Source organism: Flavobacterium plurextorum (assembly GCF_002217395.1).
GTDB lineage: Bacteria > Bacteroidota > Bacteroidia > Flavobacteriales > Flavobacteriaceae > Flavobacterium > Flavobacterium plurextorum.
In genome coordinates this window covers 1-56,550 of record NZ_MUHD01000013.1, presented here as the reverse complement: position 1 = coordinate 56,550, position 56,550 = coordinate 1, and the positions used below count along the sequence as shown (strand labels likewise).

Sequence of the window (56,550 nt, the reverse complement as noted above, 5' to 3'; positions counted from 1 at the left end):
CACAACTTTTCAATAAGGGCAATGTCGACAGTCATTTCCACAACAACTTCCTCTTTTTAGATGAAACCAAGTCTTGAAAACATAATTGCCATCTTCGATATAATAATCGATACCTTCAATTAGGTTTTCTGTTTTAGGTAGGGTTGCAGCTTTATTTTTAAGTGCTCTTTCAGGAGTCAGTGTTTCAATATAAGCGTCAATTTTATCTTCGCATGCTTCTTTAAAACAAACTGGACATAGACAATCGCCTCCTTCAGAAAGATTGAAAATAGGCGGAAAATCATTGCACCAGCATTTGTTTTCAACCGAAATATCTCCACAGCTGAATTGAGTTTCACAGCTTGAGCAAACTTTTGTTTTTGTGGTATTCATAGTGTAAAGATACAGTTTGTTGAATTTTGTAGGAATAAAAATAAACAAAAAAAATAGAAAATGGTTTACCTTTGTTCCTATCCAAAACGTAAAACATGAAATATTTATTCCCTAAGTTAATTTTTATTTTCTCTTTTTTTATCCTTACTGGATGTAAGAAGTCTGAAACAGTTGAGGTTGCAAAATCTGAAAGTGCAAAAAATAGTATTGAGTTTGCTTCAGGGCTTTCGATCATTAAATATGATGGATATTCAGTTGTTACGGTTATGGAACCGTGGCCTAATGCCAATAAAAATTTCAAATACATTTTAAAAGAAAAAGATGCAAAGGTTCCGGATAGTTTGGAAACTTACACAACTATAAAAGTGCCTTTAGAGTCAATTGTGGTTACGTCAACTACTAATGTACCATTTTTAGAAATGCTTGAAGTTGAAAATAAACTGGTTGGTTTTCCACACACAGATTATGTTTCATCAGAAAAAACAAGAGCTTTAATCGATAAAGGTTCGGTAAAAAATGTAGGTCAAAATGAAAAATTAAATATTGAACAGTTAATCGAATTAGCACCAAATTTGATCGTGACGTTTGGAGTAGACAACAATAATCCGATGTTGGATAATTTAAAGAAAAGCGGTCTAAATGTTTTTATTCAAGCGGATTGGATGGAACAGTCTCCACTTGGAAAAGCAGAATGGATTAAGTTGTACGGAGCTTTGTTTGGTAAAGAAGAAAAAGCCAAAGAATTGTTTGATAAAATTGTGGAGAGTTATAATCAAGCTAAAAAATTGGTGGCAGATAAACCTGCATCTTCAACAGTTTTGTATGGTTCGATGTACGAAGATGTTTGGTATGTTGCCAAAGGAAACAGCTGGGTTGCCCAATTTATGAAAGATGCTCACGCCAATTATTTATGGTCAGATTTAAAAGGAACTGGAAGTGAAGGTTTGTCATTTGAAAAGATATTAGTAAAAGCTAAAACAGCTGATTTTTGGATCGCTTCAGGATCTTTTAAAAGCTTAGATGAAATAGCGAAAACAAATCCGCATTACAGTCAGTTTGATGCTTTTAAAAATAAAAATGTGTATACATTCGAAGGCAAATTTGGAGCAACAGGCGGAACAGTTTATTATGAATTAGCGCCGAGTCGTCCAGATTTAGTCTTAAAAGATTATATAAAAATTTTCCATCCTGATTTGTTGCCAAGTTATGAGTTTACTTTTGCATCTAAATTAAACTAAGATCAATTGATAAATAAAACGCGAAATATAACTCTGTTTTCCATACTTGGGTTGGCACTTTTGTTTATATTTTTCCTTGACATTAGTTTAGGATCTGTTACAATTCCGTTCAAAGAAGTGTGCAGCAGTTTAACAGGAGGACAGGCAAGTAAATCAACTTGGGAATATATTATTATTAATTACCGTCTGCCAAAAGCAATTACAGCTATTTTGGTTGGAGTAGGGTTGTCTATAAGCGGTTTGCTGATGCAGACATTGTTTAGAAACCCGTTGGCAGGACCGGATGTATTAGGACTGAGTTCTGGAGCTATTTTGGCAGTTGCTATTGTAATTTTAGGTGCAGCGATATTACCGTCTTTTTTAAGCTCAGTTTTATTATCTCCATATGGAATTGTATTGGCATCTACTTTAGGAAGTATTTCTGTTTTACTTTTAGTTTTGCTGGTTGCGCAAAGATTGCGAAATACGATGGCAATTTTAATTGTTGGACTTATGTTTGCCAGTTTTACAAGTGCGATCGTTGGAGTTTTAACCTATTTTAGTTCAGCTGAACAATTGCAGAAGTTTACCTTTTGGTCTTTAGGAAGTCTGGGAAATCTTTCTTGGACATCGATTGTTATTCTGGCTGTTTGTATAGGTTTTGGTTTACTTTTAAGTGCAGGCAGTATCAAGCCTTTAAATGCATTGCTTTTAGGAGAAAATTATGCTAAAAGTATGGGTTTGAATTATAAGAGAGCACAATTAGTAATTATTTTAGCAACAAGTATTTTAGCAGGAAGTGTTACTGCTTTTGCAGGACCTATTGCCTTTATAGGTTTGGCTGTTCCGCATATTGCGAAGCTGACGTTTCAAACGAGTAATCATACTGTTTTATATTGGAGTACGTTTTTCTTTGGCGGTATAATTATGCTGTTCTGCGATATGGCGTCACAGATGCCGGGTTTAGAGGTAACATTGCCAATTAATGCAATTACATCAATTATTGGTGCGCCGGTTGTAATTTGGCTGTTAATGCGAAAAAGAAACTTTCAGTAAATTGTATTAGCCACAGATTATATAGATTAAAAGGATTATCTCATGTTATTAAATAAATTAATCTTGAGACAAAGAAAAACATAGATACTTAGAACCTTAGCAACTCAGAACCTTAAAATAGATGAAATCAATTTTAAAAACTTCAAATTTAAACATTGGATATAAAACCAAGAAAGCAACTGTGACTATTGCTGAAAATTTAAACTTGAATTTAACTTCTGGGAAACTCGTTTCGTTGATTGGTGCTAACGGAATTGGGAAATCGACTTTGCTGCGAACTATTACAGGAATTCAGAAGCCTTTGTCAGGAACTGTTTTTTTGAATGATAAAAATATCAATACCTATAAGCCGTTAGATTTGGCTCAGAATCTAAGTTTGGTTTTAACCGAAAAACTGCCGCCAAGTAATCTCACCGTTTTTGAGTTGACGGCATTAGGCCGTCAGCCCTATACCAATTGGGTTGATTCTTTAACTGAAACAGATATTGAAAAGGTTCAGGAAGCAATGGCGCTGACACAAATAGAACATTTGGCTCAAAAAAAGCATTTTGAAATAAGCGATGGTCAATTGCAAAAGGTTTTAATCGCCAGAGCTTTGGCGCAAGATACGCCGCTGATTATTTTAGATGAACCTACAACACATCTTGATTTACTGCACAAAGTTTCTTTATTTAAATTGCTGAAAAAACTAACACAGGAAACTCAAAAATGTATTTTATTCTCTACTCACGATATTGATTTGGCAATTCAATTAAGTGACGAAATGATTATTATGACTCCAGAAAGTGTTGTTCAAGATGAACCTTGTAATTTAATTTCAAACGGAAATTTTGCCACTTTGTTCAAAGATGAACATATTGTTTTTGATGCCGAAAAAGGGAAATTTGTGATTACTTAGAAGTTTTTTCAGGAGCTAATCCTGCTGTTCACTATATCTTTTGTGGCGTCCCGAGGCTTCGGGACTACCACAAAAGGATGCCGTTTCCATCAGGGCTAGCGCATTCGTTTTCATAAGAACTTTGATTATCCGATTAAACACCTAAACAAATAAGCGATTAAACTTTTTTAGCTCCAATCTGTCTCTTCGCTTCACCAACCACAAAAGCAACAGAATTTGCAATGTTAAAGCTGCGAATTAGTTTTGACATTGGAATCGTTAAATGATTGTCAAAACGAGCCAAAACTTCTTTGCTTAATCCAACGCTTTCTTTGCCAAAAACTAACCAATCTCCATCTTGAAAATCCGTTTCTAAATATGATTTTTCAGCATGAGAGCTCATCAAAAAAACACGTGATTGATCTGGAATCTGCTTGATCCATTCCTCTATATTTTGGTATTCCGTAACATCAAGATGAACCCAATAATCCAAACCAGAACGTTTTAGATTTTTATCGTTTATCACAAATCCGAACGGATGAATTAAGTGCAGTCGGCTTTCAGTTCCTACGCACAATCTTCCAATGTTTCCAGTATTATTTGGTATTTCTGGTTCTACAAGAACTACGTTTAGCATTATCGTTTATTTGTTTGTTCGGTTAATCGTTAATTTGAGAATTATCTAATTTAAAATCAGAAACCTCAAGGACTTCTCCAGCTTTTAAGTTTTGCAAATATACATTTCCTATTCTTACGCGAACTAAACGTAAAGTAGGAAATCCAACAGCGGCAGTCATTTTTCTAACTTGACGAAATTTCCCTTCATTCACGGTAATTGATGCCCACGAAGTTGGTCCGTGGCGTTCGTCTCGGATTTTTTTTGCTCGAGGTCCAAAATCAGGAATTTCAGTTACAATAAAAGCTGAGCAGGGTTTTGTTTTGTATTTTCCGCCTTCAAAACCTATTTCTACACCTTTCTGTAATTGTTCGATTGCTTCGGGTGTAATAATGCCGTCTACCTGAACATAATATTCCTTGTCGACTTTTTTACTTCTTATTTGCTCACTTACCTTTCCGTCAGTTGTGAGTAGCAATAAACCTTCAGAGTCTTCATCAAGTCTTCCAATTGCCATAGTTCCTTCTGGAAAGTCATGCAGTTCGCCTAAAAGTTTTTTCTTTCTTTTCAATTCATATATAAATTGACTTAAATAACCATAAGGCTTAAAAAGAATGAAGTGTCGATGCATGTTTTATTTTTTTGCAAAGATAGCTTTGTTTTTACAAGAAATTCGAGTTTGTTCTTACTCCTTATTCCTGTTTTTCATTTTACTCAGCCATAAATAAACAGACCAAATTACTGTAATGCCAAATAAGATAATTAAAGGAGTGTAGTAATTCCTGAAAAAATCATGAAAATAAGTGCCTATTAAAATGTAAGCCGAGGCAATGCAAAGTTTCAAGACAATAAAGTCGGCATTTGACCAGCTGGTTTTGATTTTGAAAAAGTTCATTTCGTTTCTTTTAAATTAATAGTTTAGAAACAGCATTTTATTGCCGATTGTCTAAAGTTATAAAAAAAGACATTAAGAACTTGGAAACCAGATTGCGTCTCACAATGCAAGAAGCTTTTTAAAAGTACCTAAATCAGTAGTTGGGTTTATTTCGTAGAAATAATTCAATTGCCATTGCTGTGTTTTCTGTGCTTGTTTACTAGTTGTTTGATCCCAAGGTGGGTAAACCCTAGTGGCTCTTATTCCTTCTTTAGTTTCAGTCGTGAAAATTCCTTTTTTAAGCAGAACATCTTTAGGGAAAACAAATTGCCCAAGAAGATTTCCTTTTTGAACGCTTACAATTACAAAAGCAATAGAATCAGAATAATCAAAAGGTTCAATTATACCTGATTTATTACGCTTCCATAAGGTTACAAACTGACCAGTTTTGGTTGGGGTAATTTTAGCCGATCTAAATTTAATAGGCCGATTATCGATTTTAAAATCTAAAGCTTCATAATCTTGACTTTCGGTTTCTGGCTGTAGTTCAGAACATGTAAATCCGCAGAGATCATAAATTAATTCTTTGGCAATTTTTAAGTTTTTAGGAAGAAAAACAGAATCTTCCAGCTTCTGATTTAAAGGCATTAATTTCTTTTTTTGTGAAATTACAATAAATTACAACAATTAAAAAGAAACATTAAGTCCGAAATTCAATCCCCATTGAAACTGATTGAAAGACTGGCTGTTTAATGGATTTACATAATAATTTACTGCAGGCTCAACAAAAACATTTGTTTTTTTGTAAACACGATATTGTATCGTACTGCTCAAAGTAGAACCGTATACATAATCGTTTGCATTTACATTTTCTCCTATAGAACTTCCGTCGATAGAAACACTATTTGAAATCAATTTACCAACAAATCCGCCAGTATTTAAATTAATACTTGCTTTGTTTTTACTAAAAACAGAATAAGAAACTTCTAACGGCATTTCGACATAACGAAGATTTTGATCTAAGTTACCAGTTTGTATGTTTTCACTTTTCATGGCTTCTTTTGTACTGTTTGAAACAAGTACATAATTTGCATCACTTGCAATATAAGGTGCTGATACATTTTGAGCAAAATAATCACTCGCACTAAAAAACGCATTGTTTTTAGCACTTAAGTAAGAAACATTAGCTACACTCTGACCAAGTTCGTTAATTTTAACCCCAGAAGCAACTGCCCATTTTTTATTGATTTTATATTGCGTTTTTACTCCGTATGAATTACTTTGTTTAGAGTCGTTTACGTTTCCTAAAGTTTTATTGTTTTTATAGTTTTCAGAGCTTCCTACACCTGCAAAAAGCTGAAGTGCCCATTTGTCTTGTTTTGAAAGTGTTTTGTCCTCTTTTTCTTTTTTAGTTTCAGTCGCAGCAATGCCTTTTTCTAAATTTTGAAGTTCTCTAAGTTGCATAGAATCTTTTTTAGTCAAGCTGTTTGTGATATTTGAATTGTTGTTTTTCAAATTGTCATTTTTAGCGCTTGCAATCGATCTGTTTTCTTGAATTGCTTTATCTGTTTTTTGTTGATAAGCGCTAGAGTTTACAGCATTACTAGAAAGACTCACAACTGTTTTGCTTTGCGTTTTTGAAGTTGACTTTTCTTCAAAAATAGAACTTGCAAGAGCGTTGTTTAAACCTGTGTTGAATTGATTTTTTTTACCAGAAGTAAAAGTTTTTTCAGCAAGAACCTTATCTGCCTTTCTTTTTTCTATATCTGATATTTGATTTTTTGAAGCTGAGTTAAACCCGTTTGCTTTTGCAGGAACATAATTCTCCTGAACCGCAACATTGTTTAACGCATTTTTTGAGGCATTTGTTTTTGATGCGGCCTCATTCTCATCGTATTTAGATTGTGAATTTGCTCCCGTATTTACGGTTTCCTGATTTTGGTTTGATTGATTATGTTCGTTTTCTGATGATGAAATTTGATTGTTAATTGTTTTGTTCTCTGTACCCTTTTCTTTGCCGTTAGTGTTTTTATTATCTTTTGGCTCAAGTACAACTTTATTGTTTTCTAAAGCATCATTATTTATAGTTTTGATTCCTGAGTTAGAAGTAAAATTCAGAACAGAAGGGAGCAATAAGCCTAATAATAAGCATGCTGCCGCCGACCACCAAAGAATTACTTTTTTCTTCTTTTTAGGTTTATCAAGTTTTTCTTCAATTTGTCCCCACAATTCAGGAGGCGGAACACTAGAAAAGTCTTCCATTGATGAAAAAATATCTTCTATATCCTGCTTTTTCATGCTATTTTAAAATTTTTTATGCTCAGTATTCTTTTTTGCAAAATGTGCTTTGCCCGGTTTAAATTTGATTTTGATGTACCTTCAGAAATATTTAGTAATTCGGCAATTTCTCGGTGTTTTAGTTTCTCAAAGACATAGAGATTAAAAACCGTTCGGTATTGGTCTGGTAAATCTCTAATATATTCCAGCAGTTTCTCTTGTTCTATTGGTTGAATGTCTAAATCCTCTTCTTCGACAAAATCGGTATCAGGATCAAAAACATCTAGAAAGAAACTCTCTTTTTTCTTTTTGTTTAAAGTCTCGATCAGCTTATTGATAAATATTCGTTTCAGCCAGCCTTCGAAACTTCCTTCAAATTTATATTGACTCATTTTTTGAAAAACAATGACAAATGCTTCCTGAAAAACATCTTTTGCGTCATCTTCATTTTTCATATATTTAAGACATATACCATATAAAACAGGAGAGAACAACTGATAAATTTTCAGTTGTGCCTCTCTGTCATTTTTGATGCATTTCTTAATATATTTTTCTAAATCGTCTTTCAAAAAAGTGGTATTGTTTGGTTTTGCAAAAATAGTTTTTAAAAGCTTATAAAACTATCTTTTAAAGATAGATCGGGAAGCATCTTTGTTATTGCTTACAATGGTTAGGTTTTGATTGTCAAGCTTTTCTATGATATATGTCTTGCCTTCAAAAGTAATAAGATCATGTTCAGCCGAATCAAAATAGCCAATACCTTTTTCTATTTGATAGGTGCTGTTTCTAATCTCTACATTGTTCTTATACGTTATCACTCTGCCATTTGAAGTGAAAACTACTTTTTTTGCAAACCCAATTGTTTTAGGTGTCGCTGTATAAGGATTATCTGCTCCTCCAATTGACTTTTCCCAAATCCAGGCATTTACTATAGAACTTGTGTTTGCTACCGTTGATTCTAAAGAATAGGCCGAAGAGAAAATGCACAATACAGCTAAAAATAGAAAATGTTTTTTCATAGGAGTGAAATTAGTTCAAACTGATGATCTTTTGGCGAACAGCTTTTTTAAACAATATTATTTCAGTGTTTTGATCTGGAGTATCATTGTTATCAATATAAACTGTTGTAGTAGCAGCTCCTTGAGTTAACTGAAAATAGATTCCGCCTTTATCAGCTGGATCTGGAGTTCCGTATGTTTTTGTTCCCCCTTTTAATGCCAGGATTTCTGCAGGAACATTCTTTAAGAATAAAGTATATTCATCTTTTTTAGTTTTTGCAGAGTATTTGTACTGCTCAAAATCATATTTTTCAGCTTTAACATCTAAGAATTTCAAAATATTAAAATCGTTTATTTGAAAGAAAGAGTTAGAACTTGTAATACCATAATCTCCAATAATAACATTGTCAGAGCTTTCGTTTGTTCTGTTAAATAAAATTGTTTTTGATGTTTTTGGAATCAATATAAAGTCTGATGGATAAGTTGGAGTCTGTGTAAGAGTTTCACCAGCCAAAGGACTTTTCTCATAAAAATTAATAATAATCTGACAGTTGTTTTCTACAATCGTAGTTATTTTTATGTCGTAACCGCTCGTAGGTTTTGCTCCAGCAAAAATTCCTATCAAAAAGTTTTTTGTAAAATCAATATCAAGATTAGTAGCAGCTGGACATGTGTTTTCGTGCTTAGTGAAGTAAGTTTCTAGTTTTTCTTGAGAGTTAAAAGCAAGAGCAGTAGGATTATTAGGTAAATTTTTTACACTGTATGTACATAAAAGAGGGAATCCTGTAAAAGGAAGTTCGCCAATAGGTCCGCAATCAACAGTTAGATCTTCATTTCCTAATGAGCAAGCACTCAGTCCAAAAGCTACAAATAAGCTCAGCATTATTTTTTTCATGATAAAATTTAAATAGGTTATATTCTCATAGATGATTGTGTTTAAAAATGGTTGCGTCTTTTTTTTATTTTTTTTTATCTACTAGATAGATATTAGTTTCAAATTGTTTTTTAATTTGGGAATAAATACTAATTCGTGAAATTTTAATTTAATAACCACAGTACTACGTATTATTGCGTACTTTTACTTAAAAAAAACTTAGACATGTTTGATTTTCTTCCGTATTTATTGGCTTTTGTTATTGCTTTATTTCTAGGTATATACTTAGGTAAAGTACTGTCTTCGGCTAAATTTCAGTCAGAAAAAGTTGGTTTAGAAGAAAGACTGAATGCAAATACAAACCAGCTGCAAGTACAAAAGGAACAGCAGGAAAATGAAAAACTTACTTTTCAAAAACAACTTCAATTAAGTAATCAGGAAAAGGAAAGTATCCGAACCGAAAAAGACAGCCTTGCAATTCAACTTTCTAAAAAAGAAGTTGATTTTGAAAATTTATGGGAACGTCATAAAGAGCAAAAAAATGAAATAACTGAGCTTCAGGATAAATTTGCAAAGGAGTTTGAGAACTTAGCAAACAAGATTCTCGAAGAAAAATCGGTTAAATTCACAGAACAGAATAATGTGAATATGAAAAATATTTTGCTGCCGCTGCAAGATAAAATTCAAGGCTTTGAGAAAAAGGTAGAACAAACCCATAAAGAAAGTATTGATTATCATGCCGCACTTCGCCAGCAGATTATTGGTTTAAGCGAAATGAACGCTCAAATGAGCAAAGAAACTCTAAATCTTACTAAAGCTTTGAAAGGTGATAGTAAAATGCAGGGAAATTGGGGCGAATTGGTTTTAGAACGTGTGTTGGAAAAATCAGGTTTAGAAAAAGGCCGTGAGTATGAAGTACAGCAAAGTTTTGTAACCAGTGAGGGGAATCGTGTTTTTCCTGATGTTGTAATAAATCTGCCAGATGGTAAAAAAATGATTGTCGATTCTAAAGTGTCTTTATCAGCTTATGAAAAATATACAAATGAAGAATCAGATATTCTTAAAAATGAATATTTAAAAGAACATTTAAATTCTATTAAAAGACACGTTGAACAGCTTGGAAATAAAAATTATCATGAACTGTATCAAATCGAAAGTCCCGATTTTGTATTGCTTTTTATTCCGATAGAACCTGCTTTTGCGATTGCCTTAAATGAAGATTCAACATTATACAATAAAGCTTTTGACAAAAACATTGTAATTGTTACTCCAACGACACTTTTAGCGACACTGCGTACTATTGACAGCATGTGGACAAATCAAAAACAACAGGAAAATGCGTTTGAAATTGCGAGACAAGCAGGAGCATTGTATGATAAATTTGAAGGTTTTGTAACTGATTTAGTCCGAATTGGAAATAAAATTAAAGATACAAAAACCGAGTATGAAAGTGCCATGAATAAACTAGTTGACGGCAAAGGAAATTTGATTTCGAGTGTTGAAAGACTTAAAAAAATGGGCGCTAAAGCGAAAAAATCACTTCCAGACAATATTGTAGCGAGAGCTTCAAATACGGATGAAAGTGAGTTATTAAATTAAAACTAACCAATAACTAAGACAAACATAAAATATGACTGCAGATTTTAAACCCGTTTCTTCATCAAAAATTAGTATTTCAGAATTAATGCTTCCATCACATACCAATTTCAGCGGTAAAATTCATGGAGGATATATTTTGCAATTACTAGATCAAATTGCTTTTGCGGCCGCATCAAAGTTCTGCGGTAATTATTGTGTAACTGCTTCTGTTGATACTGTAAATTTTTTAAAACCAATTGAGGTTGGTGAACTTGTTACAATGAAAGCTTCAGTAAATTATGTTGGACGAAGTTCAATGGTTGTTGGCATTCGTGTTGAAGCAGAACATATTCAAACTGGGGTTATAAAACATTGCAATTCTTCGTATTTTACAATGGTAGCCAAAGATAAAGACGGAAAAAGTGTTCAGGTTCCAGGACTTATTTTGTCTAATTTAGAGGAAGTTCGACGTTTTAGAAAAGCGATTAAACATATCGAAGTGAAGAAAGAGATTGAAGAACATGAAAAAGTTACTACGGTAAGTTCTATCGAAGATTTGGCCAGTTTAGAAAAGTATAATGTACTTTTAGAAATTAGTTAATCTGCCTTGAGAAATTGATTTAAACATATAGTCCCGATAGTTATAGTGATAAACTCGGACTTCTCAAAAAGGCGTTTCACATAATTAAAAAACACAGAGAATACTTATGTGAAAGAAAGGTGTTTCTTTTTGTATTCTTTTTTAAGTATAAAATCTATGTTTCTATGTGTTTAAAAAAAATGTTTAGTATGAGAACGAAAGAGACGAAGTAATTATGTCTAACGGATTTAAATAATATTAAAATAAGAGAAAATGGTAAAGTTTGGTTATACAATTTTATATGTAGAAAATGTAGAAAAAGCAATCTCGTTTTATGAAAACGCGTTTGGCTTTTCGAGAAAATTTGTAAGCCCAGAGAATGATTACGGAGAATTGTTTACGGGAGAAACTACAATTTCATTTGCTTCAAAAAAAATGGCAGTTCAAAATTTAAAAGAAGGTTTTATCGAGAGCGATTTAAATAATAAACCTTTTGCTTTTGAACTTGGTTTTATTACAGATAATGTTGCTGAATTGGTACAGAAAGCAATTTCTTTTGGAGCCGTTTTAGAAACAAGTCCAAAGGAAAAACCATGGGGACAAGTTGTAGCTTATGTACGAGATTTAGATGGTTTTCTACTTGAAATTTGTACGCCAGTCGAAATGTAATGAAAAACTGTTCGTAAGCAGTTTTTCTTGTGTAATGTACATTTTAGAAGAAAAAAATATTCACAAATATTTAGCATTAGTTCCAGAACCATACGACGGAAAATTTCGTAACTTTAAAATAGAAAGTTAGTTGCGATTTTTTCACGGAGTACTGCCATTCATTTTTTTAACTTACCGTAAGTTTGTTTTTCTTTATTTTAAAAAATGAAATGACATAATTGTTTAATTGCTGACGATTATGAAAAGAACTACATTATTATTTTTACTTTTTACCGCATTTTCGATTACAGCTCAGGAAAAATTTAAAACCACTTCGGCGATTATAAATTTTGAAGCTTCAGTTCCATTCTTCGAAGAGGTAAAAGCGGTAAATAAGCTCGGAACTATTGTTCTTGAACCTCAAACAAGTACTTTAATTTGTACTGTAATAATAAAAGATTTTCGTTTTAAAATGGATTTAATGGAAGAACATTTTAACGACAATTATATCGAAAGTCATCGTTATCCTAAAGCTTATTTTAAAGGCAAAATACAAAAATTTGACATCACCGAAATTGATGAAACATCAAGAGAATACGATGTCAAGGGGAAATTATATATTCATGGAAAATCGAAAATGATTACGGTAAAAGCTTTGTTGAAAAAAGTTCCGGAAGGTATTCAGATTGTTTCCACTTTTCCAATATCTATTTCTGACTTTAATATTGAAATTCCTTATGTTGTGGCCAATAAAATTTCAAAAACGGTTCAGACAGATTTAAGCGGAATAATGAAGTAATGTTTAATTTGTAGTGCTGATAAGTGCTTTTTCTAAATCAGTAAATTGAAATTCAAATCCAGTTTTTTGTATTTTTTCAGATGACACCCTTTGCCCTTTTAAAATAGCTTCGCTCATTTTTCCTAAACTTATTTTAAGAATAAAAGATGGAATTTTAGGAAGCCATATTGCATATCCGTATAATGCAGCTAATATTTTAGAGAATCTCAAGTTTGTAGTATTATCAGTAACAGCAGCATTGTACGGGCCATGCATATGTTCGTCTAGCAGAGCTTTTAAGTAAATCTCACATAAATCGTCAATATGAATCCATGGTAAATATTGTTTTCCTGTTCCTATAACGGCACCAAAGCCAGATTTAAATGTAGGTCCGAGTTTTTTTAAAAAACCTTCATCTTTACCTAATACAATTCCAGTTCTAATTTTTACGGTTCTAATACCTAAAGCCTCCAGTTTGTTTGATGCATTTTCCCATTTCTGACAAATAGTACCTAAAAAGTCATTTGCAGGCTCAGTTGTTTCAGTGCAAATTTTATGACTTGTAACAGCGCCATAAATTCCAATTGCCGAAGCAGAAACGAAAGCATTTAGTTTTTTATCGTTTTTTTCTAAAATAGAAAATATCAAATCAATTGGTTTAACCCTGCTTTCCAGAAGTTTTCTTTTTCTTCGTCGTGTCCATCTTTTTTCAACAATTCCTTCGCCGGCAAGATGAATAATGTAGTCCGCATTTAAAACAGCATTTTCATCAATATAATTGCTGTTTAAATTCCATTTATAGTAAGTGATTTCAGGAGTGTTTTCTTTGTCGGTACGGCTTAAAACAGACACAGTAAAGCCAGCTTCAATTAGAGCATTTGTCAAATGCCTGCCAATGAATCCGCTTCCACCTGTTATTAGAACATTTTCAACCATGATAGTTTATAATATATTTAACAGCGCATTCTGTTTAGGGACATGTAAAGGTACTTAAACAATGCTTACCTTTAAGGCAAATTCTAAATTTAATGAAATGGCGACTAAAAAAAAGACTATCACAAAAGAGGATATCGTTTCAAAATACATGAATGAAGTTTTAGAAAAAGGAACAAAACCAAAATCAGTTTATCATTTTACTAAAGAAAATGATTTTACCGAAGCTGAATTTTATTCTTTTTTTGGAACGTTAGAAGGTTTAGAAAAGGAAATATTCCGACTGTTTTTTGAGAATACAGTCGACTTACTGCATAAAAATGGAGACTACCTTGAATATGACATGAAAAATAAAATGTTGAGTTTCTATTTTACCTTTTTCGAAATTTTAACCGCAAATAGAAGTTATGTGCTGCAAGTGCTTAAAATGGATAAAAACCCGCTCAAAAATTTAGTACAGCTTACTTTGCTTAGAGATAATTTTAGAAATTATGTTTCCGAAATTTTAACTGATGATTATAGACTTGAACAAGAAAAACTGCAAAAATTTCAAGAAAAAGCTATTCAAGAATCTGCTTGGCTGCAATTAATGCTCACCATAAAATTCTGGATGGAAGATGAATCTGCTGCTTTTGAGAAAACAGATATTTTTATCGAAAAATCAGTTAATGCATCATTTGAATTGATGAATGTTGCGCCAATGAATCATTTGATCGATTTTGGAAAATTTCTATTCAAAGAAAAAATATACAGCAAACAATGAAAACGATCGATTATATTCCAACCTCGAAAATAGAAAGAGCCGGAAAATTGGTTCAAACGGGAGCAAAAATTGGTGTAAACTATGTTAAGCATTATGCCGAGAAAATGGTTAATCCTGATTTAACTCGAGACAAACTGAATGAGAATAATGCCGAAGATATTTATGACGGACTAAAAAGCTTAAAAGGCAGTGCGCTCAAAGTGGCTCAAATGTTAAGCATGGACAAGAATTTTTTGCCTCAAGCTTACGTAGAGAAATTTTCATTATCGCAATTTTCAGTTCCGCCGCTTTCAGCACCATTAGTTTTAAAAACATTCAAAAGTAATTTTGGCAAAACACCTTACGAGATTTTTGATGAATTCAATGCAAATTCTGTAAATGCAGCAAGTATTGGTCAAGTGCATTTGGCAAAAAAGAATGGTAAAAAGCTGGCCGTTAAAATTCAATATCCAGGAGTAGCCAATAGTATTTCTTCAGATTTGGCTTTGGTTAAACCTATTGCTATTAGAATGTTTAATCTGCAGGGAAAAGATTCAGATAAATATTTTAAAGAAGTTGAAGATAAACTGATCGAAGAAACCAACTATTTATTAGAATTAAAGCAAAGTCAAGAAGTTGTAAAAGCCTGCAGTAAAATCGAAAATATTATTTTTCCTAATTACTATCCAGAGTTCTCGTCAGAGAAAATTATCACGATGGATTGGATGACGGGAATTCATCTTTCAGAATTTACCGCGAAAAATAAAGATCAGAAAGTAGGTGATGAACTAGGACAGGCGCTTTGGGATTTTTATATGTACCAAATTCATGTTTTAAGAAAAGTACACGCAGATCCACATCCTGGAAACTTTTTGGTTGATGATCAAAATCAGTTAATTGCATTAGATTTTGGTTGTATGAAACAAATTCCTGATGATTTTTATACGCCGTATTTTGAATTGATTAATAAAAATGTAATTACAGATAAAGCTTTGTTTAATGAAAAATTGTTCGAGTTAGAAATTCTTCGCAAAGACGATACGCCAGTCGAAATTGAATATTTTACTGAGATGTTTCATGATTTGCTGTCGCTTTTTACAAGACCTTTTCAAAATGAAACTTTCGATTTTTCTGATGAAACGTTTTTTGACAGCATTGCAAAATTAGGAGAGCGTTTCTCAAATGATACAAGTCTCAAAAAAATGAACGGGAACAGAGGTTCTAAACACTTTATTTATATGAACCGTACTTTCTTTGGTTTGTATAATTTAATGTTTGATTTGAAAGCAAAGATTGTTGTTGAAAATTATTTGAAGTATTAAGTTTTGTTTCAGGTTTCCGGTTACGTAACCTGAAACCTGAAATCAAGACAAACTATTTTAAAATTCCAGCTTTATAAGTTGCAATCGCTCGATCTCTTGCAAATGCATGATCGATCATTGGTTCATTATAACCAAAATCAAATTCTGGAATCCACTTGCGGATGTATTCTCCTTTTGTATCAAATTTCTTTTGCTGAATTTCAGGATTGAATACTCTAAAATAAGGCGCGGCATCACAACCGGTTCCTGCTGCCCATTGCCAGTTTCCTACGTTTGAAGCTAATTCGAAATCTAAAAGTTTTTCGGCAAAATAAGCTTCTCCCCACTGCCAGTTGATCAACAAATGTTTACATAAAAAACTCGCAACAACCATTCGAACACGATTGTGCATATATCCTGTTTCGTTTAGTTGCCGCATTCCTGCATCGACCATTGGGTAACCAGTTGTTCCAGAACACCAGCGCTTAAAATCGTCTTCGTTATTGCGCCATTGAATTCCGTCGTAAGCTGATTTGAAATTGTTGTTTACACAATTGGGAAAGCTAAACAGAATTTGAATAAAAAATTCTCGCCAGATTAATTCGCTTAAGAAAGTTTGATTCTTTCTATTTGCCCAATTCACTAATTTACGAATACTTACCGTACCAAATCGTAAATGCGGCGAAAGGTAAGAAGTGCTGTCTAGAGCAGGAAAATCTCTAGTTTCTTTGTAATTGGCAATTTGAGTTAAGTTATGCGGAAGTACTTTTATAGGACTTCGGTCAAAACCAATTTCAGATAATTCTGGAAATGTAAATTGACTTTTTACAAAATTAGATCGAAATGAACCGGAATCATATTCAATCGCAGCTCCTGAAAAATGGTATTTTTCTAGCCATTTATTTTTATAAGGTGTGTAAATGGTATATGGAAGCCCGTCAGATTTTGTGATTTCTTTCTCTTCAAAAATTACGTGATCTTTATATGAAAAACACTCTATATTGTTTTCTTTCAATAAAGAGCAAATGGCAATGTCACGTTTGATCGCAAACGGCTCATAATCTTTATTAAAGAAAAGGTTTTGAATATCAAATTCTTCTAAAAGTGATTTCCAAACTTCGATCGTTTTACCTTTTTTGATCAATAGTGAAGAACCTAAAGTATTTAATTCTGAATTTATTTTTTGAAGTGAATCATAAATAAAGCTTACTCTGGCATCATTTGCAGGAAGATTTTCCAATATATCATCATCAAAAATAAATAATGGAACAACAGGAAAGTTTGATTGTAAAGCATGAAACAAACCTGTATTGTCTTCCAGACGTAAATCACGTCTGAACCAGAAAAAAGAAACTTTTTGTTTTGTCATTGTTTTGAGAATCTATTTTTTTGACGCTTTAAAAGGATTTTACATTTTGTAATATTTAAACGGAACAAACAACATTCCGAAGCATTCTCCTTTTTCTTTATTTAAGTGTTTATGGTGTATTTTATGAGCCTTTCGTAATCCGATGAGGTATTTGTTTTTGGTATTTTTAAACCATTTGAAACGCTGATGTATTAGAACATCGTGAATTAAAAAATAACAAGCTCCGTAAAGTGTTACACCGCAGGCAATGAAAAACAAATAATTGAAACCGCCCTGAACACCAAAATAAAATAATAGAATACTTGGTATTGCAAATAGAACAAAGAAAATGTCATTGCGCTCAAAAGGATGCTCGTATTTGGGCTGATGATGATCTGCATGAAAATACCACATGAAACCGTGCATTACATATTTGTGAGTAAGCCATGTTACGCATTCCATGAATAAAAAAACGCCTAAAAAGATTAAAAAGGAAACCATTTTTTGTGTTTTGAATTTGTTCTAATAATTGTTTGAATTTATCATTTACTTGTTCTTGTCAATTTCTCCTTTCGGTCGAAATGACAAACGGAACGAAATTATACTAGTTTCAGTTTATATGTTACAAATGACTGCGCCAAAAGTCCTGCTTTTGTATAATTAGAAACACGAATCCTTGAGTTTCCAATTTCGTGATAAGGTGTGTTTTTTAATTTAGTAAGCAGTTTTTTGTAATAAACATAAGCAGTGTAAACCCCAAATTTTGCTTCAATTGGCAATTTTACAATTCCTTGATAAGCAATATTAAAATCGTCTTCTATTTCGTTGATAATTTGCGTTTTTGCAGCTTCAGTAAAATTATTCAAATTGATGCCGGGAAAATAAGTTCTGTTTAAAATCAAATTATCATCTTTTAAATCTCTAAGGAAATTTACCTTCTGAAAAGCTGATCCTAATCGCATTGCTTCATTTTTAAGCTGTTCGTATTTTGTATTATTTCCTTTTGTAAAAACCTTTAGACACATTAAGCCGACAACATCGGCAGAACCATAAATATAATCGGCATATTCATTTTGTGTATTGTAATTTGATTTTGTGAGATCTTGCTTCATGCTTTTTAAGAATGCCTGAATTAAATCATCGGTAATATTATATTCTTTTACGGTATGTTGAAAAGAGTTTAGAATTGGGTTAAGGCTTATTCCGAGATTTACAGCTTTATAGTATTCTTTTTCAAAATCGTCAATAAGACTTTCTTTTTCATAATCATGAAAAGAATCGACAATTTCATCGGCAAAACGAACAAAGCCATAAATGCTGTATATCGCATCACGAATACTTGGCGAGAGCATTTTTACAGCTATCGAAAAAGAAGAGCTGTAGTTTTTAGTAACCAGTTTACTGCACTTGAAAGAAACGTCGTCGAATAGTGATTTCATTTTTTTACGATCTAAAAGATTTTTGAATTAATTCAGCTGCTAGTTTTCCTGATATTAAAGCAGGCGGAACTCCTGGACCAGGAACTGTTAATTGTCCTGTGAAATATAAATTTTTGATTTTTTTGCTTTTCAATTTTGGACGCAGGAAAGCCGTTTGTAATAATGTATTGGCCATTCCGTAAGCATTTCCTTTGAATGCATTATAATCTGCAATAAAATCATTTTTACAGAATGATCTTTTAAATATAATGTTATTTCTGATTTCTTGCTGTGTAAGGTTTTCAAAACGACTGATTATTTTTTCGAAATATTCTTCTCTTAATGCTTCACTATCTTCAATTCCGGGTGCAAGCGGAATTAAGAAAAAACCGCTTTCCATTCCGTCTGGAGCCGCTGTTCGATCTGTTTTAGAAGGGAAATTGGCATAGAATAAAGGTGCTTCAGGCCATTTTGGATTATCGTAAATAGCAATTGCATGTTTATCGAAATCAACATCAAAAAATAAAGCATGATGTGAGATGTTTTCTATTTTTTTATTAAAACCAACAAAAAACAGGAGCGAAGAAGGGGCGAAAATTCGGTTTTCCCAATACGTGTTAGAATAAACACGATGGTGTTTTTCGAGCAAAGTTTCAGTATGCTGATAATCGGCACCGCTCAATACAACGTCAGATTTTATAAAATCTCCGTTGATAACAATTCCTGTTGCAGTTTTGTTTTCAACAATTATTTTCTCAACAACAGTGTTTGTTTTAATTACTACGCCAAGTTCTAGAGCAAGACTTTCGAGACTTTGAACTACATCAAACATTCCCGTTTTTGGATGCCAAGTTCCAAGACCAAAATCAGCATAATTCATAAAATTATAGAAAGAAGGCGTTTTAGTTGGTTTTGCTCCAAGAAATAAAACGGGAAATTCTAAAATCTGAATTAGTCTCTCGTTTTGAAATTCTTTACGAATGTCAATACTTATAGAACCAAAGAACTGATTAAGTTTTAAAGCTGTTTTGGCAGTAATTAGTTCAAGCGGAGAAACTCCCGGACGGTAAACCAAATCTTTTATGGCAATGTCATAATTGCTTTTGGCTTGGTTAATAAAGTTTTCTAGTTTTTTAGCACTGCCTTTTTCAATATTTTCGAAGGCGTTTTTTATTTCTTCTAGATTATCGCAAATGCTTATAAAATCATTAACTCCAAAATAAACCCGATAAGCAGGATTTAGTTTTATGAGCTCATAATAATCCGATGGTTTTTTATCAAAATCCTGAAAAAAACGTTCAAAAACATCTGGCATCCAATACCAGCTTGGTCCCATATCGAAAGTAAAACCATCTTTTTTAAACTGTCGTGCCCGCCCGCCAATAGAGTGGTTTTTTTCGTATACAGTAACTTGATTTCCCTGCTGAGCCAAGTAACATGAAGCAGCCAAGGAAGAAAATCCTGATCCTATGATTGTTATTGTTTTCTTCATTTGTTTAACAAATGTACAGAAAAGTTAAACAATAAAATTAAATTCTTTCAATTGTTTCTTGCATCGAATCAAAAATTTGAATTCTTTCGGGTAAAACTTTTCTATCAATATATTCAATCATATTGCCTATCAGCCATATTTCGTTGTTTTTCAGCAATAGTTTTTGCCCCATCGATTTTACATATTGATTGATAACGCTGCGGTCTGGCTGAATAGTCATCATTGAGACAAAAGTGATATTTTCAAAATGCTTCGTTAAATCCTGCAGGTTTTCAATAGGCATACTTTCTCCAAGATATATGGTTTTGTATCCTTTTAATAAAATTTCATATTGAAGATAGAGTAATCCTATACTGTGCACTTCATTTAAAGGCAGTGACAGCACAAAGATTCTATCTGTTCTAGTTGGTTTTTGAATTTGAAGACTTTCTGTGTAAATCAGTATTTTTTGCTTGATCAAATGACTCATAAAATGTTCATTTGCCGGCGTGATGGTTTCTGACTGCCACAATAATCCTAGTTCTTTCAACAAAGGAAGAAAATGTTCTTTGAAAACTTCTTTAAACGTTTTTTCGGCAATAAGCCAATCGAAAGTATTGAAGAATAATTCTTGGTCAAAATTCATCATTGCCATTTTAAAAGAGGTTATGGCAAAGTTTTGAGAATTTTTCTTCGATATAATTTCGCGTACTAATTCTGGTATCCTTTCTTCAGGATAAGTTGCAATTTTAGAAATTTTATAACCATACTCATGCAGTAAGGTTATGTTTAATAGTTTTTGCAGATTCTGCAGATTGTAAAATCTTATATTAGTGTCTGTACGCATTGGTTCTAGAATATTATATCTCTTTTCCCAAATACGAATCGTATGCGCTTTTATTCCAGATAAATTCTCTAGATCTTTAATACTGAAAACAGTTTTTATGTTGTTTACCATTTTTTACAATTAGATAAACAAAAATAGAAGAAAATCTTAGAGAATCTCTTAGTGGAGAGTGAAAATCATAGATTATTAGTGCTTTACGTCTGTTTTTGTCTAAACAAAAAAGCAATCTGTAAAAAAATATTTACAGATTGCTTTTTTTGCTTTTCAAAGCTTGTTTTTTATTTACAAAATGTGGCTTTATTTTTTACAGCACTTTGACTTCCAAGTTCTATGGCTTTTGAAAAATCTTTACAGGCATTTTTTTTGTCGTCAATTTTATTATAGGCCAAACCTCGCAGGTTGTACGCGATATAATCTTTTGGGTTTAAACCAAGAGATGAGGTGCAGTCTTCAATTGTGCCCTTAAAGTTCATTAACTTGTAGTTTACGTTTGCTCTGCCGGTAAAAGCATCGGCGTTCATGCTGTCAAGTTCAATTGTTTGGGTAAAATCGGCCAAGGCTCCTTTTAGGTCATTAAGTTTGAGTTTTGCTACGCCTCGGTTTTGGTATGCTTCAGCAAATTTCGAATTCAGGCTGATTGCTTTAGTGTAGTCAGCGATTGCGCCTTTTGTGTTGCCGGCTTCGGCTTTTTTCATGGCTTTGTCAAAATAACTGGTTGCCGATTGTGCCGATAATGAGCAGGTAATCATAATAAAGAATAATACTAGCAGGTTTTTCATAAACTAATTTGGGATTAGTGGTTAATTATTTTGAAACGAATTTAAGAAAGTTTTGTTTTGTAAGAGAAGTTCTTTCTGTGAAATAACTATTATTTTTCTTTTTTAGCAGAAGTATTATAACGTACATAGTAAGGTGTTTGAAATTAAGTTCTTAACTTAGCGTAAATTCTTATAATTATTATTACTAAGAATTTGTTATCTCCCCATATTTAGTCTTTTAGTGTTCATTTCTATAAATTAAATAATATGAAATCACTTCATTTTTGTTCTCGGTTATTGTTTTTTGTCTTGATGTTTTTAGGTGTAACTATTTCTAAAGCTCAGGAAAAGACGAAATATTTAGATGCGCTGCAAAGTGATCCTGCAAGAATGGGATGGATGATTGGTTCGCCGCCGCCCGCTGATCGTATTCCTCGATTTGATGATGGGAGTTTTTTTCAGTTTCCGGCTCTTCGATGGAGTGTTGCGCACATGCGTCAGTTTATGCCGACTGTAAATGTTTCTCGCGGATTAGGAGCTTCAATTCCTATACTAACAAATTTTAACAGAGATATTGATAAAGTAAAGTTTGTTCCTCTTGGAGAAACTAAGTCGATGACGTGGGAAGAGTCGCTTGAAAAGGTTTATGCGGATGGAGTGATTGTTATGCATCATGGAAAAATTGTATATGAAAAGTATTTTGGTGCTTTAACGATTGACGGACAGCATGCGGCAATGTCGGTTACCAAATCGTTTACGGGAACTCTTGGAATTATATTGGCTAAAGAGGGTTTGATAGATACTGAGAAAACGGTTTCTTATTACGTTCCAGAGCTTAAAAATTCTGCTTTTGGAGATGCAACTGTAAGGCAGGTTATGGATATGACAACGGCGCTGCAGTTTAGTGAAGATTACGCAGATCCTAATGCAGAAATTTGGAAATTCTCTGCGGCAGGGAATCCACTCCCAAAGCCTAAAGATTATGACGGACCGAGAACTTATTATGAATATTTGCCAACAGTAAAGAAGAAAGGTATTCACGGAGATGCTTTTGGGTATAAAACGGTTAATTCAGATGTTTTGGGTTGGATTATAGCCAGGGTTACGGGTAAATCTGTACCTGAAGTTTTGTCTGAAAGGATATGGAGGAAAATAGGAGCTGAGCAAGACGGATATTTTTCGGTAGATGCAATAGGAACGCCTTTTGCGGGTGGTGGTTTTAATCTTGGTTTGCGAGATATGGCTCGCTTTGGGCAGTTGATTTTAAATGATGGTAAAGTAGGGCAGGACCAGATTATTCCTAAAGCTGCTATTGATGATATTAGAAAAGGCGGTGATAAAAAAGCATTTGAAAAAGCCGGATATTCACTCTTGAAAGGTTGGAGTTATAGAAACATGTGGTGGATAACTAATAATGATCACGGCGCATTTTGTGCTCGCGGCGTGCATGGACAGGTAATTTACGTTGATCCAAAAGCTGATATGGTTATTGTGCGTTTTGCATCAAATCCTGTAGCGGGAAATACAGCAAACGACCCGTATTCTCTGCCTGCTTATGATGCTGTTGCAAAATATCTTCTAACGAAGTAAAAAAGGACTACTTTATTCTGATTTTTTCTTACTGAAGAAAGGATTCGAATCTAATCTCCAGATGTATCCAATTTGGAAATTTCCTGAAGATAAGCCAATGTTACTGTTGCTATTGTCTGAGAAAGAAGAAAATATAAAATTATTGACGTATGATAAGCCAAGCGACCATTTCTCTTTGTTGTAACCAACGGATATTCGTGGGAAAAATGTAGGGTAGATTTCTATTTTTTGTTTGCCAAAATCATTTATTCTTTCGGTGCCAAAATTAACTCCCGTTGTTGCTGAGCCGCTGGCGAACCATCTTTTATTGATTGCCCAAGTATAGGCATAACCGCCGCTGAATCCAAATTGAAAATTACGCAGTGAGTTTTTTGATTTGTGTACAAAGGAACTGTCGGAGTTTATTTTTGAAAAGTAAACTCCTCCACCCACTAAAAAGCTTCCTGCAGATTTTAATTGTTTTTCATTTTGATTAAAAGCGGCTTTATAAGAGAATTTTTTGTTATTAAAAACATATTGTCCAAAAGCACCATATTGCTGGATTTTTAAATCTGGATATAGTTGTATGTTTTTATCTGAGTTGTCTGAAGTGTAAAAGCCATGATATTTTTGAACAAAAAGGTCTATTATGAATTTTCTTCCGTAATTGTGAATTTGAAAGTCTAGTGCTTTTGTTCTTCCTTTTTTGTCATCTTTCATAAAATTTAATCCGTAGCCATAACTCAGATTGATTATTGTGTTGTTTATAGAAACTCCTGCGCCTAAACTCATAGGAGTGTTAGGTATGAATTTTTTAATCTCACCGTCTATTTCTTGTTCCATTGATATAAACTTCATGGATAAATAAGTTCTCACAGAAAGTTTGTTGTCAAATGGTTTAATATAGGTGGTGTCAATCTGTGCTACGCAGAAATACGGGAATGCTAAAAGAAATAAAAAAGAAAAGTATGCTTTCATTAAGTTGTAAAACGAATTATAATTATTCTTAGTACGTATGGAAAAGACTAATTAGGAAAAATACAAAGCATAAAAAAAGGAAAAACATAAAATATACTTTTCCTTTTTTTAGTGACCATGGAGGGATTTGAACCCTCACGCCCTTACGAGCACCACCCCCTCAAGATGGCGAGTCTACCGTTTCTCCACATGGCCTAAAATGAAAAAAGGTCGAGTAAATTAATACTCGACCTTTTTGTGACCCGACTGGGGCTCGAACCCAGGACCCCATCATTAAAAGTGATGTGCTCTACCAACTGAGCTATCGAGTCATTGCATTCCCTGAACGCGGGTGCAAATATAGAAAGATATTTTTGATCTCACAATATCTTTTTCAAGTAAATTTAATAAAAAATTAAAGTAGTGGTTTTTATAAAAAAAAAACTAAATTCAATTTTAACGTATCTTGCTTTGCCTGAGATACTACGGTACAGAATTCGAATTCTTCGTAGGTTTTCGATCTGAATTCTTTGTTTTTTTTTAAGTATGCTTTCCTGTGTTAGTGTGTGCAATAATAGTGATGCCGTCTCCTTTTCTTTGTAAAAAGGTGTTTTTATTTGTGAATAGAGAATTAATGATGACCCCGAATCAAAGTTGCTAAACATTGTTGTTTTGTTTACATCTCGATACTTTTTAGTTTGTAAAATATTTAGATTTAATATCCTGTTGCTTAAAAATTAATGTTTTTATGTAATTGGAATCTAGATAATACTCAATCCAGAGCACATCTCCAATTTGGATTTTTTCGTAGTATTTTTTCTTTACTGAGATATTTTTGTGTTTTTCTTCAATTTCAGAATAGATTGTTATTTCGTAAGAATCTGTATCGTTTGCTTCATGTCCTTTTGTAGTGATAATTTCTTTTTCTAAAACTATAATATTTCCTTCTACTTTTTTCTGTAGTAACAAATTCTGCTGCTCTTTTGTAGTGTCGATTATTGCTTTAATGGTTATGTAGATCCAGAAGCCAAAAATAATTATAACAGCTAAAATGGGAGTTGCTTTGTCGCTAATTTCTTCATTTGTAATAATCATATAAATACAAACACCTGGAAACACAATCGAGAATAAGGAGAAAATGATCCATGTTAAATACCCTTTTTTAAGTTGTCTTTTTAGGAACTTAATATCCTCGTCATTAAGAGTTGTGTTTTTTAAAGTTTGCTGCATACGCTTATTATATTGTATAGATAGGGCTAATATAAAAAATATCAAATTTAGTTTGAATATGAAAATAAAAAACGGATCGCTCTAAAAATGAAAAACCTTGATTTAGTTCATATACATCCTGTATTTTGCATCAAACGAAAAAAGCTTGAGAATCTAGATTTTCAAGCTTTTACTTTTTTAAGTGATCTTCACGATACAGAATTCAATCCTCTTGTTAGAAGATTTGAATCTTTTGAGTACAATATTAATGTAATTATAAGTCGTTGGGAGTTATTATTAAAACCGTCTGTTTAAGTTTTTTTGTCTAATGAAATGGGATAAAAAATAGATTGAGAACCAGTTTTTAGTGCTAAATTTTTTACTTCTCGATATATTTTTTTTTAAATCACTCAAACTGACGAAAATTTAACTTTAAAAACTAATTACGTCCAACGGGTTAATTATAAAATTCATTTCCACTTAAGCGCTTATTCGAGATGAGTATAATAAATTGTTTAATCTACTATCAACTTTCAAGGTTTTTAGTAAGATTCTCTATAAACTCAGTCTTATCTTTTTTTATTATTTCAAGCATTGCTTTTTTTTCTTCTGAAATAGGGAAATGTTTTTCAAACCACAAATGCATTTCAATTAGTACGGGCAGCAGATCAATTCCTTTTCTTGTCAGTTTGTATAATACTTTTGCTTTACTTTTTGGATGCTCTAATTTTTCAATTACCTTATTCTCCTCCAGCATAAGCAATCTGCTGGCCAATATATTTGTAGCAATTCCTTCAGCAGATTTTAAAAAATCTCCATAAGTACACTCTTTTGCAAACATTAAATCCCTAATAATAAGAAACGACCACTTATCTCCAAACACGTCTAAAGTGCAGCTAATAGGGCATTCTGACCTTTTTTTTACTTCTTTCATAAAAATAATTTTAAAAACCACTTGTATTTTGCAAGTAATTAATATATTTGCACTTGCAAAACGCAAGCAAATTTACAAATAAGTTTTTAATACAGATAAAATGAAGCAAACAATTTTGATAACAGGCGCATCATCAGGTTTTGGGCTTCTGTTGGCTAATAAACTCCATGAAAGTGGTAATTTAGTAATTGGTACAAGCAGAAATCCAGAAAAATTTCAATCAAAAGTTCCATTTAAACTGCTAAAACTAGATATTGATGACGATAAATCAATTTACTCTTTTGGCAAGGAATTATTCAATCATATTAGTCAATTAGATGTATTGATAAACAATGCTGGTTTTTATTTGTCAGGACTTGCTGAAGAAACAACTATTGAGCAAGGAAGGAAACAATTGGAAACAAATTTTTGGGGAACTGTAAAACTTACAAATGAGCTGTTACCTCAATTTAGAAAACAACGCTTTGGCAAAATAATCACAGTTGGTTCTATCATGGGATTAATCAGTCTTCCTGGTGGTGCTTACTATAGTGCTTCCAAGCATGCTCTTGAAGGTTATTTTAAATCTTTACGTTTTGAACTTAATGAATTTAATATAAAGGTATCTTTAGTAGAGCCAATGGGTTTCAAAACTAATATAGTTACAAACTCTAGAATTGCTTCAAATAAAATAATTGATTACAACGCATACCGAAGCAAACTTGAAGCATATACTAAAGATTTATTCGATAAAGCACCTGAGCCGACTCCTGTTATAAATGCTATACTAAAATTGGTTAGCAATAAAGATCCGAAGTTTAATCATCCCGTTGGAAAAGGAGCATCAATATTAGTTGGGTTGCAGCTTTTCGCATATAAAACTTTTGAAAAAGCTATCATAAAGAATATAAATAAGGCAAAATTTTAAATAATTTTTCTAACTAGAGCCAAAACAAATGAAAGCATTTATTATAAAAAAATACAGTAAAAAAGAAAAACTGCAACTTATCGAAGTATCGAAGCCAATTGCAAAAGAAAGTGAAGTTTTAGTGCAAATTCACGCAGCAGGTGTCAATCTTTTAGATTCTATGATAAAACGAGGAGAATTTAAAATCTTTTTGCCTTATAAAACTCCGCTCATAAACGGGCATGATATGGCGGGAACTGTGGTCGAAGTTGGTTCGGGTGTGAAGAATTTTAAGATTGGAGATGAAGTTTATTCAAGAGTCGATGATTATAGAATAGGTACTTTTGCTGAATATATTTCTGTACATGAAAGTGATTTAGCAATTAAACCAAAAAATTTGACAATGGAGGAAGCTGCTTCAATTCCATTAGTTGGATTAACTTCCTGGCAGGCTCTTGTTGAAATTGGTAATATTAAAAAAGGGCAAAAAGTTTTCATTCAAGCTGGCTCTGGAGGTGTAGGCACTTTTGCAATTCAATTAGCGAAGTATTTGGGAGCTTTTGTGGCAACAACAACGAGTACAACTAATATAGATTTAGTAAAAAGGCTAGGTGCTGATTTAGTGATTGACTACAAAAAAGAAGATTTTGAAACAAAATTGAAAGATTACGATTTGGTGTTACATAGCAATCGTGATCCGAAAATTCTTGAAAAATCATTCGCTGTATTAAAATCCGGGGGACAATTAATCTCTCTGGTTGGACCGCCTACTCCTGAGTTTGCAGAAGAAATTGGTTTGCCGTGGTATTTAAAATTAGTAACAAAGTTATTAAGTTCCAGTGTTAAGAAAAAAGCAAAGAATACAAATACAATGTTTAAATTCTTGTTTATGAGAGCCGAAGGAAGTCAGTTAAAGCAAATTACCCAGTTAATCGAATCTGGAGCTATAGAACCGGTTATTGATAAGGTGTTTTCTTTTGAACAAACGAACGATGCAATGTCTTATGTTGAATCTGGTCGTACTAAGGGTAAAGTTGTAATTAAAGTAAAATAAAGTCATGTAACGAAAGCGGGTGTTGACTAAAAAAGAAGCTGTCTTAAAGTCTTTTTTAAATTTTGAATATAGTAAATACTCGTAGATATTTCATAACATAGCATCTAAGTTAAAAATAAATGATTTGAAGTAATAAATTCAAAAAATACAATATTCTTTTGATAAAGCAAATCTATGGATGATTTAGGAGAAACCATAAAAAAAGCCTGTAAAATATTGATTTTATAGGCTTTTTAATTTTCTTGTGACCATGGAGGGATTTGAACCCTCACGCCCTTGCGAGCACCACCCCCTCAAGATGGCGAGTCTACCGTTTCTCCACATGGCCTAAAATGAAAAAAGGTCGAGTAAATTAATACTCGACCTTTTTTGTGACCCGACTGGGGCTCGAACCCAGGACCCCATCATTAAAAGTGATGTGCTCTACCAACTGAGCTATCGAGTCATTGCTATCAAGGAAAGTGTTTTGCTAAATCACAAAGTTTGTGACCCGACTGGGGCTCGAACCCAGGACCCCATCATTAAAAGTGATGTGCTCTACCAACTGAGCTATCGAGTCATATTCTTTCCTTGAATGCGGGTGCAAATATAAGGAGTTTATTTTATTATTTGCAAGCATTTTTATTATAAATTTGTCTTTTTTTAATCAAAATTTACAACGCCTTAATTTATAGGTTATTATTAAAATGAAAAAGATTGTATTATTAGGATATATGGGTTGCGGAAAGTCAACAATTGCCCAAAACTTATCAAAACTTACAGAAATTCCGTTTTTAGATTTAGATGTTTGCATCGAAAAAAAGGCAAATTTGTCTATAAAAGAGATTTTTGAGCAGCATGGAGAAATTTATTTTCGAAAATTAGAGCATGAAATGTTCTTAGAATTGCTGCAATCGCCAGAAAATTATATTATAGGTTTGGGTGGAGGAACTCCATGTTATGCTAATAATCATTTATTATTGCAAAATCAGGATCTTGTTTCAATTTATTTAAAGGCGTCTATAGATACTTTATATAATAGATTAGTACATAATAAGAGTAAACGCCCTTTGATCGCTGATATGAATGAGGAGGAAATGAAAGAGTTTATCGCAAAACATTTGTTCGATAGAAGTTTTTACTACAACCACGCGCAATTTAAGGTTGTGGTTGATGATAAAACTGTCGAAGAAACTGTTGAGGATATTTTGAAGATTCTAGCTTAAAAAGGCTGAATCGCCGTTGTTCTCGTCAAAAACAACCTGAACGTGCTCCAATAAAGAAGTAGATAGTGATATTCCTTTAAAATCTGCCTTTACAGGATACTTCTTGTGATTTCGATCAACTAAGACGGCTGTTTTGAATTTTTTTAATGGAACGTCTAAGAAATGGCGAACAGCGTAGATTAAAGTTGTGCCTGAATTTAAAACGTCGTCAACTAATACTAATCCTTTATTTTCATATTCTTCTTTTGATAAAGAAGTGTGAATAGGTAACTGCGGATTTTGTTTATTGATTTTAACTTCGCATAGAGAAACTTTTAGTGTTGAAATCTCACTTAGAGCTGAAGCAATTTTTTGAGCAAAAATAGATCCGTTAGATGCGATACCGGCGATAACAACTTCATTTTCGTCAACAAATGTCTCGTAAATTTGATATGCGATACGTTTTATTTTATGTTCGATTTCCTGATTGGTTAAAATGATGTTTTTGCTCATGATTTATTTTTTTTTGCTAATATAATTAATTTAAAGTCCAATATAAAAAATCCAAATTCCAATTTTGTGAAAGGAAGTTTTAAATTACATGGTTGAGGTTTTGAGTTTATATAGTATGGTTTTATAGGAAGTAAATTTTGGAATTTGAAATTCCAAAAAATGAGAATTTAATTTTCCTCATCTTCATCAATAATGTCATTTCCGTATTCGTCAATGTCTCTTCTGTCTTTTTTGGTTGGCCTTCCTGTACCACTTTTTCGGTAATGCTCTTTCGAAAGTTTTAACAGTTCAAGATGAGCGTAAGCTTCGGGAGGAGTTTCGTTTTTACGATATATATCGACTAGTTTTGCTCCAACACGATTTTCAGGAATATCAAGTACAGTTATAATTTGAGTGATTTGATCCTTTCTAAAGGTAATTCGGTCAGTAGGAAAAACTTCTTTAGAAGGCTTTGCAACCTGCCCATTTACAGTAATATGGTTCTTTTTGCAGGCCTCGGTAACCATATTTCTGGTCTTGTAATACCGAACGCACCACAGGTATTTATCTATTCGCATAATTTTTCTAAAATCAAAGTTAAATTCTTTACAAAAATAAATCAATATTGTATCTTGCGCACCTAAAAAAATGACAATAATGAACAAATTTAAATATTATTTTATTTTATTGCTTGCAGGTATTTCTTTGGTTTCCTGTTCTAAAAAGGACGATGATGAGGATGTAGTGGTGGTGCCAGTAAGAGATTATGCTGAACAGTATAAAGCAGATAATGATTCTATTATTAAATATTTAAAGACTAATTATATTGATAATGTAACACCTGATTTGGATATTACAATTAAAAAAATTCCAGCAGGAGGGACGCAAGTGTCTATTTGGGATCAAAAAGAGTATCCTTTGCAAACTAGACCTGTTTATAATCGTGATGTTAATTACACTGTTTATTATTTAAGTTTAAGAAAAGGGACAGGTCAAGCACCATGTAATACCGATAAAATTTTTACCGCTTATAGAGGTAGTTTGTTAAATGGAACTGTTTTTGATGATTCGTATGGGCTTGCAAGAGATTTTGAGTTGTACTTGTATCAAGCCTTAGGAGCTCCTATCGATGGCTGGGGTGAAATTTTTCCTCAGTTTAAAACGGGTACTTCAAAAACGTCTGATCAAGGTGTTGTTACGTATGAAAATTATGGTGCAGGAGTTATGTTTTTGCCTTCAGGACTTGCGTATTATGCCAATCCTCCTGCTTCAGGAAAAATACCAGCATATGCTCCTTTAGTTTTTAGTTTTAAATTATATGATCTTCAGAGGTTGGATCATGAGTACACAACTTTATCAAATGGTACAACAGTTACTGTAGGTGATGGTGTTCCAGATTATTTAGAAGATCTTAATGGTGATGGATATCTTTATGATGTTAGAGATAAAGTAAGATATCCTAATCCTCCAGCTAATTTTGCTGACGATACAGATGGTGATGGAATTTCTGATTTCTTAGATCTTGATGATGATGGAGATGGTTTTAGTACTAGATTTGAGGTTACGAAACCAGCAGATGCTCCTAATACAGGTATAAGTAAGTATTATCCTTGGAATCCGATTGGAGATGATCCTGCTACACCAAATGTAGATGAAACGGAGCTTTATGGTGTGCCTAGAAGGCCAACAGGAGCGCTTACAGATCCTTCGAAACCGGAATCAATTAATAATCCTAGAAAATTTATTGAAGACGATTATAAGGCAAATCCAAGATTAAGAATTTATTTGGATAAAACTTATCCATATCAAAAGAATTAGATTTATTGAAATATATGAAAAACCTCGAAATGTGAATTTCGAGGTTTTTTTTATGTTCAAGGGAATTAAGAATTACTTTTCAGTCATATAATAATTCAAGAAAATCTATTGAAGATGATTATAGAGTGAATTCAAGACTGATTTTTTTTTTAGATAAACTACAATGTTAAAAGAATTAAATCTGTAATAAGTACATATAAAAAAGCCTCGAAATGTAAATTTCGAGGCTTTTTTTATGTTTAAGAAAATTGAAAATTATTTTCTTTTGATAACTCTTTCTACAGCTTCAACAATTGCTTGATTGTTTAGTTTGTATTTTTCCATTAGCTGCTCTGGAGTTCCAGATTCACCAAAACTATCCTGTACCGCTACAAATTCTTGTGGAGTAGGATTGTTTAAAGCTAATACTCCTGAAATGCTTTCTCCAAGACCTCCAAGATAGTTGTGCTCTTCAGCAGTAACTATACATTTCGTTTTAGCAACCGATTTAAGAATAGCTTCTTCGTCAAGAGGTTTGATCGTGTGGATGTTGATTACTTCAGCAGAAATTCCTTTTGCTTCTAAAGCTTCAGCAGCGATAAGTGCTTCCCAAACTAAGTGACCTGTTGCAACGATTGTTACATCAGTTCCTTCGTTTAATAAAATTGCTTTTCCAATTACGAATGGTTCGTCAGCAGGAGTAAAGTTAGCTACAACTGGACGTCCAAAACGTAAATAAGCTGGTCCGTGGTGATCTGCTAATGCAATAGTAGCGGCTTTAGTTTGGTTGTAATCACAAGTGTTAATTACAGTCATTCCTGGCAGCATTTTCATTAATCCGATGTCTTCTAAAATTTGGTGAGTTGCACCGTCTTCTCCTAATGTTAAACCAGCATGAGATGCACAGATTTTTACATTTTTATCAGAATAAGCAACAGATTGACGGATTTGATCGTAAACTCTTCCTGTAGAGAAGTTAGCGAAAGTTCCTGTAAATGGAATTTTACCTCCAATTGTTAAACCAGCAGCAATTCCGATCATGTTAGCTTCAGCGATTCCAATTTGGAAAAAACGCTCAGGGTGATTTTTCTTGAAATCATCAAATTTTAATGATCCAATTAAATCGGCACATAATGCCACAACGTTTTCGTTTTTCTGACCTAGTTCAGTCATTCCCGCTCCAAAACCAGAACGAGTATCTTTACTTCCTGTATTTTCGTATTTTTTCATAGCTTTAATTTGCTGTAATATTTTTGTTTTTAATGTCTAAGCTAAAATCTATTTCTTCAATTTTTAAAAGTTTACGAAAATATATTTTCTTTCCTTTTTCAATAAAATAAGAGCTAGTTATAACTTCATTATTTTTTAATCTAAATTTTTGACACCATAAAGGATATACTAGGATTCTGAAGTTAAAATGTTGATTTTTTGAAATTTCAGATGGGGCAGTTTCATAAAATGATTCATTAACTAATTTTCTTTTTCTATCGTTTTTGAATTGTTTGATGTTGATGTTTTTTACATTGTCTTTCAAAAAATATAAAACTTCATAGAAATATCCATTTTTTTGCAATTTACAATAATCAGTATTATAAGGAAAAGAAATGGAGCTGGATAATAAACTTATATCATTTACTGTGTTTTTATGAGACTCATCTTTATAGATGAAATTTTTCCCTCTTGCTAGATCAACCAATATGGCACTTGATATAGTATCTTTAATTTTGGTTATTTTAAGGATATATGTGCTGTCTTTTGAATTAGAATAATTGTATTCGAATTGACTATTATTACCAGTTAAAGAATCCTTGTCAAATTTGTAAAGGGTGTAATAATCAAAATGATATTCTTGAGAAAAAACATTTTGAAACAGAATTAAAAAAAATAAAGATGCAAAATGTTTTTTCATCAATCAATTAATTTAATAGTCTGCTAAAGTTGAAATGTTTTGAGCTAAAGCACTTGCCAATTGATCATTGTTAGGTGCTTTTCCATGCCATGCATGTGTATGCATCATAAAGTCAACCCCGTTACCCATTTCTGTATGTAATAAAATACAAACTGGTTTTCCTTTTCCTGTTCTTGATTTTGCATCAGTTAAACCAGCGATGATTGCATCGATATTGTTTCCTTCTTTGATCTCAAGAACATCCCAGTCAAAAGCTTCGAATTTGGCACGAAGACTTCCCATTGCTAGAACTTCATCAGTTGTTCCGTCAATTTGTTTTCCGTTAACGTCGATTGTTGCAATAAGGTTGTCTACTTTTTTAGCAGAAGCATACATGATAGCTTCCCAGTTTTGACCTTCTTGTAATTCTCCGTCTCCGTGAAGAGTATAGATTAAATGATTGTCGTTATTTAATTTTTTAGCCTGAGCAGCACCAAGAGCTACAGATAAACCTTGTCCTAATGATCCAGAAGCCATACGAACTCCAGGTAATCCTTCGTGAGTTGTTGGGTGTCCTTGTAAACGAGAGTTTAATAATCTGAAAGTAGCAAGTTCTGAAATTGGGAAATAACCGCTTCGAGCTAAAACGCTGTAAAATACTGGCGAGATGTGACCGTTTGATAAAAAGAAGATGTCTTCTCCAATTCCATCCATGTCAAAACCTTCTTTACGATCCATAATGTTTTGGTATAGAGTTACCAAAAATTCAGTACAACCTAATGAACCACCTGGGTGACCTGAGTTGACAGCATGTACCATTCTAAGAATGTCTCTTCTTACTTGGATCGTTAAATCGCTTAATTGTTGTGTGTTAGGCTTCATTTTATATGTAAAAGTTAAACTGGAGCAAAAGTAATTTTTATTTTGCGGGCTGACAAATGATTTTTTGCTTTAGTTTGTCGCAATTGTTAAATTATACCGCTTTTTTCCAGATATAGTATGAAATAGAAAAATTTTAAGATCGTGTGTGAAATTTTCGATGCAAATAGAAATGATTATATAATGACCAAAAGTTGATAAACTATATGATTTTGCTAATCTCTTTCCATGTGACTAATTGAATGTTGTTTTCTTTAAGCTTTAATTTACATTCGTCACTAGTAAAAAAATCAAAGTCAATTTGGCGCCATTCTGATCCAAAATTGGGATGATTAATTGTAATGCCCTGCATTTCAAAATCATCAAAAGCGGGATGAAGTAAGAAAATATTAAATCCCGGAATAACGTTGTCTAAAGCTTTTTTATATGATTTTCTGAGTTCTCCTTTTTCGAAATCTGTGTAGTATCCAATTAGAAGATTATCTGCTAGAAGAGTATTTGTAAAATCATACTTTTCATTTGATAAACTAATTGATTCTACAAAGTCTTTATTAATGAAAACAGGTAAGTTGTATGTTTTTCCTAACTCTTTGTAAATTTCTAAAATTTCGGGAGTTACGCCAACGCTGCACATATGTGAATCTAGATGTGTGGGAATAATGCCAAATTGTAAGGCTTTTTCAATTTGAGCAGTAAGCTCTTTTTTGATTTCAGAAGGTTTTGCGCTGTTTTGGAAATCTTTTCTGGTTTTGTAAAAGTATCCATTTTGATCAACTAAACTTGGAACTTCAGATATGGGAAGAACTGGTCCAAATTTGTAATTTTCCCATTCGCAAGTCAGTGTTAAATGAATTCCGCAATCATAATTTGGGTTGTTTTTAGCAAATGTCGCCATTTCATAAAACCATGGACATGGCACCATTATACTATAAGAGTTTACAGATCCATCTTGAAGTGCTTTTATAGTGGCTTGATTTTCGGAATGTGATAATCCGGCATCGTCGGCATGAATGATTAATAATTTGGTATTTTCGGGATATCCAAGTTTTTGAGCTAAGTTCATTAATTTTTTTTTGTGTATAGTCGCGATTGTTGTCGAGATGCAGATTAAGCAGTGTTTTATTTCTGGGTTTTATTCAAATTTAAAAAAATCTTATTAAAATGTCACATCTTTTTGTTTCAGTCTGTTTGGTTTTGCTTTATTATAGAATGTTCAAATTTTCTAATTATCGAATTAATTAAATTTTCCTGAAATTAGCCTATCTTTGCCGACTGAAAAAAGAAACAAATGAAGTTCGATTTATTACAAAAAGATCCGCAGTCTAAAGCGAGAGCGGGAAGTATAACTACAGATCACGGCGTAATCGAAACGCCTATTTTTATGCCTGTTGGAACGGTGGCTTCTGTAAAAGGAGTGCATCAGCGTGAATTGAAAGATGATATTAATCCAGATATTATTCTTGGAAATACATACCATTTATATTTACGTCCGCAGACAGAAATTCTTGAAAAAGCTGGTGGATTACATAAATTCATGAATTGGGATCGTAATATTTTGACCGATTCTGGTGGATATCAAGTATATTCTCTTTCGAACAATCGAAAAATTAAGGAAGAAGGAGTGAAGTTTAAATCGCATATCGACGGTTCATATCACTTTTTTTCACCAGAGAGTGTAATGGAAATTCAGCGTACAATTGGTGCTGATATTATTATGGCTTTTGATGAGTGTACTCCGTATCCTTGCGATTATAGATATGCACAAAGATCAATGCATATGACGCACCGTTGGTTAGATCGTTGTATTAATCATTTGGATAAAGTGCCATATAAATATGGCTACGAGCAGACATTTTTTCCAATTGTTCAGGGAAGTACATATAAAGATCTACGTCGCCAGTCTGCAGAATACATTGCAAACGCTGGTCAACAGGGAAATGCAATTGGAGGATTGTCAGTTGGGGAACCTGCAGAGGAAATGTATGCAATGACTGAAGTAGTTTGTGAAATACTTCCAGAAGATAAACCACGTTATTTAATGGGAGTTGGAACCCCAATAAATATATTAGAAAATATTGCGTTAGGTATTGATATGTTTGACTGTGTTATGCCAACGCGTAACGCAAGAAACGGAATGTTGTTTACTGCAAATGGAACAATCAATATTAAAAATAAAAAGTGGGAGGCCGATTTTTCTCCTATCGACGAAATGGGACATACTTTTGTAGATACAGAATACACAAAAGCATATTTACGTCACTTATTTGCAGCTAACGAATATTTAGGAAAACAAATTGCGACGATTCATAATCTTGGTTTTTACATGTGGTTGGTTCGTGAAGCTAGAAAACATATCTTAGCCGGCGATTTTAGACCATGGAAAGAAATGATGGTTAAAAACATGAGTCAAAGACTATAAATAAAGAGTTTCAAGTTTTATTAGTTTCAAGTTTCAAGTTGCGAATAGCAACCTGAAACTTGAAACGTGAAACCTGAAGTTTTTAAATTTGAAACAAAATTTATATGTTAACAATAATAGATAAATACATCTTAAAAAGATATCTTGGAACTTTTTCTGTGATGCTGCTTTTGTTTGCGCCAATTGGAATTGTAATTGATGTATCTGAGAAAGTTAATAAGATGCTGGAAAACAAGATTCCGTTTATGGATATTGCGCTCTATTATTACAATTTTACTATTTACTTTATAAATTCCTTATTTCCGATATTCCTGTTTTTGTCCGTAATTTGGTTTACGTCAAAATTGGCAAATAATACAGAAATTATTGCGATTTTAAGTTCAGGTATTTCGTATACAAGATTCTTGCGTCCTTATATTATTGGTGCTACAATTGTTTCCATTTTTGTTTTATTAATGGGTTTTTTCATTGTTCCTGCTGCAAGTGAAGGCTATAATAATTTTAGATATACTTATTTAAAAGGAAATGGTAAAGAACTTATGCGGGGTGAAAATACAAATGTTTACAGACAGATAAATGATCATGATTTTATATTTGTAAATAGTTTTAATGAAGAGTCAAAAACAGCATTTAATTTTACATTAGAGCACTTTGAGAAAGAGAAATTGACTTATAAAATTACTGCCAGTCGTATTAAGTGGGATCCAAAACTGAAAACTTATATTTTGTATGATTATACAAAAAGAACTTTAGGCGAATTGAATGATGTAATCGAAAAGGTTCCTGAAAAGAATGTCAAATTCAAATTTGAACTAGCAGATTTAACTCCTGTAGTTTATATAGCAGAAACACTTACTTTAGGAAAGCTGATTGATTTTATCGACAAAGAGAAAAAGAGAGGTTCTGGTAATATTAATATATATCTAGTAGTTCTTTATAAAAAATACAGTGTACCGGTTTCAGCCTTTATCCTAACTATTATCGCGGTTGCAGTTTCTTCTATGAAACGTCGTGGTGGAATGGGAACGAATCTAGCGATTGGAATTGCAATTGCCTTTTCATTTGTATTTTTTGATAAAATATTTGGTACACTTGCCGAAAAATCTACTTTCTCACCATTTTTAGCTGTTTGGTTCCCGAATATTGTTTTCGGAATTTTAGCAGTGTACTTATTACGTAATGCGAAACGATAATTTAAAAAGTTACCTAAATCTTCATTTAATTGTTTTTATCTGGGGATTTACGGCCATTTTAGGCGCCTTAATAACGATTGATGCCGAGAATTTAGTATGGTTTAGAATGTTGATAGCCGGAATTTTTCTGGGCGGATTTATTGTCTACAAAAAACAGTCTTTTGCTATATCTGCACAATCTTTTGCTAAGCTCATTTTTGTTGGATTATTGATAGCGCTTCACTGGATTTTTTTCTTCAAAGCGATTCATGTTTCTAATGTTTCAATAACATTATCTATTTTTTCGCTCGGAGCTTTTTTTGCTTCTTTATTGGAGCCGCTTTTTTATGGACGTAAAATTCTATGGTATGAGGTTTTCTTTGGATTAGTTATTATCGCAGGTTTGGCCTTAATACTTCAAGTAGAAATAAAGTACCTGACGGGCGTTTATTATGCTTTAATATCAATAATTTTAGGAGTTTTGTTCACTCTAATGAATGGCAAACTTATATCAGATCATGAACCATCTTTAATTACGTTTTATGAATTTGGGGCTGGAGTTTTTTTTATCACAATTTATTTTTTGGTTTTAGGAAAATTCAATGCTGACTTTTTTGTAATGTCATTAAACAATTGGGTTTTATTATTGGTTTTAGCTTCCGTTTGTACTGCTTATGCATTTACAGCTTCGGTGAAAGTGATGCAGCGATTAACGCCTTATACGGTAATGTTAACGACTAATTTAGAGCCTGTTTACGGAATTATGCTGGCTTATTTTATTCTTGGAGGAAAAGAAAAAATGAGTACAGAATTTTATATTGGCGCTTTAATAATTGTAATTACAGTTATTTTAAACGGCGTTTTTAAACATTACCAAAACAAGAAAAAACTGTAAAGTTTTACTTATTTTTAAATTACAATTTGATACTTTAATAACAATTAACTACGCCAATGATATAATATTTTTATATTTGCGGTTCGATTTAAAAACAAAATTCAAAAATCCATGGAATATTTAGATTTTGAGCTTCCAATAAAAGAACTTGAAGAACAGTTAGAAAAGTGCGTTATAATTGGAAAAGAATCTGACGTTGATGTTACGCCTACTTGTAAAGAAATCAACAAGAAATTAGTAGAGACTAAGAAAGAAATATACAAAAACCTTACTGCTTGGCAGCGTGTACAATTGTCAAGACATCCAAATAGGCCTTATACTTTAGATTATATCAGAGCAATTTGCGGTGATACTTTTTTAGAGCTTCATGGAGACAGAAACTTTAAAGATGATAAAGCAATGGTTGGCGGTCTTGGCAAAATAAACGGACAGTCGTATATGATCATTGGTCAACAAAAAGGAACTAATACTAAAACACGTCAATACCGTAATTTTGGTATGGCAAATCCTGAAGGATACCGTAAAGCTTTGCGTTTAATGAAAATGGCAGAGAAATTTGGAATTCCAGTTGTAACTTTAGTAGATACTCCGGGTGCTTATCCAGGACTTGAAGCTGAAGAACGCGGACAAGGAGAAGCTATCGCTAGAAATATTTTCGAAATGGTTCGTTTACAAGTGCCAATCATCACAATTATTGTTGGTGAAGGTGCTTCTGGAGGTGCTTTAGGAATTGGTGTTGGAGACAAAGTTTATATGTTAGAAAATACTTGGTATTCTGTAATTTCACCAGAATCATGTTCGTCTATTTTATGGAAAAGCTGGGAGTACAAAGAACGTGCTGCTGAAGCTTTGAAATTGACTTCATCTGATATGAAAAAACAAAAATTAGTTGATGATGTTATTCCTGAACCACTTGGTGGAGCACACTACGACAGAGAAACTACTTTTAAAACAGTAGCAGAATATATTACCAAAGGATATAGCGAATTGAAAGACTTATCAACAGCTGAGCTAATTGCCCAAAGAATGGACAAATACAGCAATATGGGGGAGTATAAAGAGTAAATTCATAAAATATTATTTTAAATCCGAAGCCCTGCGGTTTCGGATTTTTTTTTGGTTATTAACAAAAAAAACTTATTTATAAACACACAATAGTTATAACTAGATAACAATTTTTTTTTAAATTTTGTTACTTTCGCTATATGGAAAATTTCAAAAACGTAAACCCTATAAAAGTCGATAAAACCACTATTATTAATCTGGAAAAAGGTAAGTTACCGCCACAAGTAATAGAGATGGAAGAAGCGGTTCTTGGGGCAATGATGATAGATAAAAAAGGAGTTGATGATGTAATTGATATTTTACAGCCCGATGCTTTTTACAAAGAGTCGCATAAACATATTTTCGAGGCTATTTTACAGCTTTTTACAGAAACGCAGCCAATAGATTTGTTAACGGTTTCGAGTCAGTTAAAGAAAAATGGAAAATTAGAATTAGCAGGAGGAGATTTTTATTTAATTCAGCTTACTCAAAAGATTGCGTCTTCTGCCCATATCGAATTTCACTCCCGTATTATTCTTCAAAAATTTATTCAAAGAAGTTTGATTAGAATTTCGTCTGAAATTATCGAAGAATCATATGACGAAAGTACAGACGTATTTGATTTGCTGGATAAAGCCGAGTCAAAATTATACGAAGTAACACAAGGAAATATTAAACGTAGTTCCGAAACAGCTCAGAGTTTAGTTTTACAAGCAAAGAAAAAAATCGAGGAAATTGCTGGTAAAGAAGGTTTGAGTGGTGTTGAAACCGGTTTTCATAATCTGGATAAACTAACTTCAGGATGGCAGCCCAGCGATTTAATTATTATTGCAGCGAGACCTGCGATGGGAAAAACAGCATTTGTACTTTCGATGGCGAGAAATATTGCTATTCAATACGGACATGGAGTAGCTTTATTCTCTTTGGAGATGGCATCAGTTCAGTTGATTACAAGGCTTATTTCTTCAGAAACAGGATTGTCTTCGGAAAAACTAAGAACAGGAAAATTAGAAAAACACGAATGGGAACAGCTGAGTACTAAAGTAAAAGATTTAGAAAAAGCACCTTTGTTTATTGATGATACACCTTCACTTTCGATATTCGATTTACGTGCAAAATGCCGTCGTTTGGTTTCTCAACATAGTATCAAAATTATAATCATTGATTATTTGCAATTGATGACTGCTGGAGGAAATAATAAAGGAGGAGGAAATCGTGAGCAGGAAATTTCGACAATTTCCCGAAACTTAAAGGCCTTAGCAAAAGAGTTAAATGTTCCCGTAATTGCACTTTCGCAGTTGTCACGTGCCGTTGAAACGCGTGGATCAAGTAAGCGTCCGTTGCTGTCGGATCTTCGTGAATCTGGAGCTATTGAGCAGGATGCTGATATTGTTTCATTTTTATACCGACCAGAATATTATAAAATTGAAGAATGGGATGATGATGAAGCATCGCCAACAACAGGTCAGGCAGAAATTATGATCGCAAAACACCGTAATGGTGGTATTGAAAACATTCGATTGAAATTTATTGGACATTTAGGTAAATTTGATAACCTTGATGATTTTTCAGGTGGTTATGATGATTTACCATCAAAAATGAATCATGATGATAATCCGTTTATTACTAAAAATCTACCTTCGGCAAATGAAGCTTTTGGAAGTAATTTGAATGACGATGATGATGATAGTGATGTTCCTTTTTAATTCAAAAAGGAGATGATAAAATGAATAAATCTTTGTAAGTTAAATACTTATGAAGATTTTTTTTTGTTCAGCACTTCCTTAACGATCTGCAATTTTGCTTAATAATATTTCTTATATAAAATTAATTCGGTAGTTTAGCAAATCCAATTAACAAATTAAATACTATTAACTAATTTAAAACGAAAAACCATGAGAGAAGAAGACTTTCCAGGACCTATTAAAATTACAAAAGCGACTGCTGAAAAATGGGAGGAAAAATATCAAAAAGATACCACAATTGAAGACAGTAATAAAAAAGTAAAAGCTTTTTTAATACCAAGAGAAAGTTTAGAAATGGTATTAAAGCTTAATACTGTTGCTGTTCGTGCACATATTGGAATTAATGATCAAAATGAAAAGACGTTAATTTTTGTTGGAGCAAGATATGATAAAGAAACAGATACCTATGTAGATGTTTATGGGCCTCCTGTTCAGCCAAAAAATGCCGAAGATTCAGGTCCAGGTGAAGATGAAGATGCTTATGATGGTGCTCGCCCTTGCCCTCCATATTGATTTTAAAAAAACTACAAAGTGGATGATTTTTTAATTTATTCAGCTTATTTGATTTTATTATTAAATCTTATATTATATTCATATAGCTTTTTCCGAAAGGAAAAAGCTAATGTTTTTTTTGTTTCTTATTTAGCATTTTCATTTTTGCTGCAAATCTATATGGAGATTATTTATTTCCTAAGAGGGAATAATTTGCTTGCTATTAATATATTCTTTGTAGGACAAATGATATTATTAGGGTTATTTTATAATTCATTAATGCACATAAAAGCACAAAAGTTATTTGTAAAAACTAGTTTGATAATTGCTTTATTGGTTTTAGGAGTACAATTTATTATGGATCCAAATCAATTTTTTAAATTTAATTTATTCGAAATCACATTAACATCCTTGCTGATTGTTGTTTTTGCTCTAATTCATTTCTATAATATGCTTACAGATAATAAAGAATACTATTATATCAGCATTGGCATTGTTTTTTATTTGCTAACCAGTACAGTACTGTTTTTGGTAGGTAATCTTTCGCCCGAATTAAGTTTAGATCTAAAATATATAACATGGATGTTGAATGCTTTTTTAATCGTAGTTTATCAGCTTTTTATTTTATACGATTGGATTAAAAGCAATCCAAAAAAAGGTTCATTAGTTTAATTGAAAAACTTGCGATAAAGATTAACTTAATATGAGAACGAACTCAATTCCTGAAAAAGAACTTGTTGCCATAATTTTATATATTTCACTTTTCTTTATAATTGTTGCAGTTGTGTTGATTATATTCTTTTACTTCTCTAGAAAGAAAATTATTCAAAAAGAAATTGAAAATAAAAATCTAGAAATTCAACATCAAAAAGACCAGCTGCATGCAATAATTGTTACTCAAGAAGAAGAACGAAAACGAATTGCTCAGGATTTACATGACGATATTAGTTCTAAGCTGAATATAGTTTCACTAAATAGTCATTTGCTTACTTCTCCAAATTTAACTGAACAGGAGATAAGCGAAATAACTGATAATATAATTTCACTTACAGCAAAGGCACTCGAGAATTCTAGAAAAATAGCGCATAATTTATTGCCTCCAGTTTTTGAAAAGTTTGGACTTAATGCAGGAGTTGAAGAATTATGTGAAGAATTTGAAAGTGGAAAATCGGTGCAGACGCATTATGAAAACGAGATTGATTTTGACGAGAATGATATTGATCGTCACTTGCATGTTTTTAGAATTCTTCAAGAGTTAATGAATAATTCTGTTCGTCATGGAAAAGCTGCTGAAATTTGGATTAGCTTTAAGTTAGTTGATGAAACTCCAACTTGTTTTTATGAAGACAATGGAGTAGGGTTTGACAGCAAGAATGCCGAAAATCAAAAGGGACTTGGTTGGAAAAATATCGATTCTCGAATATCTTTCTTGAACGGAACAATTAAATTAAAGTCTGAAATTGGTAAAGGATTTGCTGTTGTTTTTACTTTTTAGTTGAGGAGAGTGTTTTAAAACTATATTTTAACCAATTTAATAGGCGTTTAGAGCTTTTTTTGGTTCAAATTTTGTAATTTCGGGAAACCAAATGACCAAAAACAGAAAAAATGAATCCCGTTATAAAAATTGCTTTAGTCGATGACGAAGTTTTGTTTCGAAAAGGAATAGCTTTTTTATTGCAAAGAGAAGCTAATATTGAAATTGTTTTTGAATCCTCAAATGGCGAAGAATTAATTTCAAAGCTGGAAGAGAATGATAATACACCAGATATTATCATCATGGATTTGAAAATGCCTGTTTTAAATGGTGTTGAAGCAACAAAAATTATTCGAAAATCTTTCCCTCAAATAAAAATTATTGCACTTACGAGTTATGACTCTAAATCATTCATTGCAAATATGATTCAGGTTGGAGCTGTTGCTTATTTAATTAAAAATACTACTCCAAAAGATTTAATTAAAACCATTAATGAAGTTTATGCAAAAGGATTTTATTATAACGAAAGTGTTCTAAAAACAATTCAAGAAACAATTGTTTCTTCGAAAAATTCTAAAGGAAGTTTAGAAACGAGTTTTCTTTCACCTCGTGAAATTGAAATTCTTCAGCTTATTTGTCAGCAAAAAACAACTACAGAAATTGCAGAGCATCTTTTTTTAAGTCCGAGAACGGTAGAAGGGCATCGCAACAATTTACTGCTAAAAACAGAATCTAGAAATATTGCTGGTTTAGTAGTATACGCTATTCAAAACGAAATCGCAGTTTTGACCCTATAAATTTAGCTGGTTAAAAAATGAATTGATAATACGTAATATAGTATTATTGTAAATACAAGTAAACAAAGACCTATTTTTTGTATTACATTAAGTCCTTTTGGTTGGTTGTTACTATCATTAAACTTCATGGCTATGGTTTTACATTGATTAGTTTGATGATTTGGGATTTCAAATGTAAGTAGTTTTTTCATTTAAAGAGTACGTGTTTATACGTGTTTTTCTATTACTGTAATTCATTTATGTATATTGATTTTTAACGTTTTATTTAATTATAAAACATTTATATCTTTTGTGTTTTTGCACGTATCCTTATATCTTTACTAAAATAATTTTCTGATGAAAAAAAACTTCCTATATATATTTATTGTGCTGTTGTCATTTCAAGCTAAAGCTTCATTTATACTGCTTCCAATGGATGAAACCACTCAGCAGAATCACTTAAAAGCATACGGGATTACATATTGGTGTTTAAGTAAAGATTATAAAGCAAGCTGGCTGCTTAATTATCGAGGTGGTTCATTTTTATTGCCTGATGCGGAGGAAATTAGGAAAGAATGTAAAATTAGAGGCGTAAGTTTTGAGATACTTTCTGATAGTGAAGAGGCTTCTCTACTAAATGATATTTCCAGTCCATCTCAAAATATGGAATCGGTTATTCTTGAAAAAGCACCAAAAATTGCAGTTTATACTCCAAAAGGGAAACAACCATGGGATGACGCTGTAACGCTGGTTTTGACTTATGCCGAAATTCCATTTACACCAATTTATGATGAAGAAGTTTTAAGTGATCAATTATTGCTTTATGATTGGCTTCATTTGCATCATGAGGATTTTACCGGGCAATATGGAAAATTTTATACTGCTTATAAAAATACACCATGGTATATTGAACAAAAGAAAGATGCCGAAGCCTTAGCGGCGAAACTTGGTTATCCTAAAGTTTCAGTAGAAAAAGGAGCAGTTGCAAAAAAAATTAGAGATTTTGTAATTGGCGGCGGCTTTATGTTTGCAATGTGTTCAGCTACTGATAGTTTTGATATTGCTCTTGCCGCTGACGGAGTTGATATTTGTGAAACCATGTTTGATGGAGATCCAAGTGAATCTAATTATCAATCAAAATTAAATTACGGGAATTCATTTGCATTCAAAAACTTCATTTTGGAACGAAGACCAGAAGTTTATGAGTTTTCTGATATTGATATGACATCAGTACGGCGAGTTCCTATGGATAAAGATTATTTTACTTTAATGGAATTTTCGGCAAAGTGGGATCCAATTCCTAGTATGTTATGCCAGAATCATACCCAATTGGTAAAAGGTTTTATGGGACAGACAACTTCGTTTAATGAAACTTTGGTAAAATCAAATGTTCTGGTTATGGGAACTTGTGAAATAAATGGTGAAGCCAGGTACATTCATGGTGAAAAAGGAAAAGGAATGTTTACTTTTTTTGGAGGTCACGATCCTGAAGATTACCAGCATCAAGTTGGTGATCCACCTACAGTTTTAGATTTACATCCGAATTCTCCGGGGTATCGTTTAATTTTAAACAATGTTTTATTTCCTGCCGCAAAAAAGAAAAAACTAAAAACTTAATTGAGTGAAAATTCGAACCAAATCGGAATATGATCTGATATTTTTCTTGCTTCTTGAAGAGAATCGAATTTTTTGTAAAACAAAATTACTCCTGATCGAGTATTTTTAAATTTCGCTGTACTGTAGAAAATATTATCAAATTCAGACGCTAAACATTCGTCATGTTTGCATTTTTGTTTTAAAGTGGTTTTTTGCTTTTGCAATATGGGTGAGTATCCAGCCTTTTTTAGCGGATTGAAAACGGTATGTGATTCAGGACAATTAAAATCGCCTGCAAAAACTAAGTTTAAATTTGGATATTCTTGAGGTAGAAATTTAAAATACTTAATTTCAGTTTCAGGTTGTTTCTTTTTTGTAATTGCATGATAATTAACAAGAGTTACTGTTTTTTTATCAATTTCAAATGTTGCAAAATAAGGCTCTCGGTCAATCTCAAGTGAATATTTTTTTTCAAGCCAAGGCTTTCCTTTTAGTTTAGCTTTGCTGGTTTTCCAAAGAAAAGCATAACGTTCTGTTTTGTAACTTGTACCGCTGGTTGGTTCACTAATGGTATAATCCCATTTTGAGCCTTTTTCATTTAATAATTGTGATAGTTTAGCAACAGTTTGTGCACCGCCATATCCTGCAACAATTTCTTGAATTGCAATAATGTCATAATCTTGAACGGTAGAAGCGATGAAATTTAAGCTGGATGGAGTTTTTGATTTGCCGAAATTTTCCAAATTCCAAGAAAGAAATTTGGTTTGAGAAAATGATTGCGCTGTAAATAGTAAGAGAACGTATATTATAATGTTTTTCATCTGCTTATATAAAAGATCAAATATAAGCAATTGAGTTTTTCTCTTACTTTTAATAACTTCAATTTAGATATTATTTTGTTCTAATAAGCTTAGTGTTTTTTATATCTGTTTTTCAATGCAGTTCCAATAATAATTATTTGTAAAACAAGAAGCGCAGGAATAAAGACAATTTTCCAATCAACTTCAAGCCATCCTGTTTTCTCAGAAACTAGAGCAAAAGTCAGGGAAAGAAATAAGCACAAGATCATAGTTTTCATAATAATTTTATTATTGGTTGTATTTATTTTTGCAAATAAATTGAATTTGTATTTTGGTTTCATTGGGTAGATTCGTAGGTTATAGCAAACTTATGTCTATAAAAATGCATTTCCTTACGGGAATCCGTAAAAGAATAGGAAAATTAAACTAGTCCAAAATCTTTCGCAATAGCAATTAAATGTACATTGTTGTTTGCTTTGAAATAAATTTTTAATTTATTTATTCGTTTTTCAATACTGCTCGTTCCATTAGGAGTTATTGCATTTACTTTAAACTCATTTGAAATACTTTCTAATATATGACCTTGAGCTAGAAGTTTTAGAATTGAAATATCATAAGACTCAATTTCTATCAACGATTTGTCATTAAAACTAAAGTTTAAATCTGATGATAGTATTTTTTCTTCATCGTTATACGTTTTTTCAATAGCGTTTCTTAATTCATGAATACTGTTTCTTCCTTTCGAAACATAAGCATTAATTCCTAAATCATTAAAAAGAGTTTTAATTCGGTAAGGTTTGTCTTCTATCGAGAATACAATTTTTTTTATATTAGGTTGTATTGTATTAATTGCCTCTATAAGATCATCTCCACTTTCTAAAATAGTTTCGCGATGATCTATTTTAAAAGATAAATCCGTAATTAGCAAATCATATGGTTCTTTATCTTTTAAACCTTTCTTTATTTTTAATAATCCGTCATCACAGTATTTTACATGATGAATTGTGGGTATCTGTAAATCTTCAAGCGCCTGAATAACCGCTATACTTATACTGTCTAGATCTTCTGCAACTAAAACTTTTTTAAACATAATACTTTACTTTATAAAGGGAAAGTGAAATTTATCTTGAAACCTTTTTCTAGATTATGGTCAAAATTAATAGTTCCATTTATTGTTTTAATACGGTTTTCCACATTTTGCAGCGTATTTTTTAAAATTGTTTTTTCGTTTTCAGTTTCAACCCTGTTATCACTATAGGTAACAGTGATATTTTTTTGGATTATTTTGAAGGAAACTATTACTAGAGAAACATTACTGCTGCTTTTCATGATTTGAAATAACTCTTGTAAAATGCGATAAACAATTATTTTTTTATTTCTATCGATTTTGGCCCAATTAATATCATTCAAGCCATTTGTTAAAATACTTATTTGAGATGTTTTAAAACCTGAAATCATTTCTTTAAGACCAGATTCATATTTCTCATTTGTCTCTATAATGCTATTTTCTCTCGAAATCGTACGTGTTTGAGAATAAATTTTTTCAAGATTGTTCAATAGTTTGTTTTTATTTTCGACAGTTTCTAGGTCGGTTTCTTTAACATAAGACAAAGTATTGTAGACTTGAAGAGCAAGTTTGTTATGTAATTTTCTTGAAATTCTTTTTTCACTTTCAAACACAGCTTCTTTTTTTTCTTTTTTTCCCTTTAGAGATAAGTAAAATACTAGAATTACAAAAAATCCTATTATGAAAACAATTATAATATACGAAATGATGTTCCGATTTTTGTGTCGTTCTAATTGCAGTTCATTTTCTGTTTTTTCTGCTTTGAGTTGTAAATTTTGCTCTTTATCTACTTTAGATTCATATCTCATTGTGGAAAATTGATTTTTATTCATTTTCCCTGCTTTTGTTATACTGTCTGTAAGATGAATGTACTTTTTGATATGTTTTTTTAGTTCATTTCCTTCGCTTGATTCTATTGCGACAGATAAGCTGCGAACAATTTCCGTTACAGATTTCATCTTTGTAGCTGTTTTTAATGCTTCTGTGGCATATTTTTTTGCTAACTGAGGATCTTTTTTTTGAAAATATGTAGAAAGATGACGATAGCTGTTCACTAAACCTTCACTGCTTTTTGGGTGTAAACGAATTTCCAGAGCCTTGTAATAACATTTTAGAGCTTCATCATATCTCTTTTTTTGGTAGTAACAATAGCCTAAGTTATCAAGAATAAAAGAGTAGTTGTTGTAGTCTATGTCTTTATCTTTTGAAGCATTTATGTTGGATGTGAGAATTTCATATATTGTTATTGCTTCATCATATCTCTTTTGGCTTTTATAAGAAGCAGCAATATTATTTAAGGAAACTCTTTTTCGCCATGAAGTTGTTTTTAATTTTAAAGATTTTTTAAAGTAAAGTTCTGCATTGGCAAAATTATACGTACTGAGGTAATTTAGCCCTTGAATATTATAGATTAACCAGGAGTATCTGGGGTTTTTAATTAGCTTTAGATAAGGCATTGCTTTTGTTGCTGCTATCTCACTGGCAATAAAGTTAGAACTTGAATATTGAAGATGCGCAATAGAGTATAATGCATCAACATAATCAACTGTGTTTATTTCCGGATCACAAAGTTTAATAGCTTTATTATACGTAAAAATAGCAATCTCTCTATTGTCATTATCAAAATAAAAATCTGCTTGATCTATAAGTTTTTTTATTTCTACGGAGTTATCTTTTTTCTTTTCTATTAGAGGGATATCAATTTTATCAGATTGATAAATACATGCCGTTGCTAATAATAATGACAAAAATAGGAGTGTGTATTTAAAGAATAGTTTATTCTTTAAGTGTTTAAATTTGGCCATAATTAAACTGGTATTTGTAATAAGACTTTAAACCCTTTGTCTAAAGTCGAATTAAAATGAATTCCTCCTTTTACCTCAATTATCCTGCTCTCGATATTATAAAGTCCGTTTTTAAAAGATAGAGTATTTAGATCAACACCTTTTCCATTATCAGTATAAGCGATTATAATTTTTTTATCCGTTTTTTTAAATGTAATACCAACTAATGAAGCGTTACTATGTTTTTTCATGTTTACAAGTAATTCTTGTAAGACACGATAAATTGTTGTTTTTTTATTTTTTTTAACCTCATTCCACGAAATAGTTTCTATTCCGTTTAGTAAAAGGTTTGTATTTGGAGTATTGAATTCAGCAATCATTTCTTTTAAAAAGAAAACAAATTGTTCTGATGCTATAATTGGACTATTCTCTTTTGAAATATCGCTTGTTCTTGCGTGTATAACATCTAAATTTTTTATTAATTGTTCTTTGTTTTCTATGTTAGAAAGGTTTTTATTTTCAACAAATACCATAGTATGGTAAATGTCATTTGCTAACTCGTCATGCAGTTTTTTAGCAATTCTTGTTTCGCTTTTATAAGTTGCTTCAATTTTTTCTTTATTTGCTTTAGATGTTAAATGAAAGTACAGCGCTAATATTAAGCTTAGACTTAATATAATAATGATGTAAGAAATGATATTTTGATTTTTTTGTCTTTCTAGAAGCAGTTCGTTTTCAATTTTATTGGTCTTCAGTTTTAGGTTTTCATCCCTCTCTTTTTTTGAGTCATATTTAATTCGAGCAAATTGATTTTTTGCTTTGTGTTGTATTTCATTTAGACTATCATTAAATTTAGTATATAAAAGAGAGTATTTTTTCAATTCGTTGTTTGTAGAATTGTTTATTAGTAATTTTAGAGCAGACATTCTGCCTTCTGAATAATTTTTGAGAGCTGAGTTTTTATAACTAAGTTGTGCATATTTTTTTGATAACGAAGGATTTTTTGTTTCATAAAATTCGGCCAAATGCAGATGAATCTTAGTGCTAGAAAGATAATCTTTTGTTTCGTCCGCTGTTTTTAATGCTCTAGTAAAGTATGAAAGTGCGCGGTCGTCTCCAATTTTGAAATAGCAAAAACCTATATTGTCTAGTATTTTTATAAAATTTTCTCGATTTTCAAGAATTTCTTTTTTGTCAGTTAAAGAAATGAAAATTTTTAAAGCTTCATTGTATTTGCCTTGTTTTAATAAAACCAGTGCTATATTGTTTTGTGTGCTTAATTTTCTCCCTTCGCTTGTATTTAAACTTAATGCTTTTTTATAGTAGGATAAAGCATTGTTGTAATCATAAGTATGCAGATAATTGGTGCCTAATTCTATATAAGTGTTCCAAATGTATTTGGGATTTTTTATGTGCTTAAGGTAAGGCAAAGCTTCCGTAAGAGTTGATTCGCTGCCAGTATTGTCTCCTTGCGATCTTTGGATTTCAGCCATAGAATTTAATGTACTGACAAAGATTTCAGTTTCAGTTTTTGGGTTGCAAATAAATTTTGCTTTATTATAGTAAAAAAAGGCACTGTCAAAATTTTGATTATCATAGAAACGATCTCCTAATGCAATTAGTTTTTCAGTTTTTTCCTTAGTATTATTAGTAACAGCTTTAGAAGATTCTTGTTTTTGACACGAAAATAAAATAATAAATATTAGAATTATGTAAAGGGATATTATCTTGTATTTTTGTTTCATGCGCCAAAAATAAAAAAAATAAATCCCCTTGAAAGAGTATATATACGGTATTTTTAAAACTTAGAATAAAACTAATTTTCTATTTCTCATTTGCAATCATATACAAAAAGGCCCTCAAGACAGAGGGCTTTTGGCTATTATAATTTTGCAGGATTTATCTTTGTAAAACTAGACAGCTCTTAATCCTGTTGTAATTGCTAATCTATTCCAAGAGTTAATTGTGATGATTGCAAGAATAATTTCAGCTAAGTATTTTTCCTCAAATAAGTTCGCCGCATTTTGATACACTTCATCCGAAACATGATTTCCAATTAAGGTTACAGCTTCAGTTAAAGCTAAAATTGCTTTTTCTTCTTCAGTGTAAACATCAGCTTCGCGCCAAGCACTGGTTAGATAGATACGTTGTTCAGTTTCACCTTGTTTTCTTGCATCTGCAGTATGCATATTAATACAAAATGCACAGCCATTTATTTGTGATGCACGAATTTTGATTAGCTCTTTATGAGTTGATGTTAATGAAGTCGTTGAGATGTATTTTTCTAAATTCATTAATGCTTGATATGCTTGCGGGGCAACTTCTGGGATAAGGATTCTTGATTTCATTTTATATGTTTTAAAGTTCAATACAAAGGTCAGCAATGAATGCTTTAAAAAACTTGAACTACTTCAAGAAATTTGGTTTATACTTTTCCCGCCCTTATTTTACTCATGAATTCAGCTGAAAAATCTAGGTAGGAGGCAAGCATATACTGAGGAACACGTTGTACAAAATCAGGGTTTAGATTATTGAAATGATGGTATCTCTCTTCCGCCGACATTGTAAATAGAAATTTAATTCTCATTTGTGCAGCTCCAAATGATTTTTGAGAAACGATTCGAAAGTATCGTTCTAACTTCGGAATTTCGATTAATAGTAATTCTAAAGTGCTTTTTTCAATAGCAATTAGTTCACTGTTTTCAACTGTCTGGATGTAGAAGTGTGATGGGGTAGTGTTGTGATAACTCAAATAATCAGTGATCCACCAATTTTCAATTGCAAATTGCAAAGTTTGTTCCGTACCTTTTGAGTTAATTATGTATTGCCTTGCACAGCCCTTTATTATAAAATATAGTGTATTGCAAACTTGTCCTTCTTGTAATAGATGTTCTTTCTTTTTTATTTTCGAGAGTTTCAAGCATGATTCAAGGGTGTCAATTTCTGAAGGCTCAAGTGTTACAAATTTCTGTATGTGGTCAAAAAGAGGAGTAAACATTTTGTGGTTGTTTTTTAAAAGAGTCTTAAAGGTAAAGCAGATTGTTGTAAAAACAAAAAACCATCCGAATTAACGAATGGTTTCTTTATGATAAGTAAGTAATCTAAATTGAGTTTATAAAACGTTTATTTTACTTTATTAAGTATTGCTTTGAAAGCTTCTGGGTGGTTCATAGCTAAATCAGCAAGAACTTTACGGTTCAATTCGATTCCGTTAGCTTTAACTTTCCCCATGAATTGAGAATAAGACATTCCTTCTAATCTAGCTCCAGCGTTAATACGTTGAATCCATAATGAACGGAAATTTCTTTTGTTCTGTTTTCTGTCACGGTAAGCATAGCTCATTGCTTTCTCTACCGCGTTCTTAGCAACTGTCCAAACGTTTTTACGTCTACCAAAGAAACCTTTGGCTTGCTTCATTATTTTTTTTCTTCTTGCTCTTTTAGCAACTGAATTTACCGATCTTGGCATAATTTTAATGTGTTTTTGTAGCAGGCGTCCTGAATTAAATCAAAGGAACTTCAAAGCCATACTCCAAGGTTATATAAATAATTTTTTAACCTAAAGAATTATTAGATAATTCTTAATTGTTGTTTGATGCTTTTCATATCTGTTGAGTGAACTAGCGCTGAGTGTGTCAAAGCTAATTTACGTTTTTTAGATTTTTTAGTCAAGATGTGACTTTTAAAAGCATGCTTTCTTTTAATCTTTCCAGAACCAGTAACTTTAAAACGTTTCTTAGCGCTAGATTTAGTTTTCATTTTAGGCATTTTTCCTAGTGTTTTAATTTATTCTTACTTACTTATATCTTGAGTCAGAAAGTTCAAAAGTCAAAAGTCAAAAGTCAGTTTAAGACTTTCGACTTTAAGACTTTCGACTTTAAGACTTATTTCTTTTTCTTAGGAGCAATGAACATAATCATTCTCTTTCCTTCAAGAACTGGCATAGCTTCAACTTTACCATGTTCTTCTAGATCCGTAGCCAAACGTAATAATAAAATTTGTCCTTGATCTTTATAGATGATTGAACGTCCTTTAAAGAAAACGAATGCTTTTAACTTAGAACCTTCTTTTAAGAACTTCTCAGCATTCTTTCTTTTAAATTCATAATCATGCTCATCTGTTTGAGGACCAAAACGAATTTCCTTTACAACAACTTGTGAAGACTTAGCTTTTAATGCTTTATCACGTTTCTTTTGTTCGTAAACAAATTTCTTGTAATCCATGATTTTACAAACCGGCGGCTCAGCATTTGGCGAAATTTCAACCAAATCCAATTCGAACTGATCTGCTAGACGTAAAGCTTCTGCAAGCTTAAATACACCTGGTTCGATGTTTTCGCCTACTAACCTTACTTCTTGTACACCACGAATATTATTGTTTATTCTGTGTGCATCTTTTTTTTCTACTCGAGGTTGAAAACCTCTGTTACTTTTTATTGCTATGACTTTATAATTTAAGTTAAACTGTAAATACTTTTAGTGTCTTTTTTATTTCTTCGTCTACTATAGAAGCAAATTCTTCAATAGAAACTGTAATATTACCTTTTCCTTCTTGTCCATGGCGACGTATAGAAATTGTACCGTTTTTCTCTTCTTCCTCGCCCACAATCAGCATAAACGGGATTTTTTGCATTTCTGCATCTCTAATTTTCTTACCGATAGTTTCATTTCGGTTGTCAATTAGGGCGCGAATTTCGTGATTTTCTAGCAAATCTAAAACTTTTTTAGCATAATTTTCGTATTTCTCGCTCAAAGACAAGATAATAGCCTGTTCTGGCATAAGCCAAAGCGGGAAATTTCCTGCAGTGTGCTCTAGTAAAATTGCTATAAAACGTTCCATAGATCCAAAAGGAGCTCGGTGAATCATAACTGGGCGATGTAATTCATTATCAGCACCTTTGTATGTTAAATCAAAACGTTCTGGCAGGTTGTAATCTACCTGAATAGTTCCTAATTGCCATTGTCTTCCTAAGGCATCTTTAACCATAAAGTCAAGCTTAGGTCCGTAGAATGCAGCTTCACCATATTCAACAACAGTATTTAATCCTTTGTCTGCAGCAGCATTGATGATAGCGTTTTCTGCTTTTTCCCAGTTTTCATCTGTACCAATGTACTTCTCTCTATTTTCTTGGTCTCTCAAAGAAATCTGAGCAGTAAAGTTTTCAAAACCTAACGAACCAAATACATATAATACTAAGTCAATTACTTTTTTGAACTCTTCATCCAATTGTTCCGGAGTACAGAAAATATGTGCATCATCCTGAGTAAAACCTCTTACGCGAGTTAAACCATGTAATTCACCAGATTGTTCATATCTATATACTGTACCAAATTCAGCATAACGCTTTGGTAAGTCTTTGTATGACCATGGTCTAACATTGTAAATCTCGCAGTGGTGAGGGCAGTTCATTGGTTTTAATAGAAATTCTTCACCTTCTGCTGGAGTATGAATTGGTTGAAAACTATCAGCTCCGTATTTAGCGTAGTGACCAGAAGTAACATAAAGTTCTTTTTGACCAATATGCGGACTTACAACTTGCTCGTAACCTGCTTTCTTTTGAGCTTTCTTTAAAAATTGCTCTAAACGTTCTCTTAGTGCTGCGCCTTTTGGTAACCATAAAGGTAAACCTTGACCAACCTTTTGTGAGAAAGCAAATAATTCTAATTCCTTTCCTAGTTTACGATGATCACGACGTTTCGCTTCTTCAAGAAGTTCAAGATACTCTGTTAAATCTTTTTGCTTAGGGAAAGAAGTTCCGTAAACACGAGTTAATTGCTTGTTTTTTTCGTCACCTCTCCAATAAGCACCAGCAACACTCATCACTTTCATGGCTTTGATAATTCCAGTATTCGGAATGTGGCCTCCACGACATAAATCAGTAAAAGTAGAATGATCGCAAAAAGTAATAGTTCCGTCTTCAAGATTAGAGATTAATTCAGTCTTGTAAACGTTATCTTTGTACATTTCTAATGCATCAGCTTTACTAACTGGGCGCATTTTAAATTCGTGTTTTCCTCTTGAAATTTCAAGAACACGATCTTCGATCTTTTTAAAATCAGCCTCGGAGATCTTTTGATCTTCAAAATCTACATCATAATAAAATCCATTAGCAATTGCAGGTCCAAGAGTTAGTTTAATTCCAGGGTACAATTCCTCAAGAGCTTGGGCCATTACGTGTGAAGTCGAATGCCAGAAAGCTTTTTTTCCCTCAGCATCATTCCAAGTATATAATATAAGATTACCATCCGTCGTTAATGGAGTCTCGGTTTCAATAGTTGTACCATTAAAAGATGCAGAAATCACATTTCGTGCAAAACCTTCGCTAATGTTTTTAGCGACCTCCATTGGAGTTACGCCTTGAGCGAACTCTCTAATTGACCCATCGGGTAAAGTAATCTTGATCATTGTTTATAATTTTGTGAATGCAAATATAAGTGATTACAAAAATACATACAATATATATATGTATAAGATTGCTATTATATATAAGTAAGGTGTAGTGTTGTGTTTTGTAAATTGAAAATGCTGCTATACTATATAGGAGTAAAAAAAAAGGATAGAAGTCAAAAGATATTGAGGTTTTGTATTTTTTGGCAGCTTTTTCCCGCTGTTCGTTTCAATCTTTTATTTTGAACCTCAAAATAAAAGGATTTCCACTTCTATCGGGGCTGGAGAATGAGCTGTTAAAGGAAATAAGAGGAGGAAAAGAAGAAATAAGTTCTTTTAAAGAGCAAATAAGCTTTAAAAAGAGATTGTAAATCTTAGATTCTTCACTACAGAATAAGAAAAACGCTGAAAACTCTGCAAAAGCAGGGGGCTTAAAAGCGTGGAAAATAAAGAAACGACACTGTAATGGAGAAAACCCTTACAATAGAT

Annotated in this window: 60 protein-coding genes and 5 tRNA genes; 24 read left to right on the top strand and 41 right to left on the bottom strand. The window is 32.3% G+C overall.

Features of this window, described 5'->3' with window-relative positions; translation table 11 throughout:
- Nucleotides 1-9 precede the first annotated feature (9 nt).
- On the bottom strand, nt 10-372 hold the full coding sequence (locus tag B0A81_RS06640; protein ID WP_089057292.1) for a DUF5522 domain-containing protein: 363 nt from the start codon (nt 370-372) through the stop codon (nt 10-12).
- Between the two features lie 95 nt (nt 373-467).
- Between B0A81_RS06640 and B0A81_RS06635 the strand changes: the two genes are divergently transcribed.
- From B0A81_RS06635 to B0A81_RS06625, 3 genes are all read left to right on the top strand, one after another.
- Complete coding sequence (locus B0A81_RS06635; RefSeq protein ID WP_089057291.1) at nt 468-1,610, top strand: ABC transporter substrate-binding protein; 1,143 nt, start codon at nt 468-470, stop codon at nt 1,608-1,610.
- A 6-nt stretch (nt 1,611-1,616) separates the two neighbouring features.
- The gene (locus B0A81_RS06630) at nt 1,617-2,645 is read left to right on the top strand and encodes an iron ABC transporter permease (RefSeq protein ID WP_089057290.1); all 1,029 of its coding nucleotides are present in this window, start codon (nt 1,617-1,619) and stop codon (nt 2,643-2,645) included.
- A gap of 121 nt (nt 2,646-2,766) precedes the next feature.
- Nucleotides 2,767-3,543 carry an ABC transporter ATP-binding protein gene (locus B0A81_RS06625; protein WP_089057289.1) on the top strand — a complete coding sequence of 259 codons (777 nt, stop codon included), beginning with the start codon at nt 2,767-2,769 and terminating at the stop codon, nt 3,541-3,543.
- Between the two features lie 157 nt (nt 3,544-3,700).
- Here the strand turns inward: B0A81_RS06625 and B0A81_RS06620 are convergent, their stop codons facing one another.
- The 8 genes from B0A81_RS06620 to B0A81_RS06585 form a co-directional block, all read right to left on the bottom strand.
- A complete protein-coding gene (locus B0A81_RS06620) occupies nt 3,701-4,159 on the bottom strand; it encodes a tRNA (cytidine(34)-2'-O)-methyltransferase (RefSeq protein WP_089057288.1) in 459 nt (152 codons plus the stop codon).
- 22 nt (nt 4,160-4,181) lie between these two features.
- Nucleotides 4,182-4,769 carry a pseudouridine synthase gene (locus tag B0A81_RS06615; protein WP_089057287.1) on the bottom strand — a complete coding sequence of 196 codons (588 nt, stop codon included), beginning with the start codon at nt 4,767-4,769 and terminating at the stop codon, nt 4,182-4,184.
- Between the two features lie 54 nt (nt 4,770-4,823).
- Entirely contained in the window at nt 4,824-5,033 is a 210-nt protein-coding gene (locus tag B0A81_RS06610; protein WP_089057286.1) for a hypothetical protein, read from the bottom strand.
- A gap of 99 nt (nt 5,034-5,132) precedes the next feature.
- Nucleotides 5,133-5,660, bottom strand: a complete 528-nt coding sequence (locus B0A81_RS06605) for a MepB family protein (RefSeq protein WP_089057285.1) — start codon at nt 5,658-5,660, stop codon at nt 5,133-5,135.
- Nucleotides 5,661-5,699: 39 nt separating this feature from the next.
- Entirely contained in the window at nt 5,700-7,310 is a 1,611-nt protein-coding gene (locus tag B0A81_RS06600) for a hypothetical protein (protein ID WP_089057284.1), read from the bottom strand.
- Nucleotides 7,307-7,858 (bottom strand): RNA polymerase sigma factor, encoded by a 552-nt coding sequence (locus tag B0A81_RS06595; protein WP_089057283.1) that lies wholly within the window; start codon nt 7,856-7,858, stop codon nt 7,307-7,309. The genes B0A81_RS06600 and B0A81_RS06595 overlap by 4 nt, the downstream gene beginning before the upstream one ends.
- A gap of 51 nt (nt 7,859-7,909) precedes the next feature.
- Nucleotides 7,910-8,308: a hypothetical protein gene (locus B0A81_RS06590; protein ID WP_089057282.1), complete on the bottom strand. Its 399-nt coding sequence runs from the start codon at nt 8,306-8,308 to the stop codon at nt 7,910-7,912.
- Between the two features lie 10 nt (nt 8,309-8,318).
- Nucleotides 8,319-9,182 carry a protease complex subunit PrcB family protein gene (locus B0A81_RS06585; RefSeq protein ID WP_089057281.1) on the bottom strand — a complete coding sequence of 288 codons (864 nt, stop codon included), beginning with the start codon at nt 9,180-9,182 and terminating at the stop codon, nt 8,319-8,321.
- Nucleotides 9,183-9,386: 204 nt separating this feature from the next.
- Here B0A81_RS06585 and rmuC point away from each other — a divergent pair, with 204 nt between their 5' ends.
- The 4 genes from rmuC (at nt 9,387) to B0A81_RS06565 (ending at nt 12,766) form a co-directional block, all read left to right on the top strand.
- Complete coding sequence (rmuC, locus tag B0A81_RS06580; RefSeq protein WP_089057280.1) at nt 9,387-10,760, top strand: DNA recombination protein RmuC; 1,374 nt, start codon at nt 9,387-9,389, stop codon at nt 10,758-10,760.
- Between the two features lie 31 nt (nt 10,761-10,791).
- Nucleotides 10,792-11,340: an acyl-CoA thioesterase gene (locus B0A81_RS06575; protein WP_089057279.1), complete on the top strand. Its 549-nt coding sequence runs from the start codon at nt 10,792-10,794 to the stop codon at nt 11,338-11,340.
- Between the two features lie 252 nt (nt 11,341-11,592).
- Nucleotides 11,593-11,988, top strand: a complete 396-nt coding sequence (locus B0A81_RS06570) for a VOC family protein (protein WP_089057278.1) — start codon at nt 11,593-11,595, stop codon at nt 11,986-11,988.
- A gap of 238 nt (nt 11,989-12,226) precedes the next feature.
- Nucleotides 12,227-12,766 (top strand): YceI family protein, encoded by a 540-nt coding sequence (locus B0A81_RS06565; RefSeq protein WP_089057277.1) that lies wholly within the window; start codon nt 12,227-12,229, stop codon nt 12,764-12,766.
- A gap of 3 nt (nt 12,767-12,769) precedes the next feature.
- On the opposite strand, the gene B0A81_RS06560 is transcribed toward B0A81_RS06565, so the two are convergent.
- Complete coding sequence (locus tag B0A81_RS06560) at nt 12,770-13,681, bottom strand: TIGR01777 family oxidoreductase (protein ID WP_089057276.1); 912 nt, start codon at nt 13,679-13,681, stop codon at nt 12,770-12,772.
- Nucleotides 13,682-13,778: 97 nt separating this feature from the next.
- Between B0A81_RS06560 and B0A81_RS06555 the strand changes: the two genes are divergently transcribed.
- Complete coding sequence (locus B0A81_RS06555; protein ID WP_089057297.1) at nt 13,779-14,441, top strand: TetR family transcriptional regulator C-terminal domain-containing protein; 663 nt, start codon at nt 13,779-13,781, stop codon at nt 14,439-14,441.
- A complete protein-coding gene (locus tag B0A81_RS06550; RefSeq protein WP_089057275.1) occupies nt 14,438-15,742 on the top strand; it encodes an ABC1 kinase family protein in 1,305 nt (434 codons plus the stop codon). The genes B0A81_RS06555 and B0A81_RS06550 overlap by 4 nt, the downstream gene beginning before the upstream one ends.
- 52 nt (nt 15,743-15,794) lie before the next feature.
- On the opposite strand, the gene B0A81_RS06545 is transcribed toward B0A81_RS06550, so the two are convergent.
- The 6 genes from B0A81_RS06545 to B0A81_RS06520 all read right to left on the bottom strand — a co-directional run bounded on the left by B0A81_RS06545 (nt 15,795) and on the right by B0A81_RS06520 (nt 21,584).
- Nucleotides 15,795-17,090 (bottom strand): cryptochrome/photolyase family protein, encoded by a 1,296-nt coding sequence (locus B0A81_RS06545; protein ID WP_089057274.1) that lies wholly within the window; start codon nt 17,088-17,090, stop codon nt 15,795-15,797.
- Nucleotides 17,091-17,129: 39 nt separating this feature from the next.
- The gene (locus tag B0A81_RS06540) at nt 17,130-17,570 is read right to left on the bottom strand and encodes a sterol desaturase family protein (RefSeq protein WP_089057273.1); all 441 of its coding nucleotides are present in this window, start codon (nt 17,568-17,570) and stop codon (nt 17,130-17,132) included.
- A gap of 98 nt (nt 17,571-17,668) precedes the next feature.
- A complete protein-coding gene (locus B0A81_RS06535; protein ID WP_089057272.1) occupies nt 17,669-18,508 on the bottom strand; it encodes a phytoene/squalene synthase family protein in 840 nt (279 codons plus the stop codon).
- A 4-nt stretch (nt 18,509-18,512) separates the two neighbouring features.
- Nucleotides 18,513-19,979, bottom strand: coding sequence for a phytoene desaturase family protein (locus B0A81_RS06530; protein WP_089057271.1), 1,467 nt, complete (start codon nt 19,977-19,979; stop codon nt 18,513-18,515).
- A 37-nt stretch (nt 19,980-20,016) separates the two neighbouring features.
- Complete coding sequence (locus B0A81_RS06525) at nt 20,017-20,916, bottom strand: MerR family transcriptional regulator (RefSeq protein WP_089057270.1); 900 nt, start codon at nt 20,914-20,916, stop codon at nt 20,017-20,019.
- Nucleotides 20,917-21,083: 167 nt separating this feature from the next.
- Entirely contained in the window at nt 21,084-21,584 is a 501-nt protein-coding gene (locus B0A81_RS06520) for a tetratricopeptide repeat protein (protein WP_244281314.1), read from the bottom strand.
- A 246-nt stretch (nt 21,585-21,830) separates the two neighbouring features.
- Between B0A81_RS06520 and B0A81_RS06515 the strand changes: the two genes are divergently transcribed.
- Nucleotides 21,831-23,153, top strand: a complete 1,323-nt coding sequence (locus B0A81_RS06515; RefSeq protein WP_089057268.1) for a serine hydrolase domain-containing protein — start codon at nt 21,831-21,833, stop codon at nt 23,151-23,153.
- Nucleotides 23,154-23,165: 12 nt separating this feature from the next.
- On the opposite strand, the gene B0A81_RS06510 is transcribed toward B0A81_RS06515, so the two are convergent.
- From B0A81_RS06510 to B0A81_RS06485, 5 genes are all read right to left on the bottom strand, one after another.
- Nucleotides 23,166-24,110, bottom strand: coding sequence for a DUF4421 family protein (locus tag B0A81_RS06510; protein ID WP_089057267.1), 945 nt, complete (start codon nt 24,108-24,110; stop codon nt 23,166-23,168).
- A gap of 112 nt (nt 24,111-24,222) precedes the next feature.
- A tRNA-Leu gene (locus B0A81_RS06505) sits at nt 24,223-24,305 on the bottom strand.
- Nucleotides 24,306-24,348: 43 nt separating this feature from the next.
- Nucleotides 24,349-24,421: transfer RNA gene (locus B0A81_RS06500), tRNA-Lys, on the bottom strand.
- A 361-nt stretch (nt 24,422-24,782) separates the two neighbouring features.
- Nucleotides 24,783-25,319 (bottom strand): hypothetical protein, encoded by a 537-nt coding sequence (locus B0A81_RS06495; protein WP_089057266.1) that lies wholly within the window; start codon nt 25,317-25,319, stop codon nt 24,783-24,785.
- A gap of 505 nt (nt 25,320-25,824) precedes the next feature.
- Nucleotides 25,825-26,232, bottom strand: a complete 408-nt coding sequence (locus tag B0A81_RS06485; protein WP_089057264.1) for a winged helix-turn-helix transcriptional regulator — start codon at nt 26,230-26,232, stop codon at nt 25,825-25,827.
- A gap of 100 nt (nt 26,233-26,332) precedes the next feature.
- Here B0A81_RS06485 and B0A81_RS06480 point away from each other — a divergent pair, with 100 nt between their 5' ends.
- A complete protein-coding gene (locus B0A81_RS06480; RefSeq protein ID WP_089057263.1) occupies nt 26,333-27,139 on the top strand; it encodes an SDR family NAD(P)-dependent oxidoreductase in 807 nt (268 codons plus the stop codon).
- A 28-nt stretch (nt 27,140-27,167) separates the two neighbouring features.
- Complete coding sequence (locus tag B0A81_RS06475; RefSeq protein WP_089057262.1) at nt 27,168-28,172, top strand: NADP-dependent oxidoreductase; 1,005 nt, start codon at nt 27,168-27,170, stop codon at nt 28,170-28,172.
- Nucleotides 28,173-28,417: 245 nt separating this feature from the next.
- On the opposite strand, the gene B0A81_RS06470 is transcribed toward B0A81_RS06475, so the two are convergent.
- The 3 genes from B0A81_RS06470 to B0A81_RS06460 form a co-directional block, all read right to left on the bottom strand.
- Nucleotides 28,418-28,500: transfer RNA gene (locus B0A81_RS06470), tRNA-Leu, on the bottom strand.
- Between the two features lie 44 nt (nt 28,501-28,544).
- Nucleotides 28,545-28,617 (bottom strand) — tRNA-Lys (locus B0A81_RS06465).
- 41 nt (nt 28,618-28,658) lie between these two features.
- Nucleotides 28,659-28,731 (bottom strand) — tRNA-Lys (locus B0A81_RS06460).
- Nucleotides 28,732-28,858: 127 nt separating this feature from the next.
- Between B0A81_RS06460 and B0A81_RS06455 the strand changes: the two genes are divergently transcribed.
- Nucleotides 28,859-29,377, top strand: coding sequence for a shikimate kinase (locus B0A81_RS06455; RefSeq protein WP_089057261.1), 519 nt, complete (start codon nt 28,859-28,861; stop codon nt 29,375-29,377).
- On the opposite strand, the gene B0A81_RS06450 is transcribed toward B0A81_RS06455, so the two are convergent.
- On the bottom strand, nt 29,369-29,869 hold the full coding sequence (locus B0A81_RS06450) for a phosphoribosyltransferase family protein (RefSeq protein ID WP_089057260.1): 501 nt from the start codon (nt 29,867-29,869) through the stop codon (nt 29,369-29,371). The two genes, B0A81_RS06455 and B0A81_RS06450, sit on opposite strands and share 9 nt — an antisense overlap.
- Nucleotides 29,870-30,036: 167 nt before the next feature.
- On the bottom strand, nt 30,037-30,426 hold the full coding sequence (locus tag B0A81_RS06445; RefSeq protein ID WP_089057296.1) for an RNA-binding S4 domain-containing protein: 390 nt from the start codon (nt 30,424-30,426) through the stop codon (nt 30,037-30,039).
- A 79-nt stretch (nt 30,427-30,505) separates the two neighbouring features.
- Between B0A81_RS06445 and B0A81_RS06440 the strand changes: the two genes are divergently transcribed.
- The gene (locus B0A81_RS06440) at nt 30,506-31,666 is read left to right on the top strand and encodes an FKBP-type peptidyl-prolyl cis-trans isomerase (RefSeq protein ID WP_089057259.1); all 1,161 of its coding nucleotides are present in this window, start codon (nt 30,506-30,508) and stop codon (nt 31,664-31,666) included.
- A gap of 255 nt (nt 31,667-31,921) precedes the next feature.
- On the opposite strand, the gene B0A81_RS06435 is transcribed toward B0A81_RS06440, so the two are convergent.
- The 4 genes from B0A81_RS06435 to B0A81_RS06420 form a co-directional block, all read right to left on the bottom strand.
- Complete coding sequence (locus B0A81_RS06435) at nt 31,922-32,875, bottom strand: transketolase family protein (RefSeq protein WP_089054235.1); 954 nt, start codon at nt 32,873-32,875, stop codon at nt 31,922-31,924.
- Nucleotides 32,876-32,879: 4 nt separating this feature from the next.
- Nucleotides 32,880-33,554 (bottom strand): hypothetical protein, encoded by a 675-nt coding sequence (locus B0A81_RS06430; RefSeq protein WP_089057258.1) that lies wholly within the window; start codon nt 33,552-33,554, stop codon nt 32,880-32,882.
- Between the two features lie 12 nt (nt 33,555-33,566).
- Nucleotides 33,567-34,415, bottom strand: a complete 849-nt coding sequence (locus B0A81_RS06425; protein ID WP_089057257.1) for a transketolase — start codon at nt 34,413-34,415, stop codon at nt 33,567-33,569.
- 199 nt (nt 34,416-34,614) lie between these two features.
- The gene (locus B0A81_RS06420; RefSeq protein WP_089057256.1) at nt 34,615-35,475 is read right to left on the bottom strand and encodes a polysaccharide deacetylase family protein; all 861 of its coding nucleotides are present in this window, start codon (nt 35,473-35,475) and stop codon (nt 34,615-34,617) included.
- 225 nt (nt 35,476-35,700) lie between these two features.
- Here B0A81_RS06420 and tgt point away from each other — a divergent pair, with 225 nt between their 5' ends.
- The 10 genes from tgt to B0A81_RS06370 all read left to right on the top strand — a co-directional run bounded on the left by tgt (nt 35,701) and on the right by B0A81_RS06370 (nt 46,046).
- On the top strand, nt 35,701-36,831 hold the full coding sequence (tgt, locus tag B0A81_RS06415) for a tRNA guanosine(34) transglycosylase Tgt (RefSeq protein WP_089057255.1): 1,131 nt from the start codon (nt 35,701-35,703) through the stop codon (nt 36,829-36,831).
- Between the two features lie 104 nt (nt 36,832-36,935).
- Complete coding sequence (locus B0A81_RS06410) at nt 36,936-38,024, top strand: LptF/LptG family permease (RefSeq protein ID WP_089057254.1); 1,089 nt, start codon at nt 36,936-36,938, stop codon at nt 38,022-38,024.
- Nucleotides 38,011-38,898: a DMT family transporter gene (locus B0A81_RS06405; RefSeq protein WP_089054214.1), complete on the top strand. Its 888-nt coding sequence runs from the start codon at nt 38,011-38,013 to the stop codon at nt 38,896-38,898. The genes B0A81_RS06410 and B0A81_RS06405 overlap by 14 nt, the downstream gene beginning before the upstream one ends.
- Before the next feature lie 111 nt (nt 38,899-39,009).
- The gene (locus tag B0A81_RS06400; protein ID WP_089057253.1) at nt 39,010-39,963 is read left to right on the top strand and encodes an acetyl-CoA carboxylase carboxyltransferase subunit alpha; all 954 of its coding nucleotides are present in this window, start codon (nt 39,010-39,012) and stop codon (nt 39,961-39,963) included.
- Nucleotides 39,964-40,103: 140 nt separating this feature from the next.
- Nucleotides 40,104-41,648, top strand: a complete 1,545-nt coding sequence (gene dnaB / locus B0A81_RS06395) for a replicative DNA helicase (protein WP_089057252.1) — start codon at nt 40,104-40,106, stop codon at nt 41,646-41,648.
- A 189-nt stretch (nt 41,649-41,837) separates the two neighbouring features.
- Nucleotides 41,838-42,200 (top strand): hypothetical protein, encoded by a 363-nt coding sequence (locus B0A81_RS06390; RefSeq protein WP_089057251.1) that lies wholly within the window; start codon nt 41,838-41,840, stop codon nt 42,198-42,200.
- 159 nt (nt 42,201-42,359) lie between these two features.
- Nucleotides 42,360-42,851: a hypothetical protein gene (locus B0A81_RS06385; protein ID WP_233207178.1), complete on the top strand. Its 492-nt coding sequence runs from the start codon at nt 42,360-42,362 to the stop codon at nt 42,849-42,851.
- 31 nt (nt 42,852-42,882) lie between these two features.
- On the top strand, nt 42,883-43,674 hold the full coding sequence (locus B0A81_RS06380) for a sensor histidine kinase (RefSeq protein WP_089057249.1): 792 nt from the start codon (nt 42,883-42,885) through the stop codon (nt 43,672-43,674).
- Nucleotides 43,675-43,784: 110 nt separating this feature from the next.
- Nucleotides 43,785-44,450, top strand: a complete 666-nt coding sequence (locus B0A81_RS06375; protein WP_089057248.1) for a response regulator transcription factor — start codon at nt 43,785-43,787, stop codon at nt 44,448-44,450.
- A gap of 336 nt (nt 44,451-44,786) precedes the next feature.
- On the top strand, nt 44,787-46,046 hold the full coding sequence (locus tag B0A81_RS06370) for an asparagine synthetase B (protein WP_089057247.1): 1,260 nt from the start codon (nt 44,787-44,789) through the stop codon (nt 46,044-46,046).
- On the opposite strand, the gene B0A81_RS06365 is transcribed toward B0A81_RS06370, so the two are convergent.
- The 11 genes from B0A81_RS06365 to thrS form a co-directional block, all read right to left on the bottom strand.
- Entirely contained in the window at nt 46,043-46,846 is an 804-nt protein-coding gene (locus B0A81_RS06365) for an endonuclease/exonuclease/phosphatase family protein (protein ID WP_089057246.1), read from the bottom strand. The genes B0A81_RS06370 and B0A81_RS06365 overlap by 4 nt on opposite strands.
- 89 nt (nt 46,847-46,935) lie before the next feature.
- Nucleotides 46,936-47,166: a hypothetical protein gene (locus B0A81_RS06360; RefSeq protein ID WP_089057245.1), complete on the bottom strand. Its 231-nt coding sequence runs from the start codon at nt 47,164-47,166 to the stop codon at nt 46,936-46,938.
- Nucleotides 47,167-47,246: 80 nt separating this feature from the next.
- Complete coding sequence (locus B0A81_RS06355) at nt 47,247-47,915, bottom strand: DNA-binding transcriptional response regulator (RefSeq protein ID WP_089057244.1); 669 nt, start codon at nt 47,913-47,915, stop codon at nt 47,247-47,249.
- An 11-nt stretch (nt 47,916-47,926) separates the two neighbouring features.
- Nucleotides 47,927-49,639: an ATP-binding protein gene (locus tag B0A81_RS06350; protein ID WP_208861307.1), complete on the bottom strand. Its 1,713-nt coding sequence runs from the start codon at nt 49,637-49,639 to the stop codon at nt 47,927-47,929.
- A 59-nt stretch (nt 49,640-49,698) separates the two neighbouring features.
- Nucleotides 49,699-51,420, bottom strand: a complete 1,722-nt coding sequence (locus B0A81_RS06345; protein ID WP_089057242.1) for a tetratricopeptide repeat-containing sensor histidine kinase — start codon at nt 51,418-51,420, stop codon at nt 49,699-49,701.
- Between the two features lie 168 nt (nt 51,421-51,588).
- On the bottom strand, nt 51,589-52,023 hold the full coding sequence (locus B0A81_RS06340) for a carboxymuconolactone decarboxylase family protein (protein ID WP_089057241.1): 435 nt from the start codon (nt 52,021-52,023) through the stop codon (nt 51,589-51,591).
- 77 nt (nt 52,024-52,100) lie between these two features.
- Entirely contained in the window at nt 52,101-52,673 is a 573-nt protein-coding gene (locus tag B0A81_RS06335) for a Crp/Fnr family transcriptional regulator (protein ID WP_089057240.1), read from the bottom strand.
- Nucleotides 52,674-52,798: 125 nt separating this feature from the next.
- Nucleotides 52,799-53,143 carry a 50S ribosomal protein L20 gene (gene rplT, locus B0A81_RS06330; RefSeq protein ID WP_008464948.1) on the bottom strand — a complete coding sequence of 115 codons (345 nt, stop codon included), beginning with the start codon at nt 53,141-53,143 and terminating at the stop codon, nt 52,799-52,801.
- Nucleotides 53,144-53,244: 101 nt separating this feature from the next.
- On the bottom strand, nt 53,245-53,442 hold the full coding sequence (gene rpmI / locus B0A81_RS06325; RefSeq protein WP_007810722.1) for a 50S ribosomal protein L35: 198 nt from the start codon (nt 53,440-53,442) through the stop codon (nt 53,245-53,247).
- Nucleotides 53,443-53,558: 116 nt separating this feature from the next.
- Complete coding sequence (gene infC, locus B0A81_RS06320; RefSeq protein ID WP_089054229.1) at nt 53,559-54,110, bottom strand: translation initiation factor IF-3; 552 nt, start codon at nt 54,108-54,110, stop codon at nt 53,559-53,561.
- Nucleotides 54,111-54,132: 22 nt separating this feature from the next.
- Nucleotides 54,133-56,079 (bottom strand): threonine--tRNA ligase, encoded by a 1,947-nt coding sequence (thrS, locus tag B0A81_RS06315; protein WP_089057239.1) that lies wholly within the window; start codon nt 56,077-56,079, stop codon nt 54,133-54,135.
- Between the last annotated feature and the right edge of the window lie 471 nt (nt 56,080-56,550).

What these genes read in the sequence shown, in the direction of transcription:
- B0A81_RS06640 (WP_089057292.1), bottom strand. Translation starts at nt 372, where the DNA reads ATGAATACCACAAAAACAAAAGTTTGCTCAAGCTGTGAAACTCAATTC.
- B0A81_RS06635 (WP_089057291.1), top strand. Translation starts at nt 468, where the DNA reads ATGAAATATTTATTCCCTAAGTTAATTTTTATTTTCTCTTTTTTTATC.
- B0A81_RS06625 (WP_089057289.1), top strand. Translation starts at nt 2,767, where the DNA reads ATGAAATCAATTTTAAAAACTTCAAATTTAAACATTGGATATAAAACC.
- B0A81_RS06620 (WP_089057288.1), bottom strand. Translation starts at nt 4,159, where the DNA reads ATGCTAAACGTAGTTCTTGTAGAACCAGAAATACCAAATAATACTGGA.
- B0A81_RS06615 (WP_089057287.1), bottom strand. Translation starts at nt 4,769, where the DNA reads ATGCATCGACACTTCATTCTTTTTAAGCCTTATGGTTATTTAAGTCAA.
- B0A81_RS06610 (WP_089057286.1), bottom strand. Translation starts at nt 5,033, where the DNA reads ATGAACTTTTTCAAAATCAAAACCAGCTGGTCAAATGCCGACTTTATT.
- B0A81_RS06605 (WP_089057285.1), bottom strand. Translation starts at nt 5,660, where the DNA reads ATGCCTTTAAATCAGAAGCTGGAAGATTCTGTTTTTCTTCCTAAAAAC.
- B0A81_RS06600 (WP_089057284.1), bottom strand. Translation starts at nt 7,310, where the DNA reads ATGAAAAAGCAGGATATAGAAGATATTTTTTCATCAATGGAAGACTTT.
- B0A81_RS06590 (WP_089057282.1), bottom strand. Translation starts at nt 8,308, where the DNA reads ATGAAAAAACATTTTCTATTTTTAGCTGTATTGTGCATTTTCTCTTCG.
- B0A81_RS06585 (WP_089057281.1), bottom strand. Translation starts at nt 9,182, where the DNA reads ATGAAAAAAATAATGCTGAGCTTATTTGTAGCTTTTGGACTGAGTGCT.
- rmuC (WP_089057280.1), top strand. Translation starts at nt 9,387, where the DNA reads ATGTTTGATTTTCTTCCGTATTTATTGGCTTTTGTTATTGCTTTATTT.
- B0A81_RS06575 (WP_089057279.1), top strand. Translation starts at nt 10,792, where the DNA reads ATGACTGCAGATTTTAAACCCGTTTCTTCATCAAAAATTAGTATTTCA.
- B0A81_RS06570 (WP_089057278.1), top strand. Translation starts at nt 11,593, where the DNA reads ATGGTAAAGTTTGGTTATACAATTTTATATGTAGAAAATGTAGAAAAA.
- B0A81_RS06565 (WP_089057277.1), top strand. Translation starts at nt 12,227, where the DNA reads ATGAAAAGAACTACATTATTATTTTTACTTTTTACCGCATTTTCGATT.
- B0A81_RS06560 (WP_089057276.1), bottom strand. Translation starts at nt 13,681, where the DNA reads ATGGTTGAAAATGTTCTAATAACAGGTGGAAGCGGATTCATTGGCAGG.
- B0A81_RS06555 (WP_089057297.1), top strand. Translation starts at nt 13,779, where the DNA reads ATGGCGACTAAAAAAAAGACTATCACAAAAGAGGATATCGTTTCAAAA.
- B0A81_RS06550 (WP_089057275.1), top strand. Translation starts at nt 14,438, where the DNA reads ATGAAAACGATCGATTATATTCCAACCTCGAAAATAGAAAGAGCCGGA.
- B0A81_RS06545 (WP_089057274.1), bottom strand. Translation starts at nt 17,090, where the DNA reads ATGACAAAACAAAAAGTTTCTTTTTTCTGGTTCAGACGTGATTTACGT.
- B0A81_RS06540 (WP_089057273.1), bottom strand. Translation starts at nt 17,570, where the DNA reads ATGGTTTCCTTTTTAATCTTTTTAGGCGTTTTTTTATTCATGGAATGC.
- B0A81_RS06535 (WP_089057272.1), bottom strand. Translation starts at nt 18,508, where the DNA reads ATGAAATCACTATTCGACGACGTTTCTTTCAAGTGCAGTAAACTGGTT.
- B0A81_RS06530 (WP_089057271.1), bottom strand. Translation starts at nt 19,979, where the DNA reads ATGAAGAAAACAATAACAATCATAGGATCAGGATTTTCTTCCTTGGCT.
- B0A81_RS06525 (WP_089057270.1), bottom strand. Translation starts at nt 20,916, where the DNA reads ATGGTAAACAACATAAAAACTGTTTTCAGTATTAAAGATCTAGAGAAT.
- B0A81_RS06520 (WP_244281314.1), bottom strand. Translation starts at nt 21,584, where the DNA reads ATGAAAAACCTGCTAGTATTATTCTTTATTATGATTACCTGCTCATTA.
- B0A81_RS06515 (WP_089057268.1), top strand. Translation starts at nt 21,831, where the DNA reads ATGAAATCACTTCATTTTTGTTCTCGGTTATTGTTTTTTGTCTTGATG.
- B0A81_RS06510 (WP_089057267.1), bottom strand. Translation starts at nt 24,110, where the DNA reads ATGAAAGCATACTTTTCTTTTTTATTTCTTTTAGCATTCCCGTATTTC.
- B0A81_RS06495 (WP_089057266.1), bottom strand. Translation starts at nt 25,319, where the DNA reads ATGCAGCAAACTTTAAAAAACACAACTCTTAATGACGAGGATATTAAG.
- B0A81_RS06485 (WP_089057264.1), bottom strand. Translation starts at nt 26,232, where the DNA reads ATGAAAGAAGTAAAAAAAAGGTCAGAATGCCCTATTAGCTGCACTTTA.
- B0A81_RS06480 (WP_089057263.1), top strand. Translation starts at nt 26,333, where the DNA reads ATGAAGCAAACAATTTTGATAACAGGCGCATCATCAGGTTTTGGGCTT.
- B0A81_RS06475 (WP_089057262.1), top strand. Translation starts at nt 27,168, where the DNA reads ATGAAAGCATTTATTATAAAAAAATACAGTAAAAAAGAAAAACTGCAA.
- B0A81_RS06455 (WP_089057261.1), top strand. Translation starts at nt 28,859, where the DNA reads ATGAAAAAGATTGTATTATTAGGATATATGGGTTGCGGAAAGTCAACA.
- B0A81_RS06450 (WP_089057260.1), bottom strand. Translation starts at nt 29,869, where the DNA reads ATGAGCAAAAACATCATTTTAACCAATCAGGAAATCGAACATAAAATA.
- B0A81_RS06445 (WP_089057296.1), bottom strand. Translation starts at nt 30,426, where the DNA reads ATGCGAATAGATAAATACCTGTGGTGCGTTCGGTATTACAAGACCAGA.
- B0A81_RS06440 (WP_089057259.1), top strand. Translation starts at nt 30,506, where the DNA reads ATGAACAAATTTAAATATTATTTTATTTTATTGCTTGCAGGTATTTCT.
- B0A81_RS06435 (WP_089054235.1), bottom strand. Translation starts at nt 32,875, where the DNA reads ATGAAAAAATACGAAAATACAGGAAGTAAAGATACTCGTTCTGGTTTT.
- B0A81_RS06430 (WP_089057258.1), bottom strand. Translation starts at nt 33,554, where the DNA reads ATGAAAAAACATTTTGCATCTTTATTTTTTTTAATTCTGTTTCAAAAT.
- B0A81_RS06425 (WP_089057257.1), bottom strand. Translation starts at nt 34,415, where the DNA reads ATGAAGCCTAACACACAACAATTAAGCGATTTAACGATCCAAGTAAGA.
- B0A81_RS06420 (WP_089057256.1), bottom strand. Translation starts at nt 35,475, where the DNA reads ATGAACTTAGCTCAAAAACTTGGATATCCCGAAAATACCAAATTATTA.
- tgt (WP_089057255.1), top strand. Translation starts at nt 35,701, where the DNA reads ATGAAGTTCGATTTATTACAAAAAGATCCGCAGTCTAAAGCGAGAGCG.
- B0A81_RS06410 (WP_089057254.1), top strand. Translation starts at nt 36,936, where the DNA reads ATGTTAACAATAATAGATAAATACATCTTAAAAAGATATCTTGGAACT.
- B0A81_RS06405 (WP_089054214.1), top strand. Translation starts at nt 38,011, where the DNA reads ATGCGAAACGATAATTTAAAAAGTTACCTAAATCTTCATTTAATTGTT.
- B0A81_RS06400 (WP_089057253.1), top strand. Translation starts at nt 39,010, where the DNA reads ATGGAATATTTAGATTTTGAGCTTCCAATAAAAGAACTTGAAGAACAG.
- dnaB (WP_089057252.1), top strand. Translation starts at nt 40,104, where the DNA reads ATGGAAAATTTCAAAAACGTAAACCCTATAAAAGTCGATAAAACCACT.
- B0A81_RS06390 (WP_089057251.1), top strand. Translation starts at nt 41,838, where the DNA reads ATGAGAGAAGAAGACTTTCCAGGACCTATTAAAATTACAAAAGCGACT.
- B0A81_RS06385 (WP_233207178.1), top strand. Translation starts at nt 42,360, where the DNA reads ATGGAGATTATTTATTTCCTAAGAGGGAATAATTTGCTTGCTATTAAT.
- B0A81_RS06380 (WP_089057249.1), top strand. Translation starts at nt 42,883, where the DNA reads ATGAGAACGAACTCAATTCCTGAAAAAGAACTTGTTGCCATAATTTTA.
- B0A81_RS06375 (WP_089057248.1), top strand. Translation starts at nt 43,785, where the DNA reads ATGAATCCCGTTATAAAAATTGCTTTAGTCGATGACGAAGTTTTGTTT.
- B0A81_RS06370 (WP_089057247.1), top strand. Translation starts at nt 44,787, where the DNA reads ATGAAAAAAAACTTCCTATATATATTTATTGTGCTGTTGTCATTTCAA.
- B0A81_RS06365 (WP_089057246.1), bottom strand. Translation starts at nt 46,846, where the DNA reads ATGAAAAACATTATAATATACGTTCTCTTACTATTTACAGCGCAATCA.
- B0A81_RS06360 (WP_089057245.1), bottom strand. Translation starts at nt 47,166, where the DNA reads ATGAAACCAAAATACAAATTCAATTTATTTGCAAAAATAAATACAACC.
- B0A81_RS06355 (WP_089057244.1), bottom strand. Translation starts at nt 47,915, where the DNA reads ATGTTTAAAAAAGTTTTAGTTGCAGAAGATCTAGACAGTATAAGTATA.
- B0A81_RS06345 (WP_089057242.1), bottom strand. Translation starts at nt 51,420, where the DNA reads ATGAAACAAAAATACAAGATAATATCCCTTTACATAATTCTAATATTT.
- B0A81_RS06340 (WP_089057241.1), bottom strand. Translation starts at nt 52,023, where the DNA reads ATGAAATCAAGAATCCTTATCCCAGAAGTTGCCCCGCAAGCATATCAA.
- B0A81_RS06335 (WP_089057240.1), bottom strand. Translation starts at nt 52,673, where the DNA reads ATGTTTACTCCTCTTTTTGACCACATACAGAAATTTGTAACACTTGAG.
- rplT (WP_008464948.1), bottom strand. Translation starts at nt 53,143, where the DNA reads ATGCCAAGATCGGTAAATTCAGTTGCTAAAAGAGCAAGAAGAAAAAAA.
- rpmI (WP_007810722.1), bottom strand. Translation starts at nt 53,442, where the DNA reads ATGCCTAAAATGAAAACTAAATCTAGCGCTAAGAAACGTTTTAAAGTT.
- thrS (WP_089057239.1), bottom strand. Translation starts at nt 56,079, where the DNA reads ATGATCAAGATTACTTTACCCGATGGGTCAATTAGAGAGTTCGCTCAA.